The organism is Methanoculleus sp. 10, assembly GCF_913757945.1.
Lineage (GTDB): Archaea > Halobacteriota > Methanomicrobia > Methanomicrobiales > Methanoculleaceae > Methanoculleus.
Genome location: NZ_CAJYDP010000001.1, coordinates 1 through 57164, shown reverse-complemented (window position 1 = coordinate 57164; position 57164 = coordinate 1). Strand labels below are relative to the sequence as shown.

Below are 57164 nucleotides of genomic sequence, written 5' to 3'. Positions count from 1 at the left end.
CGCGATCTCATCCCCGTCCTCCACGAGGGCGATCGGCCCGCCGACCGCGGCCTCGGGGGCGACGTGCCCGATGCACGGCCCCCGGGTGCCGCCCGAGAAACGGCCGTCGGTCACCAGCGCGACCCGGGCGTAGCCAAGCCCCATCAGCGCAGACGTCGGCGAGAGCATCTCGGGCATCCCGGGTGCTCCCCGCGGCCCCTCGTAGCGGATCACGACGACGTCACCCTCCGCGATATCGCGGTGGAGGATCGCCTCCATCGCCGCCGCCTCGCCGTCAAAGACCCGGGCCGGCCCCTGGTGCCGCCACATCGCCGCCGGGACCGCGGCGCATTTGACGACGGCGCCGTCGGGGGCGAGCGACCCCCGCACGACCTTCAGGCCGCCGGCAGGGCTGACCGGGGCGTCGGCCGTCCGGATAACGTCCGGGTCGGCGACCCGCGCTTCTCTCGCGATATCGAGGATTGAGCGGCCCGAGACCGTCGGGGCGTCGTCGATGTAGCGCTCAAGCATCGCGAGGACCGCAGGAATGCCCCCTGCCCGGTGGAGGGCGAGCATCGAGTGCGGGCCGCCGGGCTGCATGTGGCAGATGTGAGGGGTCTCCTCGCCGATGACGTTGAAGGTCTCAAGGTCGAGGGGGACGTCCGCCTCCCGGGCGACGGCCATCAGGTGGAGCACCGTGTTCGACGAACCGCCGAGCGCCATGTCCACCCTTATCGCGTTTGTGAGGCTCGCCGGCGAGACGATATCCCGCGGGCGGATGCCCTCCCGGACGAGGCCGACCGCCCGCTCCCCGCTCTCCCGGGCTATGCGGAGTTTTGCCGCGTCGACCGCCGGGATTGCCGCACAACCCGGGAGGGAGAGGCCCAGCGCCTCGGTCACGCACGCCATGGTGTTTGCGGTGTAGAGCCCCTGGCAGCTCCCGCATCCGGGCATCGCCGCGCACTCGAGTTCACCGAGCTCCTCCTCGCTCATCGTGCCGGCGGCGACGCGGCCCACGCCCTCGAATATGTCGATCAGGGAGAGCTCCCGGCCCGCCGCGTAGCCGGGGAGCATCGGGCCGCCGGTGACGACGATCGTCGGGATGTTGCACCGCACCGCCGCCATGAGCATGCCGGGGACGATCTTATCGCAGGTCCCGACACAGACCAGGCCGTCGAACCGGTGCGCCTCGACCATCAGCTCGACGGCGTCGGCGATGTTCTCCCGCGAGGGGAGGGAGTAGCGCATCCCCTCGTGGCCCATTGCGATCCCGTCACAGATGCCGATGGTCCCGAACTCGAACGCCACACCGCCCGCAGCCGCGACACCCTCCTGCACCTTCTGCGAGAGGGACCGAAGGTGGATGTGCCCGGGGACGATCGTGTTATACGCGTTTGCTATCCCGATGAAGGGCTGACCCATCTCGCGGTCGGTCACGCCGAGCGACCTGAGCAGCGCCCGGTTTGGAGCACGCTGGTAGCCAATCTTTACCGTCTCACTCCGCATGGTAATTCTCATAGGAGGATAAGCGCGCAGGGGGAAAAGAGTGTTCCGGTTGCCGGTGTGGTGGTGCAGGGGGGGAGGTTTTTCAGCGTGGGGAAAGGAGTAGTTCACCGCGTTTGAGGGCGCATGACATAAGCGTCCTTCGAGCGACTCGAATCATATCGATCAAGCAAACTTGGACACGGATTTGTGGTGGGTATCGCCACGCACTGCCCCCGCCCCCTCAGGAAGGGGGAGGAGGCCGAAGGCCGGGTGGGGTGGGGTTACAGCCTTCTTTTGGGAGTGGAGACAGGGGGGGATGGCTTCCCCTCCCCGTCAGCCCTCCCCAATGGCGATACCCCCACGGTCCAGTGTACCTGGCTTTCTCTCGTTCAGCCATTCAGTATGTCGCAACGCCGACTAATTCAGTGCTAAAGGGAGGGACAGCATTGACACAGTGGGAACTCCATCTCCTCACTCCTCAGTCCCACCATATAACTCCACCACGCCCCCGATGACGATCACTGCCGGGGGCCGGACACCTGCTGTGCGGGCTTTCCCGGCGATATCGGCGATGGTCCCGACCGTCACGCGCTGGTCGGGCCGCAGCCCCCTCTCGATGATCGCGACCGGGGTCGCGGGGTCTTTGCCGTGCGCCGCGAGCGCCGCCGTGATGGCAGGGAGGTTCTTCACGCCCATCAGGATCACAAGCGTCCCCTTCAGGCGTGCGAGGACCTCCCAGTCGAGGGCGGACTCGGGTTTCGTAGGGTCCTCGTGGCCGGTGATGAACGTCACCGTTGATGCGTACCGGCGGTGGGTGACCGGGATCCCGACCATCTCGGGGACGGCGATGGCGCTCGTGACGCCCGGCACCACCTCAACCGGGATGCCGTGCTCCCGGAGCACCTCAAGCTCTTCTCCGCCGCGGCCAAAGAGGAAGGGGTCGCCCCCTTTCAGGCGCACGACCGTCTTGCCCTCTCTCACCTTCTCGACCATCAGCGCTTCTATCTCGTGCTGCTCCAGCGTGTGGTTGCCGCCGTACTTCCCGCAGTCGATCCGTTCGGCGTCCCGCGGGAGCGTTGCGAGGATCTCCTCGCCCGGGAGCTGGTCGTAGAGGACCACGTCCGCCGCGTCGATCACCTCACGCGCCCTCATCGTCAGGAGGCCGAGCCCTCCCGGGCCCGACCCCACAAGGTACACTCTTCCATTCATGATCTCAACCCCAGTGCCGCATAGGCCTCCCGGATCAGGTCTTCCGCCTTCCCGCGCAGGGCCCGCCCGCACGCCCGCGCCTCTTCAGGCGTCGCAACATGCCGCTCGATACGCTCCCACCGGGAGCCGTCGAGCGCGAGCACCTCGGCGATCAGGTCCCCGCCCCTGCAGTAGATCCCCTGCGGGGTGAAGCACCCGCCGCCGACCTCCTCCATGACGGCGCGCTCGATCGCCACGTCGAGGCGGGTGGGAGCATGGTCGAGCGCCGCGAGGGGGCCGGCGATCCCCGGATCGTCCCGGCAGACGACCGCGACGGTCCCCTGGTTTGGGGACGGGACGAACCGGTCCGTGGGGAGGGGCTCTCCCGGCAGCCTGAGCCCGAGGCGCTCGAGGCCCGCCTCCGCGAGCATGATGGCGTCGTACTGCCCCTCGCGGAGCTTCCGTATCCGGGTATCGACGTTCCCCCGCAGTTGCTTCACCGTTAGCGTCGGGTCGTTGCGGAGGAGCTGGGCGCGGCGCCGGGTGCTCGACGATCCGACGACGCGGACCGCGTCGAGAGGGGCCTCGTGCGCAAGAAAATCCGCAGGCGAATCCCGCTCGAGCACCGCGCAGCAGACGAGCCCTGCCGGCCGCGCCGCCGGGATATCCTTCATGCTGTGCACCGCAGCGTCGATCTCGCCCCTGAGGATGGCATCGTCAAGCGCCCGGACAAAGACTCCCTGCCCCCCGATAGCGTGGAGCGGGACATTCGTTGCGGTATCGCCCTCGGTCGTGATCGTGACGATCTCCGCTTCAATTCCCCGGTCGGCGAGCATGCCGACCACCTTTCCTGCCTGTGCAAGCGCAAGCGCGCTTCCCCGTGTGCCTATGCGAAGAGACATGACCCGTATGCGTCTGCTATCTGTTCGATATCCGCTTCCGTGTGCGCAGCAGAGAGGAAGTTCGTCTCGAACTGCGACGGCGGGAGGAAGATCCCTGCATCAAGCATCGCCTTCCAGAACCGCGAAAACGCCTCTGTGTCGCACTCTTTGACCTCCCGGTAGTTGTGCGGCGGGGCGTCCCGGAAGAAGTGCTTGAAGACCGATCCCATCCTGACGAACGAGCCACGGCGCGCATCGACAGCCACCTCCTCGATCGCCCGCGTGGCGTCGTCGAGCCGCCGGTAGATCTCCGGGTGCTCGTGGAGGTGGCGGAGGGCCGCAGACCCCGCCGCAAGGCTTGCCGGGTTGCCGCTGAACGTCCCCGCCTGGTAGACCGGCCCCGATGGGGCGACCAGTTCCATGATATCGCGCCGCCCGCCGAAGGCGCCGATGGGGAGGCCGCCGCCGATGATCTTTCCGAATGTGGCAAGATCGGGCTTTACCCCGTAGAGCACCTCAGCGCCGCCGATACCGACCCGGTAGCCGGTGATCACCTCATCGAGGATGAGAAGGACGCCGTGGGCGGCGGTGATCTCCCGGACGTCGGCGAGGTAGCCGTCGTCGGGGAGCACCGGCCCGATGTTTCCCATGATCGGTTCGAGGATGAACGCGGCGACGTCGTCGTTTCCGGAGAGGAGCGCCTCCAGCGCCTCGGGGTCGTTATACGGGACCTGCCGGGTGTGGGCCACAAGGTCGGCGAGGACGCCGGCGGAGTCGGGCACCCCGAGGGTGGTCGCCCCCGACCCGGCCTTCACCAGGACCGCGTCGTGGGCGCCGTGGAACCCGCCTTCGACCTTGATGATGTCCTGCTTTCCGGTGTAGCCCCGTGCGAGCCGGATCGCAGCCATCGTCGCCTCGGAGCCTGACGAGACAAATCGGACCATATCGATCCCGGGGTGGTCGCCGGTGATGATCTCCGCAAGGTCGATCTCAAGCGGCGACGGTGTGCCGTAGAGCCAGCCCTTCTCGAGCTGGCGTTCGATCGCCTCCCTGACCGCCGGGTGCGCGTGACCGAGGATGAGAGGGCCGTAGCCGAGGCAGCAGTCGATGAGAGCCGCCCCGTCGACGGTCGCCAGGTGCGAGCCCGCCGCCCGCTCCACGTAGAACGGGTAGGGCTTGATGGCCCTGACCGGGCTGCTGACGCCGCCCGGCATCAGGGCCTTTGCCCGTGCGAAAAGGTCACTGCTCTTCATCGAGCCACCCCGCTGCGTCTTCGGCAAAGTAAGTGATGATCAGGTCGGCCCCGGCGCGCTTGATGGCGGTGAGGCTCTCGAGGGCGACGGCCCGCTCGTCCAGCCAGCCGCGCTCTCCGGCCGCCTTGATCATGGCGTACTCCCCGCTGACCTGGTAGGCCGCAACCGGCAGCCCGAACTCCGTGACGGCTGAGAGGATGTCGAGGTATATCCCGGCCGGCTTGACCATCAGGATATCAGCCCCTTCGGCGGCGTCGAGTTCCGACTCCATCACCGCCTCCCGGGCGTTCCCCGGGTTGATCTGGTAGGTCGTCCGGTCGCCGAACGAGAACCCCGAGTCCGCGGCGTCGCGGAACGGCCCGTAGAGGGCGCTCGCGAACTTCGAGGAGTACGACATGATGAGGACATCCAGATATCCGGCGGCGTCCAGAGCCTCCCTGATCGCCTGCACCATACCGTCGAGCATACACGACGGCGCGACGATGTCGGCGCCGCTCTCTGCATGGGAGACGGCGATCCGTGCCATCAGCGCGAGAGAGGGGTCGTTTTTGAGATCCGGGCCGTCAGGGGTCTCCCCGACGATGCCGCAGTGGCCGTGGTCGGTGTACTCGCAGGCGCAGACGTCGGTGGCGACCACCATCTGCGGCAGCCGCCCCTTGATGCTTTTAGCGGCTCGCTGGACGACGCCGTCGGCCGCGCAGGCCCCGGTCGCCTCGCTGTCTTTCGCCGCCGGGATACCGAAGAGGATCACCGCACGGATGCCGGCGTTCAGGAGGCGTTCGCAGTAGTCGGCGACCCCGTCCACCGGGTGCCGGAACTGCCCCGGCATCGAGGCGATGGGTAACGGTGTGCTGATCGATTCATCTACAAAGACCGGCATAACGAGGTCGGTCTTCCTGAGTTCTGTTTCGCGGAGGAGCGGCTGGATGATCCGCCGCCGTATCCGTCTCATTCGTCGTTGTGGAAACATAGTTCTCCCCGGGTAATCGCCCTCATCAGGCCCTCGGCTTTCGCTGTATCGCCGCACTCCGCGCTCGCGCGGATGGATGCGGTCACGTCCGAGAGGAGTTTCTTCGTGAGCGCCCGCGTCAGGTCATCGATGATCTCTGCCGTGCGGCTATCCTCCTCCCCAAGGCGGGCCAGCGCCCTGTCGCGCTCGCGCGCCCGGATCGACTCCGCCCAGGTGTAGAGGAGAGCGAGCGTCTCGTCGGCCGCCGTCCGCCGGAGGAGCCGGATGAAGTGGTCGAACTCCTCGTCGATGATCCCCCGCGCCCGGTCCGCCTCACCCCTCCGGGAGTCCATGGCGGCGTCGCTGACGCTCCGGAGGTCGTCGATGGTGAAGAGGTGCACGCCTTTGATGGACCGCACCTCATCCTCGATATCGCGGGGCTGGGCGATGTCGATGAGGACCAGGTGGCGGGGGCTCGGGTCGAGCGGCCAGAGGCGCTTCTCCATCACCCCCCGTATCTCCTCCGTGCGGATGACCGGGTGCGGCGCGGCGGTGCAGGAGATGACGACGTCGGAGAGCGCTATGTAGCGGTAGAGATCCCTGAAGTTGACCGCCCGTCCCCCGATCTTCTCCGCAAGCACCACCGCACGTTCGTAAGTCCTGTTCGCGACGTATATCGCCGTCAGGCCCTTCGCGGAGAGAGCCTGGGTCACCAGCAGCCCCATCTCTCCGCTCCCGATGACCAGGATGTGCCGGTCGCGCAGGGTGCCGAGGAGTTTTTCCGCAAGCGTCACGGCCGCGGAACCGACGGAGACCGCTCCCCGGTTGATCTGCGTCTGGCGCCGGACCCTGACCCCCACGTGCACCGCCTTGTTGATGCAGATCTTGATGACGGTGCTCACGGTCCCTGCCTCCTCCGTGGCCGCGAGCGCTGCTTTGAGCTGGCCGAGGATCTGGTCCTCGCCGACGACCAGGGAATCGATGCCTGCGGCGAGTTCCAGGAGATGGCGGGGCACGGCCTCCCCTTCGATGACCATGAAGTCGCGCCTGCCCTGCTCCTGCAGGAACCCTTCAAGGCTCCGCGCGTCCCCCTCCACCAGGACCTCGACGCGGTTGCAGGTCTGGAGCAGGAGGACGCCCCTGAACCGTTCCCGTGCCTCGCGGAGGAACGCCGCCTCGTCGGGGAACCGGAACGCTTCGATCGTGGCGATGTCCGCGGTGTGGTGGTTCACGCCCGCGAGCGCGAGCGGGGCTGCGGCCGGATCAGGCATGCAGGTACCTCTCGATCGCCATCGTACGTGCCCGGTCATAGTCGGAGGCAAGCGCTTCCCAGACCTCTTCATCCCGGAGGATGCTCCAGAGGATGCGGGACCGTTCTGCCTGCACCGGCTCGCTCTCCTTAAGCATCGAGCGCACCTCGTCCTGCAGGTCGATCATCCGGTCGAGGTCTGCATACTCCTTCTGGAGTCGCATGCGGAGATACCGCGATACGGCGGGGCTCTTTCCGTGGGTGCTGATCGCGACCAGGTAGCGGCTGCCCCGGGCGACCGAAGGGACTATGACATCGCCGGGAACGCCTGCGGCGTTGTTGAAGAGGACGCCGGTCGCGGCGCATACTCTCCCGATACGGTCGTTGAGTCCCGGGTCCGGTGTCGCAGCTACCGCGAGGAAGGCGCCCGCGAGGAGATCCCGGAGCGCCTCATCCGGGAGGGTGGAGAGGTCGGCCTCCTGCCGCCTGATCGCGAGACCATCAAGGTCCGGCGAGAATGAACGGCTGATCACCGTCACCTCCGCCTCATGCTCAAAATACGCAGCCTTCCGGGCACCGACGTCGCCTCCCCCGAAGATGAGCACCCTCCTGCCCGTCAGGTCAAGCATGAGAGGGATCATTCTTCTATAGTGTGGTGAACGGAATAGATTAAGGTGTTGAAAAACCTGTTTCTCCCGGGGTCCCCCGGCATATGCCCTCCGGCCGATACATCAGCGCCGGTTTGTTCAAAGAAGGTTTTAATGACAGGAAGATCCTTTTCTTCACGACAAATATGGCTGAAGAGATGTATGCATTCAGCAGGCTGGAAGGCGCCGTCCATCGCACGAAAGGTCTGCTCTGGCCGGTGAGATGGGGCGTCTGGCTCCGCCTGGCCGTGATCGCGCTCTTTCTGGGAGGCGGCCTCAGTGTGCCGGACATCTTCCAGTATCAATTCGATGGAAACGATTTTGCGACCGGCACAGCAGGATCCTTCTCCGGCGTCGCGCCGATGGTCGTACTGGGGATCATCGCCGTCGTGCTGGCGATCGCCCTCCTCTGGATGCTGGTCGGAGCTACGTTGCAGTTCGTCTTCGTGGATATGCTCTCGACCGGGGACATCCACCTTGGGCGCCATTTCAGGGAGCGGCTCGGCAAAGGAGCGCGGCTCTTCCTCTTCGAGATCGCCCTCATCGTGGTCATGGTCCTCGCCGTTGCGGCGTTCGTCTTCATGCTCATCGGGTTTGAGGGGGCCGGCCCCGCCGTTGCCACGTCGCTCCTGATTATTGCGCTTATACCGGCCTTCCTGGTCGCAGCCCTCCTCTTTGGGCTCGTCTTCCTCCTGACCACCGACTTCGTCGTCCCCATCATGATCCGTGAGGACTGCGGTATTATCGCGGGCTGGCGGCGGCTCATCACGATGATCGCCTCGCGTTTCTGGCAGACCGTCGTCTACGTCATCGTCAGGTTCGTGCTGGGGCTCGTTGCCGCGATCGCGCAGGTAATCCTGGCCATCCTCGCGCTGGTGGTCATCGCGATACCGTTTATCCTCGTCGGCATCGTGCTCCTCGCCGCGCTCCAGGAGAATATCGTGCTGCTCCTCGCCCTCGTTATCCCCTACCTGATCATCGCTATCCCCGTCGCGCTCCTGATTGCGGTGCCGTTCATCACATACTTCAGGTACTACGCTCTGCTGGTGCTGGAGGGGCTTGAGCCTGAATACCGGCTCCTCCCCGAGTAACCTTTTTTCAGACAGGGGAAGAGAAAGACTCTTCCCGTATGAAATCATGAGCCTCGATCAAGCAATGGTCGACATCGAGCCGCTGGTGGTCCTTGTCCTGGCGCTGGGACCGGGGGTATTCTGGGCATGGTACTTCTACCACAGGGATAGGTTCGAGCCCGAACCAGCGGCCCTGATCGTGAAGTTATTCCTCCTCGGTGTCCTGGTCACGTTCCCCGTGGCCTTCGTCGAGGGATTTTTCGGCCTCTTCATCGCATCTCCGCTGATCATGGGCGTCGTCATCGCGCCCATCGTCGAGGAGTACGGCAAGTTCGCGGTCGTGCGCCGGTTCGCCTACCGGGACGCCGAGTTCGATGAACCGATGGACGGCATCGTCTACGCCGCTTCGGCCGCCCTCGGGCTTGCATCCCTCGAAAACGTCCTCTACGTCTTTGCGGCGTACGTGACGTCGCCGTCGCTTGCCCTCGGCACGATCGTCGTCCGGGCGATCTTCTCGGTCCCCGGGCACGCGCTCTTCTCCAGCGTCTGGGGCTACGCTCTCGGCCGGGCCAAGTTCACGGCTGCCGAGCGGCGGCCGGGACTCGTCTTCCAGGGGCTCGCTCTCGCGATGGTGTTGCACGGCATCTTCAACTTCCTGCTCTTCTCCGCCGATATCGTCGCCTACGCCATGGTCATCTTCATCCTGGTCCTGACACCGGGATTATGGATACTTGCGGACAGAAATATCCGAAGCGCGCTTCGCTGGCAGAGACAGCGGTAGAGGCAGGCCGCCTGCGCGGAGATACGGCGATCGCCGCCGGGAGAGCCCCCTGCCGTGCCGATACCGCAGGAGCGATGCCGCCCGGATCGGGCGGCGATTCGATAGGCTTATTAAGCAGCGAATCCCATGTTGTAAGGCACACAGTGCAGAGCACAGGTGTGCGCCGATAGTGTAGTGGTTATCACTAGGCGTTGCCAACGCCTAAACCCGGGTTCGAGTCCCGGTCGGCGCATGGAGCACCGCACCGGTGCGCTGTTTTTCAGAGTTTGTTTCACAGTGACCGCTCCCTCATCGACGAGCACGTTCGCAACCCTGCATCCCGCCCTCATATCCCGGTGCGGAACCTTTATGGCCGCAACCGCCTCCTCTTCCCGCAAGCATGGAATTACAGCGGGGGCTCTCGCAGTTCGACCTGACGAACATCATCGTCGGGGCGATCGTCGGCGCCGACATCTACATCGCGTCCGCCCTCACCGCAGGCCTCGTCGGCCCGTTCTCGATCGTCCTCTGGGCGGTGGCCGGGCTCTTCGCCGCGACGATCGCAATGGTCTTTGCCTACTGCAGTTACTACGTCCCCCGCGTCGGCGGGCCGTTCGCCTACGTCTCAGAGGCGTTCGACGATTTCTACGGGTTTCTCACCGGGTGGAGCATGTGGATCGCCGAACTCCTCGCCCTCCCGGTCTTTGCAATAGCGTTCGCGAACTACCTCCAGGCGCTCGTCCCGCTCACCCCGGCCGCAGAGGTCGCTGTCCGGGCGCTCTTCGTCGCGTCCCTGACCCTCGTCAACATCGTCGGGGTCCGGGCCGCAGGTAGGTTGAACGATGCCCTCACGCTCATCAAACTCTCACCGCTCTTCCTCCTCATCGTGGCCGGGCTCGGCGTCTTCTTCATCCAGCCGGAGACGTTCGCCGGGAACTACATCCCCCTGCTCCCCCTCGGGCTCGATAACGCCGCCCACGCCCTGGTCCTGATCTTCTGGGCATACGCCGGGTTCGAGCTGGGGACGCTCCCGGCCGGCGAGGTGCAGAATCCGCAAAGAGCCATCCCTCGCGCCATCACCAGCGGGATGCTGATCGTCTCCGCCTTTTACCTCCTCACGAACTTTGTGCTCTTCGGAGTCGTCAACTGGACCGAACTCGACCAGAGCACCGTCCCGCTCGTCGTCGCCGGGACCGCCCTCTTCGGGTCAGCGGGGGCGCTCATCATGACGGTCGGCGCCCTCTTCTCGGTCTCGGGGTCAAACGAGTCGGGGATGCTCGGCAGCGCACGGCTCGCGTACGCGATGGCGATCGACGGGCTCTTCCCCCGCGCCTTCGCACGGCTCCATCCGCGCTTCAACACCCCCTACGTGGTACTCATCGCCCAGGGTATCATCGCATTCATCCTCTCCAACATCGGGAACCTCTCCGGTCTGATATCGTTCGCCGTCCTCAACCTCGCGTTCTCATTTCTGCTCACCTGCTTCGCCCTCATCGTCCTCAGGAGCGATAGCGCCGCAAACCTCCGCGGCCAGCATATCCTCCCCCTCGCAGGCATCGCAATCTGCCTCTTTCTCCTCTACTCAACCACAACCTTCGATAAGATCGTAGGGGTCCTGGTTATCCTCGCCGGTATTCCGGTCTACCTCTTCTACTCCCCGAAGCAGGACATACATCACCTCAAAGCCCTCTTCCTCTCCGAAGAGACCGTGCTCCAGCGGAGGCTCGAGGCGAAGGAGACGTATCTTGCAAACTTTCTGGACATAATCCGCACAATCTCCCGGAGGATCAGGCGGTTGGACGGGCGCGAGCCGGGGGGGAGGTAGGCGTTTACCCTCGTATCGGAGGGGTGACCGATGACACCCCGAACAGTCTTCGTGTTTTTCTTGCTGCGATTGATGTGGGAGAAATATTTTTCCGTCGAATGGGGCAAGAGGCACAGCATGGATCTCATTCCGGTCGTGGTAGCGATCAGCGTCATCGCCCTTGCCGTTGCTGCATACTTTGCACGACAGATCCTCGGTGAAGATAAAGGGACCAGTCAGATGCAGGGAGTCGCTGCGGCCATCCGCGAAGGAGCGGAAGCCTTCATACGACGGCAGTACTCCACCATCGCGATCCTTGCCGTGCTCATCGCCGTGCTCATCCTCATCGCCTTCACCTCGGTCGGCGATTTCACCAAAGCGTGGCATACCGCGTCGGCCTTCCTCCTCGGCGCTTTCCTGAGCGCCCTCGCCGGAGTTATCGGGATGACAATATCGGTCAGGTCGAACCTGGTCTCCGCGGCATCGGTCGAGAAGAGCCCGGGAAAAGCGCTCATCCTCGCGCTTCGCGGTGGAGCAGTCTCGGGGCTCACCATCATCGCCCTCTCGCTGATAGGGATCTCGATCATCTTTACCCTGTTCGGGGGCGATCCCCGCGAGACACCGTTCCTTATCGTCGGATTCGGGTTCGGCGCCTCTCTCATCGCCCTCTTCGCCCAGCTCGGCGGCGGCATCTACACCAAGGCCGCCGATGTCGGAGCGGATCTCGTCGGGAAGTTCGAGGCAGGTATCCCTGAGGACGACCCCCGCAACCCCGCCGTGGTGGCCGACCTCGTGGGCGACAACGTCGGGGACTGCGCAGGGCGCGGTGCCGACCTCTTCGAGTCCACCTCGGCCGAGACCATCGGCGCGATGATCCTGGCCGTCGCCCTCTACCCGGTCTTCGGGCTCGCTGGAATCCTCTTCCCGCTGGTGATCGGGGCGTTTGGGCTGATCGCAACGATCATCGGCGTCTTCTCGGTGCGGATGAAGGACACGGAGCACAAAGATCCGATGCATGCCCTGAACAAAGGGTATTACGTCACGTCGCTCTTCTCCGCGGCATTCCTCTACGTCGCGACGATGGTTCTGCTCAAGAATGTCTGGTTCTTCTACTGCGGCCTCATCGGGATCGCCCTCTCGATCGTCTTCTTTTACGTGACGCTGTACTATACCGACGAGCGCTTCAGGCCGGTCAAAAAGATTGCGAAGGCTTCGACTGCCGGGCCGGCGATGAACATCATCGCCGGCGTCAACATCGCGTTCGAGACGACCGCGATCGCCTCGATCTCCATCTGTGCAGCCCTCCTCTTTGCCTTCAGGTTCGGAGAACTTTCGGGAGTGAGTCACGGCGGCCTCTACGGGACCGCCATCGCAACGATGGGGATGCTCGTGCCCTGCGCCTATATCCTGGCGATGGACACCTTCGGTCCGATCGTGGATAACGCCGGGGGTATCGTGGAGATGAGCGGCGCCCCGGAGACCGCACGCCGGAACGTCACGAAACTCGATGCTGCGGGGAACACCACCAAGGCACTCACCAAGGGCTACGCGGTGGGCAGTGCAGCCCTGTCGGCGTTCCTGCTCTTCACCGCCTACATGACCGAGATCTCGACATACACCGGGACCTTCTTCTCCGACGTCAACCTCGCTCACATCGATGTCTTTGCCGGGGCCCTGCTCGGCGCGATGCTCGTCTTCCTCTTCGCCGCGTATGCCATCCACGGTGTCAGCGAGACCGCCCAGTACGTGATCGAGGAGGTCCGGCGGCAGTTTAAGGAGATGAGGATCCTGGAAGGCATCGACAAACCAGATTATGCCCGTTGCGTCGATATCACGACACGGGGTGCCCTGAGGAACATGATCCTGCCCGGCGCCCTTGCGGTCGTCTTCCCGGTTGTCGTCGGTATCACCCTCAAGTACGAGGCAATGGCCGCCTTCCTGATCGTCGGCACGATCACCGGCCTTCTGATGGCGCTTGTCCTGAACAACGGCGGTGGTGCCTGGGACAACACCAAGAAATGTATCGAGGGTGGACTGTACGGTGGAAAGGGATCGGAAGCCCACATGGCAGCCATCGTGGGGGACACCGTGGGCGACCCGTTCAAGGATACGGCCGGACCGTCTCTGCACGTGCTGGTGAAACTCCTGGCGACACTGACGCTTGTGCTCGTGCCGCTCTATGTCTGACCTTTTTTCAGGAATATCGTGTTCTCCTCTCTCCCGTCATCGCGGCTACATCTCTATCCGGGAGAACGCCGTGAATCTTGTCCACGGGTTACTTGTAGAAATGGACGAACGACGGGTTAAGGTGCTTTGTGGCCGGTTACCTGACCAGACTACCGGAACTCCGGGTCGCTGTCATCGCCGCGTTCCCGCCGGCGGCGTCATCCTCAATGTGCTCAAGGAAGAACTCCCTGAGGAGCGCAAGAGCCGTATAGCGCCCTTCTTTCTCGACGCGTTCGGGTATGCCGCCATCCTCCTGCTGGGGTGAGGGAGGCGCCCCCTGGCGTATCACGCAAAGGGATGTTTCGCGGTATCTTTCTTTGCAAGCACCTCTTTCATCTTTGGTTCGCCCGTTACCGCCCGACGGATGGCGGTCTTTGTCGCCTCGTAGTTCCAGTCGTAGATCTTCTTCTTATCGGCCGCATCCCACTCGATGAAGACCGATGCGATGATCAGCAGATTGTCAGCCTCCGCCTCGGGAATAATGCCCTCAGCAACGCTGTCCACCACCGCCTTCGCGACAGCGGCCTGTGCCGGGCCGAAGATCAGGAGAGCCTGACCTGCGTTCTTGATCGTGACCTTGTTGACCATCAGCGTCGGGGGCTTTGCAGGAATGTTCGGGGTGAGAACGGCAAGCAGCGGCGTGTGACCCCGGGCAGGCGATGCGAGCGCCGTGACGAAGGCCTGCTCTACGCTGCTCCCCTTCTTCCCGATGACGAGATCGATGTGGGCAACCTCCGGCCCTTCGCCGACGAGCGCTTCTCCAATGAGTGCATGTTCAAAATTAACCATAGTATCTAACCTCCTGAACGTGGAATGGGGCGTGGGGAAGAAAAAGGTTGTGGAAAGCGGCTATGTGCCGGGGGAGGTGTCTCCCCCTCTCCGCAGGTCTCGCCGCCATCCTCCACCCCGCCCGGCCTCCCGCCCCCCGACGCGACCTTCCGAAGTGTGCAAAAAAATGACCGGTACTCACCCCCTTTGAGGGTGCCGGTCATTGAGAACCGTTGTATTACAGGTCGTTGAGCCTGAACAGGCCGGCCGATCCGGATCCGTACACCCGGTCATACCCCTCCCCGGCAAGCGTCTTCTCCGGATCGTGCGTCAACCTGAACATACCATCGTAACAGAAGATGGGGTGACCCCTGATATATTCCCGGACCAGAAGGGCGTCCATCCCGTATGAGCGGTAAGTCCCCTCGATCAGCATATCGTCGGCCGGTATGATGAACGCCGGGTCCGGGCCGGCATAATTCACAACCTGAACGTACCTGTCCGCCCCGACCGGGCCGGTCCGCATACTGTCCACCGTATCGAGCGCCCATAGCTCCGACTCCGTAAAACCGGTCCTTACGGCGCTATTGGGGGAGAAGATCGGGTTGCCGGTATCGGCCGCCGGGCTTGCGATCATGGTGAAGACAAGGAGGCCGACGCACGCGGCAAGGAGGAACGCGGTGGGCACCCTGCGTGCCCGCGGCCTTCCTGCGATCAGGAGAAGCGATGCCGCGAGCGGGACGGCGATGAGGATCTGGGAGAAGTACCACCACCGGTGCTCGATGAACGAGAGCCCCGTGATGAGCGGGAAGAAACCGATGCCGAGGAGGATGAGCCCCGCCGTCCCGAAGGCAAAACCGTTCCTCTCGCCCCGCCCCGCCAGGTAAAAGATGCCGACGAGGCTTACGGTGAAGAAGAGGAACATGCCGATGTTGTTGAAGATCTGCTCCGGGACCGGCACAAGCCCGGGATATGCGTCGACGATAGGTGGGTTCTGGACGAAGTAGGCCCGGGTGAACCCCTGGCGGACGAGGTCCCGGAGGACCGCGATATGCCCTGAGACAAAGTACCACCACCCGAGCATGGCGGCGAGGAAGAGTGAGGCCAGGCCCAGCGTGACGGGATACGGTTCCGTGGCCGCGTCCTCCCGGAGGCAGCCGTAGACCCTGCACGCGCCCCACACCACGAAGAGGACCAGCGCCATACACGCCGCCGTGATGGTGTGCGTCAGGATGATGGCGGAAAGAAGGAGGAGCGCAAGACTTCCGGCCCGTGCCGGTCTTGTATACTTCAGTTTGAAGAGGAGATAGAGGACAAGGGCTATGAATATCGCCGCAAAGGCGTTGGGAATCGATGTGACGCTCATGCCGACCTGCTGGTTTGCGGTGACCAGCATGAGCCCGGCGAGCAGCCCCACTCGCTCATCGTCAAAGAGGGCATTCCCGAGGAGGTAGATGGCCGCCGGGAAGATGACGATCTGCGCCAGGCTCACAGAGAGCATCGCCGCGAGACGGTAATCCAGTCCGGCCAGGAGCGATGTCCCGGCAACCTCCAGGTGGAAGAGCGGCATGTGGGTGTACCAGTAGCCTCCGGGGATGGCGGAGAGATCCAGGATCCGCGATACGAACATACTGTGCCACCAGGGGTCCGAGCCCAGAATGCCGGGGACGATCAGGATCTGCGACCATGCGACCGATATCCCGAGGAGGACGATCTGCGGCAGGACCCAGAGGGCCTTTCTTTGGTGCGGCAGGAGGATCTCGAGAGCTACGACGCCGGCCATGAGCGAAACCAGGATGAAGTAACCGGACGGCCGCTCATACAGCGAGGCGCGGGTATGGAGCGCGGCGATGCTCAGCACGTAGAGGACGAGGAAGAGGATGAGCAGCACGACAAAAAGCCGGTCCTTTCCGGTCTTCGCTTCGCCAGCCCACGATCCCGGGAACTCCTGGATCGCCCGCTCCCGGATCGCGAGCCAGAGGAGACAGCAGAGGAGGGTGAGAACGCCGGCGAGGATGAAGACCAGGCGCCCGACGGTGAGCGTGAGGTAGGCGATGAGAACGGCCGAGACGACGATGCCAGAGCCGGCGAGGATCTTATCAAGGTGCATGCCGCTGTCAACCCCCGAGTTCTTCGATGACGGCGGCGAACCGTTCCACCGCCCGTTCATAGGTGATCTCCTGCTCAACACATTCCCTGGCGGCTTCTGCGACGGACGCCAGTTCCGGGCGCCCGAGGATATCGAGGACCGAGGTTGCGACGCCCTCCGGTGTGTTTGGCGCCAGGATAAACCCCGTCACGCCGTCCCTGACGAAGTCCGGCACGGCACCCACGGGTGTCGCGAGTATGGGCGTGCCGCAGGCCATGGCCTCAAGCATGATGTTCGGGAGCCCTTCCGTGTAAGACGGCAGCACGAGCAGCCTGAGGCTGTTGAGGTGGCAGGGAAGGTCTTCGTGGCGTATCCATCCCGTGAACGTCACGCGGCCGGAGAGCCCGCTCTCCCGGACGAACTCCCGGATCGCCGGGAGCAGGGGCCCATCTCCGCCGATAAGGAAGCGCAGATCAGCGTTCCCGGCAGCGATCCGGGGGAGGGCGCGGACGAAATTCCAGACCCCCTTCTCGTCGGCGAGGCGGCCGATGTATCCGACGGTTGCAGGCCGCTCGCGAAGCGGCACCTCAACCCTGAACGCCTCGAAGTCGAGGAGGTGCTCGCGGGCTATCGCGATCTTATCCCGGTAGCGCTCGAGCCCCCAGTGGTCTATGAGGGCCGGGGAGTAGAGGACGATCCTGTCGCAGAGCCTGCAGGTGATCCCGGTGAGTATTCCGGCCGGGACAAGGAGCCGGTCACCCGCAGGCGCCATCATGATGGGGGTATGGGCCGGGAGCGCCAGTATGACCTTCTTCCCGGAGAGTTTTGCCGCGAGCATCGGCAGGACGAGGACTTCTCCGCCGAAGAAGAAGAGCCAGGTGCCGGTGCCGTCGAGCTCCCTGATGCGGCGGGTTATCCTCGCCTGCGTCGCGATGTTGTGCAGGACCCGCAACACCGCATTCCCTCCGGCCGCGTGGTCGACGCCGGAGAACCGGACCCGCGTGTCGGTCTCGAAGACGCGCCCGGCGTTTCCCGTCACCAGGGGGATCGGCCCATGGGTAAGGGACGACAGGATCCCGATGAGGTTCGCGGTCGGGTGTATGCCCGATCGCTCGATCGGGAACATGAGCAGTCCAATGGTGGTCTCTCTCATGGCAATCCCTGCATCCGGTGCGGCTCACCTCTCCGGGGAAGCCCCGGCGGTTGCCGTAACCCGCTCCCCGTGCCGCCGGTGCTCCCTGACCGCGTCCCGGTAGATCGCAACATACCGGTCGGCAACCTTCTGCCAGTCATACTCACCGACCCTTGCCGCCGCCGCCCTGCCCATGCGCTCGCGAGCGGCATCGTCCCTGAGGAGGAGGAGGATCTTCTCCCCGAGCCCGGCCGCGTCTTCGGACCGGAAGATGAGCCCGGTCACTCCGTCCTCAACGATGCCGGGATGAGACATGTCCGACGCGATGACGGGTTTGCCGAACGCCGCGGCCTCGAAGAGGGGAGACGGCTGGCAGTCCCACCGGGACGGGACGACCACCATCCTGCACTGCCGGTAGTAGCGGTACTTCTCCTCGTCGGGCACGAAACCGGGGAAGGCGACGTTCCTCTCAAGCCCCAGGTCCCGGGCGAGTCCCCGGAGTTCGGGTTCCCGGGGCCCCCTTCCCCCGATGCACACCTTGAGGTCGGGAAACGCCGCTACGACGTCCGGCAGGGCGCGCAACAGGACGTCCGCACCCTTCAGCCGGGTGAGCGTGTTGATAAAGACGATATCCGGCCCCTCCCCGGGCGGGAGAGGGGGGGCCTGCGACCGGAGCCGTTCGAGGTCAAGGCCGGCGGCGACGACATGGATCCGGCCGGTCGTCGGCGTCCTGACGAGTTCCCCGATCGACGGGGCGTCCACGACCAGCTCGGGGGCCCGTGAGAGCACCCACCGTTCGTTGTGGATGAAGAAGGCATGGAAGATGTGCGAGAGCGCCCGCTCAAACGGGGGCATGTCCTCCCGGTAGTGCGCAATCTCCTTCTCGAATATGCCGAACGCGGTCACGAGGGAGGGGTAGTCGTTCCCGAGGAGCATGGCAGCCGTGGAGCAGGGGTACCGGGTGGAGAGCGCATGGACGATCTCCGGCCGGATGGCCCTGACCGTCTTCACCATCCGGGAGAGTACCAGAGGATGGAAGTATGGGAGGGAGAATGGGCCGCCCTTCCGGAGGATGTGCTGGGTGAACCCCTCCTCCTGCCTTACGGCGGTCGCGCTGCCCATGGTGATGAGGTGGAGATCGATATCATCACGCCCGGCGAGGCGTGATACCAGTTCCGATACGTAGATGTTTGAACCCTGATACGGCTTCATGTCTCTGGAGTATTCGCAAAGAAGGGCTACTTTCATGATATCTTCCCCGGGGCTATGCTACACCGCCCGAACAAGGTTCTTTAACAGTCCAGTCATGTGACGCAGGGATGCAGTCGCCATCAATCTATATATAGTTTGAGGAGGGGTCCATCACGAACTGCACCAGTTCACATGCCGGCTGCTGAAATGTTGCTGCCGGAAACGCCGAGCGGGTCCCCGGCGCCGAGCGCCGTCCCCGCACCCGAAATCTCCAAAAACAGGCTGGAAGGGAGAGAAAAGGGCGGGATCCCGGCCAGATAGATGCCGGGGCATGACCGGCAAAGCCTGTGCTGCATCCTGCAGCTCGTGCATCGGTTCCAGACGAACAGACCATATCTGGCCTTCGCCCCACCCCCACAGAGGGCTCCTCTCCGTCCCCCACCCCGCCCGCGCTTCACACCGGTGGCATACCCCTACGCTTCTCCGGCAACCCCCATCCCGCCCGCGCTTCGCGCTCCTCCCCCACCCTCCGCAGGAATAGTGCTGGCAGCGGTTTCCCGGGGAGGAGAGAGTCAGAACCCGGTCTTCCAGGCTTGTCCCGGTACTGGACCGTGGTGGCTATCGCCACGGGGAGGGGACCGGGAGGGGCTCGTCCCCTCCCCGGGCAAAATGGCCGCACGTCCCTCTCCGTCCCCCATCCCGCCCGCGCTTGCGCTCCCCCCCCTCTCCGGGGCGAGGGCAGTCAGGGCGATACCCGGTGGGAAGCCGTGCCCGGGAGCGGCAGCGGAGCCGGTTTCCCGGGAAGACCGGGAAGAGCGGGCCAGAATCTGGTTCTTCCCCGGGATCTCCCGGGCGGTGGACCGTGGGGATATCGCCATGGGGGGGGGACGGGAGGTGCGGGACCGGAAGTCCAGGCACGACGCCCCGGGGGAGCGGACGGGTGTCTCCGTCCAGGCACCGGTATTCCAGGACGACCTCAATTTCAGGATCACCCCGGGGAAACGGACAGGAATAACAGGCAGAATGAGTAGATCGGCAGTTTACCGCTGCGGACGCGGAGGCGAGATCCGAGAGGCCATACCCGCAAATTAAGCCGGAATGGCCCACGGCCGTTCCAGGAGAGGGCGGGTGGCGGGGATCATCCCCGGTTCCCGCTCCAGGCGTTACAGGGAGGCGGTCCTGCCGAAGAAGAAGTCGGCCAGCAGGGCGACATCCTTCCAGTCCACGGCGCCGTTTCCATTGAAATCAGCGGCCGTGGTGGGTTTGGTCTTCCCCTGCGCCATCTCGGCGGCGACCATTACGTCGGCCCAGTCAACGCTGCCATCTCCGTTGAGGTCTCCCCTGACGGGAGCCGGGCTGGTTCCGACGACGATCTCCTTCCTCATAACGTTGTTGTTCTCATCGCTCTCCAGGATCCGGTTGACGTCGTCCACGTGGGCCTTCACGGTGTGCGTGCCCGTGACCGCCTTCCAGGTCGCACCGGCCGAACCGCCGTTCGCGGTCAGGGAGACGGAGGCACCCGGCGCGATTGCCTGCGTGTGGGTGTCGGACCAGACACCAGGACCCGCCGCACCGTCATCGAAGGTGAAGAGGACGCCGTGCTTTGTGCCCGCCGGCGTGGGGGCATCGCCCTGGTTCTTGATCGTCGCCTTGAGCGTCACCGCGCTCCCAGGGGCCGGGCTCGCCGGTTCCCAGGAGACGCCGGTCACCACAAGGTCCGGCTTCCCGGAGGGGGCCGGTGTCGTGGGGGTCGGCGTCGGGGTGGCTGCAGCGCCCGAGACCGTGATCTGCTCGCTCCTGACGTTGTTCGCCTCGTCGCTCTCGGCGATCCGGTTGACGTCGTCCACGTGGGCCTTCACGGTGTGCGTGCCGGCAACCGCCTTCCAGGTTGCGCCGGCCGAGCCGCCGTTTGCGGTCACCGTAACCCATGCACCCGGCGCGATCGACCCTGTGTGGGTGTCGGACCAGACGCCGGGCCCGGCGCCGCCGTCATCGAACATGAAGAGGACGCCGTGCTTTGTGCCCGCAGGCGTGGGGGCATCGCCCTGGTTCTTGATCGTCGCCCGGAGCGTCACCGCGCTCCCCGGGGCCGGGCTCGCCGGCTCCCAGGAGATATCGGTCACGACGAGATCCGGTTTCCCGGACGGGGTAGGGGTGAGGGTAGGGTAGGGTGGGGTACCCTGGCGAAGGTTTCCCGCCGGAGTACGGCTGCACGTTCAGGCGCGACGTGTCGACTGAACCTGAGACGGCAACCGGTTGGGCCGCGTTCGACCGGACGATCCCGGAGAACTGGACGCTCTGGCCGCTCGGGCACGACACCGCGGCACCCTCGCCGCCGTAGGTGTCGACATCGAACGAACTCTCCCGGACCGGGTATCCGGAGACACCAAAGACATTGTTCTTTGAACCGTCACCCTTCGGGGTGACGATGGCCAGCCCTTTTGCGGTTATCTTCCCGGCGTTGGCGGCATAGATGCCGTACCTGTCGGCATCGATCGAGGTGCAGTTCTCCACGTAGACGTTGTCTGTGTAGTCGAACTTGTACCCGACCTCGGAGCCGGTATCGGTGCAGTTGTAAAGCTTCGTGTACGACGACGGGTACCAGACGGCGAAGCCGGCTTTCCTGTTGTCCTCCGCGGTGCAGTTGATGAGGGTCATGTCACCGTGGAGCCAGAACCCGGCGCCGAAGAGGGCCCCGTACATATTCTCGTCAGGGCCGTTGTAGTAGTTGTCGGGCTTCACACCGTTGTTCTTCGAGACACAGTCCCGGAGAACGATCCGCTTCTTGCTCGGTGCGGCCTCGACGATGAACCCTGCTTCGTAGTTGCCTTCCGCATAACACCGGACGACCTCGCAGTCCTCGACGTTGGCGTTCTCTGCGAGCTGGAACCCGCATGTCCACTGCCCGTGCGGTGAGAAGCGGCTATCCCGGCCACAGTTGATCGCCTCACAGTCGATGTAGCGAATGTTTTTGATCGTCTTCGTAGAACCGTCTCCGTCGCTCTGCCACCCGTGTCTGCCGCAATCGATGGCCTTGCAGTTGACAAACTCGATATCCTCCATGACATCGTTGGATACCCAGAGGAAGAACGCCCCTCCATAGGAGGAACTGTCAACAGTTGCCGTGACGTTGTGGACTTTCACGCGGTCGCAGTTGTAGATGAAGATCGCGCCGGTTCCGGTCGTCTTGAAGTCACGGAGCACGAAGTTCTGTTTTCCCTGACACTGTATGCGGCCAGAGGACCACTTGAGCCAGGTAGCGTCAGGCCCTTTTCCTTCGAGTACCACGTTGCTTGGGATGTTCACGTCTCCACTGAGGTGGAAGGTACCCTCGGTCAGGGTAACTGTGCCTCCCGCGTTGCCGAGGGCGCTGAGCGCTTTCTGGATCTCGGCCTGATCGGCGGCACCGTCGCAGACGTAGTCTGCCTGAGCCCTGGAGAGAGCAGGGCTGTCGCTTGCCGCAACGACCAGGGCGCTGCCGGCCTGCACGATGCAGCCGATCGCAACGCATCCTAAAAGGAGCATCAGTACCTTCCGGTAAGTTGTCGGGCTTTCGTTAGGTTTTCGCTGAAGTCTACTGCTAAAATAGCCCAAGTACATACCTCCTTGAGTCGCAGGCTGAAGCACAGTGCTCCAGCACAGAACTATGGATAATAATTATATATATACTATCTGATTTTAAATAAAGCTCATTCCATGATTATTTTAAGAAAAAAATTATAAAAATCCGTTTAAAATTGAATAAACAACAGCTGAGGTAATTGATTATGGAATCAGGATGATATAGGTCAACCCGCACCCGGAGGCTTACCGTGAGGCAGTGCAGCCTGACTTCCCGGAACATTCAGGCGCATCGATACGTCAATCCCGATATGAACGCCCCATATTTCGAAGATATCCCTGAAATTCCATGAAAACCCAGATACCGAAGCAATCTCGTCGCCTGGACCGATATAAGCGCGTCACAGCCCGGCAGGCGGGGTCTGATAATGCATCGCTTCCGAATGATCGGACCCAGTCTGATGCTTACCCCCCAGAAGGGAATACCCGTATGGCGCTCTCCGGCGTCCCCACAGGTGGGTACCCGTACGTTCTTCTCCGACCACCCCCACCCTGCCCGCGCCTCCCTGCGGGGGAGCTCATACGTCTCTCCGGGATCTCCCGTCCTGCCCGCGCTTCGCAGGGGGATATCCATACGCCTCTTTCCGGCACCCCACCCCCACCCGGCCTCCTCGGTTTCCTCCCCGCCCCCGGGTGGGGGCGGGGGCAGTGCTTGCGATAACCAGTAGGCAGCCGTGCCCGGGGATACACCCGTCATACGCTGATCAGGCCGGATGGTAGCCGGATCCGTTGCCTCCAGGCCTGTCCCCGGGCGTGGATCGTGGGGACAGCGCCATTGGGGGAGGGGGCAGTCATGGCGATAGCCCGGGGAATGCGTCGTGCCCGGGCGTGCCCCGGGATCCGACCTTCCAAAGGGTGTAAACTCCATCGGTACTCCCTTCCTGTGAGGGTGCCGGGGTCTTGAGCATCGCTGCAACCGTAATGAACGGGGGCACGATGCGATGATGACAGCCTCGCATTTCTCATCTCTGCATGAACGTAAGGCACACGGCGGTAACGTCCACCCCTCCCCGGCGGCAGTCACGGGGAAGGACCTGCCGGTAGCAGCAAGTCTCCAGGAGATGCGGGGCTGCATGCTGCCGCAGCGAAGAACGGGATGAGCGGTCAATTAGTCATCTGCTCGTAGAGCCGCTCGTATGCCAGCACAACGTTATCCCAGGTGTAGTTTGACCGGACAAGTTCCCGCCCCCGCTCTGAGAGCCGGCGGCAGCGTGCAGCATCATCAAGAAGCCCCGTGATGGTACCGGCCAACGCGCGCTCGTCCCGGGCGGGCACCAGAACAGCGTGGTCGCCGAAGTTGTCCCTGAGACAGGGCAGGTCGGTCGTGATGACCGGCAGGCCGAAGAACATGGCCTCCAGGATCACCGTGGGCATCCCTTCCGAGAGTGAAGGGAGGACATACATGTCCGAGGACCGGTATGCTGCGACGAGGTCGCGGAGCCCCACCTTTCCCGGGAACCGGACATGCCCCTCGATACGGTACCCGCGGGCGAGCTCCCGTGCCCTCTCCCGGTAATCGCCGTCGCCGATGAAGAGGAAGACCAGATCGTCCCGGCCCTGCCCGTGTACGATCTGGTCGACCGCCCGCAGGAGCACATCGACGCCTTTCCTTGTCGATATCTGCCCGACAAAAAGCACCCGCTTCTTGCCCTCGAGCCGGTGCGCCTCCACAAACCCGGTCGTATCCTGCCCGATATAGGGCAGGAAGTCCTCCGGGCAGATCGCATTCGGTATGACGGAGATCCTCTCCTTCCCGACGCCGAACGCCGAGACGTAGTCCGCATCCGACGGAGAGAGCGTAACAACCCGGTCCATCCGGTGGACGAGCCCGTACTCGATGGTTCCCCGGTAAAGCGTCACGAACAGGTCCTTGAGAGGGTGCCCAAACATATGCTGTCCATGGTGCGTCAGGACCGTCGGTATGCCGCACCTCCGCCGGGCAACGCCCGCGCTCACCGCAGCACAACTGTAGGCATTATGAGCATGCAGGACATCGGCTCCGGCGAGGCTCTCACCGAGCCGGAAGAAAGAGGGCACAAACGGGTCGTTGAAAGGCCGCCCCAGACAGGGGCGGCGCTCAATCACAACCCCGTTCTCGGTCTCGACCGGGCTGCCTTTCGGTATATTCGCGGTCAGGACGGTGACATCGTGGCCCCGGTCGGCAAGCGCCCTGCTCAGGTTATGGACGTACCGCTCGATGCCCCCGGTGTGCGGCGGGTAGTAGGGAGTAACCTGGACTATCTTCATAGAAACGCCGTAATGATCCTGATCAGAAAGTTTTTCAGCCCGCAACCGCCATCCCGGCCGGGGTCTGCGATCTCTCCTCCGGCCTCGATCTGCAGCCCGCGGGTATCGATGCCTTCCCCTCTCGTGATGACGACCGGGTCCGGGTGGCCGGTCCGGATAACTCCCGTGAATGTGACGCCGCGGCAGCCTTCACAGTAGATTGTGCGGACGGTCCCGTCGTTTTGGCCGATGAGATCGAACCGGCTGTTGATGACCGGGTGTGCGATTGTGCCGAAGAACGAACCGTTGCCGTTGAAACCGGCCGGGTCGAGGATGTTCAGGCCCTCCGCCACGATCCCCTCTGCTTCGAGCGCATAGACCGCATACGCCCCTGCGTTTCGGCTGGTGCAGTCCTTGAGATAGACATCGCGCGTCTCAACCAGCCGGAACCCCACTGCCGACCCGTCGTCGGTGCAGTTATAGAGGCGGACTCCCGGACCCGCGGAGAAACCCGCATTGCCGTTGCCCCCGGACACGCAGTTGTAGAGCGTGGTCCCCCCCTGCACCCAGTAGCCTGAGCCGAAGTGGAGCCCGTGCGACTCCTCCGACGGGTTATAGAATGCATCCGGTTTCTGGCCGTTATTCCTGCTGATACAGTCCCTGAAGACCAGGTTTGTGATCCTGGGGGCATTTTCGACGTGAAATCCGGACTCGAACGAACCCTCGGCCAGGCAGGCAGTGAGCATTGCATCGGCAAGGTCGTTGTTCTCCGCTATGGCAAAACCGGTCGTCCACTCTCCGTAGGGGGTGAACCTTGCATACCTTCCCGAGTTGATGGCCTGACAGTTGATGTAGCGGATATTCCGGATAAGTCTCGGGGACCCCTCGCCGTCGTTCATGAAACCCATCCTCCCGCAGTCGATGGCCTTACAGTTGACAAACTCGATATCCTCGGAGATGCTGTTCTGCACCCAGACGAAGAATGCCCCTCCGCCAAGGGAATCATCGACGCGTGCGACGACGTCGTGAACCCTGACGTGGCTGCAGTTGAAGAGAAATATCGCCCCGGTCCCGCAGGTCTCAAAATTCCCGAGGACGATGTTCTCTCCCCCGTACGCGGTAAGCCGGCCGGACATCCAGTGGAGACGGGTCCGGGTCTCGCCCTTCCCCTCGATGAGGGTGTTGCCGGGCACCACCAGGTCTCCGTCGAGGTTGAACGTCCCTTCCGCGAGAGAGACGGCTGCCCCTCTCGCCCGGGACGCGTCTATGGCCTGCTGGATCTCCACCTGGTCGGCAATGCCGTCGCAGGTGTAATCCGCGAGCACCTTCGCCGCTTCCGGGCTATCGTGGGCGGCGACCAGTATGACGTTCTTCTCCGGAACGCCGGCGGCGTGTATGCCGCCCGCCTGAATAAACGCGAAAAGAGCCGTCATGCTCACGCAGACCACAAGTATCACGAGGATCCCCGTACACGCCATCTTCCGTATCATACGAACCCGTTCCATCTCCCAGAAGGCGTTTCTGCAATACAGCCCCGGACTATAATAACGTTTCTGTCACGGGGTACGGCCGCATCCACGATCAGAAGCAACCGGCGGGCCGGAGGTGACTGCACGCGAGGGTTCTTGCCCGGCCTGTTCCTGTATGTATTTCGATGAAAAAATGCCGGGATCTTCCCGGCCTCCCTTATCCGGGAGGCGTATTCCACCACCCGGCATGGGTGGGCGGGCGGTCGTCCCCGGGAGGAGAAGACGGCAAACCCCGCCTCCCGTGGCCCGGCCCACTTTCACCGGCTATATGCGGTTCCTCGCAAACCTGCTCAGCAGGCGTGCGGCCCGTGCCTCCTTGACATCGTCGGGGACCTGGTCCGGAAGGCGGGAGGCGGCGACCGTCGGCCTTGGAGAGAACCTGAATATATACGCTTCATCGAGCCGGAGCGGCGGGTCGAGAAGAGAGAGCGTTGCGGCGAAGTCGTCCTCCGTCTCCGTCGGGAAGCCCACCATGAACTGGGTGTTCAGCCGGATCGCCGGATAGTTCCGGTAGATGTCCAGCATCAGCGCACTCCACTGCTCGGCGGTGTAATGCCGGCCCATGAGTTTCAGGATCCGGTTGCTCCCCGACTGGACGGGCGACATCACCATCTCGATCTTTCCTGATGCGAGGATGGGTTCCATGTCGCCGTAGATCCCTTCAAAATGGTGTGGTTCGATCTGGTTTAAGAGGATTGAACAGTTGTCCGCCGGACCGATACCGATCAGGTCTTCGAGGAGGTCGGGGAGGCGGCAACCGATATCGATACCGTAACTCCCGAGATCCGTGGCGATCAACGAGAAACGGCTGTACCCGCGTTCCAGCCCGCTCCGGAACTCCGAGACGATATCCCCGATCGGGCGGCTATGGACGGTGTTCCCGAACACCGGGCGCTCGCTGCAGTAGGTGCAGTGCCCGGTGCATCCGACCGCGATAGGGATGTAGTATACCTCAGAGTGTCTCTGCCGGCGCGAACCGAAGAGGTCTACCCCCCGTTTATAGAGAAGGAATGCGGCGGTGAGCAGGTCGGTCCCGTTGCAGCCGTGGATACTGGGCGCGGCCATGGTTGCTAACTCTTTCGCGGCCGCCGAATGATCGATGCCTTCCAGGGAGACGCCGTTTGTGCCCGCGAGAGGGGCGAAGAGACCGGTATCCATCGGGCCGATGATCGGGCCGTCATAGATCCCCGTAAGCGCCCCGGGATTCTGTTTCGGGAGGCACCCCCAGACGACAAGCTCGGCGCCCTGCCGCATCTTTTCCTTGAGCTCCCCGGCGACGCTCAGGGAATGGCCCTCTTTCTCGCCGGTCAGGCCGCATGCGTAGAAGAGAACGACATCGGCATCGCCTATCGCCGATACCACATGGATATTCTGAGCATGAGCGCTCAGGTACCTCTCGATGAATTTTGTCCTGAGCTGCCCCTCGACGCACCCGTTCGTGCAGAGGAATACTTCCGTCATAGGTTACAGCGAAAGCACCCTATAGCATCTGCTGCAGATAATACTTTTGCCGGGAGCCGGATCGACCCCGCCGCCTTCCGGCAGAATCAGGGGAACCGGATCTCCTGCCGGCGCGTGAGGCATCTTCTGGTTCAACCCCGATAGCGGGCTGATCGTCGCAACGCTGTACCCGGGTCAACCCCCTCCCACCTGCCCGGCAGAGTTTGCCGGGGCAGTCCCGGGGAATCCTTATTCGTGCAAGATCGGATGCGACCCCGCTGCCTCGACCCGCCGGCGGCGGCCGGTGGGGTGGCCGCGATCACCCTCCCGCCCCATACCGGATACCGATGAGCGGCAGATCGGCGAGGTCCGGAGGTGCTCGCCGCTCATCGATATCCGGCCGCCCCCTGCCTCCATTCTCAACGGTAACGATGACCTGGCGTATGCAAGGAATGCCCGGTACCCCGTCTTTGCGCTGTGAGGCACGAACCTCCCGACGCTCCTCGAACCATTACCCTTATATCTCCCGCTCCGTATTATAGTCGAAAACGCAAGCTGTCTTTTACAGTTGCGTCTACTCACACGGTGCTGAGCACATCCACCCAGAAAGAGAGGTGTATTCAGCAGTATCCCGGATCTCCGGAGGGCTGTCATGGACTCGATCAGGATTGCAATTGTGGGCGTCGGGAACTGTGCCAGTTCGCTGCTCCAGGGTATCGAATACTACCGCGGAAGAGACGAGGCAGATGCGGCCGGGCTGATGCACTGGGACCTCTGCGGCTACCGGCCGTCGGATATCAGCGTGGTCGCAGCATTCGACATCGATGCGAGGAAAGTCGGAAAGGATGTCTCCGAAGCGATATTCTCCCCGCCGAACTGCACCACCGCCTTCTGTCCCGGCATGCCGGAGACCGGGGTGACCGTCCGGATGGGGCGGGTGCTCGACGGCTTTCCCGAGCACATGCAGGGTTACAGGGAGGAGACCAGGTTCGTGCTCGCCGATGAGAAGGAACCGTCACGTGAGGAGATCGTCCGGGCGCTCGAGGACTCGAGCGCCGAGATGCTGCTCAACTACCTTCCCGTAGGGTCAGAGGAGGCTGCACGCTTCTATGCCGGATGTGCGCTGGAGGCGGGTATCGGCCTCATCAACAACATGCCGGTCTTCATCGCAAGCGATCCAGCCTGGGCGGAGAGATTTCGCGCGCGGGGCCTCCCCGTCATCGGCGATGATGTCAAGGCCCAGCTCGGCGCGACGATCACCCACCGGGTCCTCGCCGACCTCTTCCGGCGGCGGGGGGTGAAACTCGACCGGACCTACCAGTTGAACACCGGCGGCAACACGGACTTTTTAACCATGCTGAACCGGGACCGCCTCGCCTCGAAGAGGACCTCAAAGACCGAAGCGGTGCAGTCGGTCCTCGATGCACCCCTTGACGACGAGAACATCCACATCGGGCCGAGCGACTACGTCTGCTGGCAGAAGGACAACAAGGTCTGCTTCCTCCGCATGGAAGGGAGGCTCTTTGGGGATGTCCCCATGCAGATCGACCTTCGCCTCTCCGTCGAGGACTCCCCCAACTCCGCAGGGATCGTCATCGACGCCATCCGGTGCTGCAGGGTCGCCCTCGACCGGGGTATCGGCGGTGCACTCGTATCCCCGTCCGCCTATTTTATGAAGCACCCCCCGGTACAGGTCAGGGACGACGACGCCTTCCGCATGACCGAGGAGTTCATCCGGGGCGCCCGCAACGACTGAAGGCCCGGCGCGTCACTCGATGAGGACGAGCCCTATCGATGTGATGTTGCCGTGGACGATCTTGCCGTACTCAAGGTCCCTGCAGGGGATGACGTGCAGGTCCCACCCGGCCTTCCGGGCAGTGGAAAAGACGTCGATCCCGGCCCCCTCCATCGTCGGGCGGACGAGGTCCATGTGCCGACAGAGCCTGCGGATGCTCTCGTCGACGACGCCTTCGTGCTCTTCGGCGACACAGTGCTGGTGCTCGCAGTATATGCAGGGGTATGCCCCGAACCCGAACGCCTTCGGGAAATCGTCGTAGAAGGCTGTCTTTTCGAGGAGGTGCACCGTCGAGTTCACCCAGAGGATGAGATCGCGGAAGAACGGGTGGAAGTCGAGCGGTATCTCGTCGGGTTTCAGGTCGGGATGACCCGGGACGCCTTCAAACCGGAGGAGGATGCCGGTGCTGTACTCGGCAAGCAGCCGCCGGGTCTCGGCGGTGGCAGGGGCATACGGGGGACAGGACATATGTTTCCCGTAGCCCTTGCACCCGAACCGGCACTTGAACCGCACCCACTCCGCGACGACCACGTCGTGGGCGGCTATCCGCCGTGCATCCGCGCCGCGTTCCCGGGCGAGGGAGGAGAGTCTCCCGATCTCATGGTCAAGTTCGCTTCTCACTGCACTTTCCCTCAGTGAGGGTATCTGCCGCATCCAGGTATTTATCCTGTGGGGTGAAGGGGGCGCCTGCCGGCGGCCGGGTGCCCGGGGCGCGCCTCACCGTCATATCATCGTCGCCTTCCAGGCCCCGCGCCGGTACATCGAGAAGAGCATCCCCGTCTGCAGGACGGCCCCGAAGACCACCGCGAGCCAGACCCCCATGATGCCGATCCCGAGGAGACCGGGGAGGATGCACGCGAGCGGCACCTGGAAGAGGACCATGGAGAAGAGCGTCGCATACATGGGCCTCTTTGTATCCCCCGCCCCGTTGAGCGCGAACCCGAGGACGATCGCGACGGCGATGAGGACGTAGAACGGCGCGATCGTCTGCAGGTACGAGACGCCGATCGCCGTACTTTCACCGCTCGGGTCGAAGATCTCGACGATCGCCGGCGCAGCGAAGTAGAAGACCATCCCCACGAGCACCATGAACCCGCCGTTCATGAGCGCGGAGAGCCTCACCCCCTCCTCCGCCCGCTCGGGTTTCCGGGCGCCGAGGTTCTGGCCCACGATCACGGCGGTGGCGGTCGCGACGCCGAACCCCGGCATGAGCGCGACCATCTCGAGCCTTCCCACGATGCCGTAGGCGGAGAGGGCCGCAGTGCCGAAGACAGCCACGACCGCCATCATCACAAGGAAGGTGACGCTCCGGAGCCCCGACTGGACGGAGTTCGGGACGGCGACCCGGATCAGCCTCCATGCCAGCGGGATCTCAAACTTCGTCCGGAACGAGAAAGGGATCGGCGTCCGTCCCGAGAGGAGCAGGGCGAACGCTATGGTGAAGGCCACGCTCCGGGATATGATGGTCGCGTATGCCGCCCCGGCAACGCCGAAGGCAGGGACGGCACCGTAACCGAAGATCAGGAGCGGGTCGAGGACGATGTTCAAGGTGTTTGCAAGGACCACAAGGAGCATGGGCGTGGTGGCGTCGCCGCAACTCTGGAATGAGGAGTTGATCACCCAGAGTTCGACCATCGCCGCGCTGCCGGCAAAGAGGACCGTCAGGTAGGAGGCCCCGAGGACCGCGACGGCTGGTTCGGCGCCGAGGAGGAGGAGCATATCCTCGGCAAAGAGGATGCCCGCAACGCTGAGGACGACCGAGAATACGAACCCGAGGGCCAGGGTGTGCGAAACTCCCTTCGCCACCATATCAAGGTCCTTCGCCCCGTAGTGCCGGGAGACGAAGGCGGTGTTTGCGGTGACAAGCCCGATGATGACGGTCATGAGGACCATGACGATCGAGGTGCCCATGGCGACACCGGCGATCGCCTCCGCCCCGAGCCTGCCGACAAAGAAGAGATCGACGATCTCGAGACCGCTCTGGAGCACGTTTCCGACCACGATCGGCGCCGCTACCGCTATGAGGCCCCGGAAGAGGTCGCCTTCGGTCAGGTTGGTCATACCGTCAGCTTATCTTTGTAGGATTCCAGGATCTGGGTGACAAAGCGCTGGTGCTCTTCCAGTGCCTGCTCGTCGTCGGGAGAGGTCTCGATCCCGACGGCGTAGAGCAGGACCAGCGCGTTGTCGAGGTCGAGCGCCGCGGGGTCCTCGATCTGGTCCGGGCGGAGGCGGATGGCAAGAGTATCGTAGTCGGCTTCCGTGAAGGTATGTTCCGGGTTCGCCGTCACGCGGGACTCGGCAAAGCCGCCGGCACGCTCCCGGAGGATCAGGAGAGCCCGCTCCAGCACGCCGGGGTGCGGGGCGATTGCGTCGAGCCGGGCAAGCGCCTCCGTGCTCTTCCTGGCCGCGCTCCCGTAAAGCCCGAACTTATACGTCAGCAGGGCCTGCGCGACAAGGTGCCCGGTCTCCTCATCGATCACGGTGAGGAGCGGGTCGAGCCGGACGATATAGTCGTTTAACATCTGCTTCATTGTCTTCTTCTCTGGTTTCGGTGCATTAAACAACTTTTCCAACCGCACCGCAAGAAGGGTGATCGTCGCCGCGTAGCATGTCTGCACAATCACGCCCGAACTGATCTCATTGGGCACGATGAAGATGAGGACCGCGTAGAGCGGCACGAAGAGCGAAACGATATCCTTGCGCGGTTTGAGGTATGCCTGGTAGAAGAGAACGCATGAGGCGGCCACGCATCCTGCGATGCCCGCCCAGACGGCGTAGGGAAACCCGGCAGACGACAGGAGCAACTCGATCCCGATCCCTCCAAACGAGACTGCGGGGACCGCCATCCAGAGGCGCGACAGGGACCCGGGTGGGGTGGTGTTTGTCTTCATCAACGATTACTCATGGAATGTTTGGGCGCCGGGCATAAACAGGGTTTCCTTTTCCGACCAGAACAGCAGCGTTGTGTGCCCCTCAGGGCCGGGAGGAGAGGGGCGGGAGGTCCGGCACGTCGACCGTGACCTCTCCGCCCGCGAGAGCGGCTGCGCGGGACAAAAGACTCTTGCGCTCCTCTGCATACGAGGCCTGCGAGATCTCCCGCTGGTTCTCCGCCCGGGCCCGCGCGGCAGCCTTTGTCTCGCGTTCGCGCTGCAGTTCCGCGAGCGCGGCCGTGAGACGCCGCTCGTCGACCACCCCCGGGAGCGCGGCATGAGTCTCCTGCAGTGCTGCGCGCTGCTCCTGGACCTCCCTCTGCCGGCAGAGGACCCGTCGTATCCCGGCGGGCAGGGTCTCCGGGTCCGAGAAGAGGCGGACCTCCTCCTGGTTCTTGAGGAGGAGATCCTCCCGCCGGATCATGGCAAGGACGGCCGGCATCACCGCCTCTATCTGGTCGACCCGGGCACCCTCGTCACCAGGGAGGCCGCCCGTGCAGGCGTCGAGGGCCCGGCCGATTGCCGTAGCTGTCTCGCCGTCTCCTGATTTTTCAGCCGCCTTCTCGGCTTTCCGGAAGACGTGGATGGCGGGGGTCCGGAGGGCTGCGATCTCTCGCCCGGCCTCCTCATCCAGGGCGTCGAGTTCCCGGATTCTCTCCTCGACCTCCTGCTTTCTCGCGTAATCAGGGCGCAGCCTGAGGGCGGCGATGTCGGCTTCGGCCTCCCGGATCTTTCTCTCCGCCTCCTCGATCGCCGTTTCATACTCCCGCACCTGACCGGAGGCGGCGACATACTCCTCGCGGACCCGGATGAGGAGTTCGTACGTCTTCCGGGTATCCTCCACCTGCTGCCGGTCCGTCCGGGCGCGGGCGATCGCCTCCGTCATCGCGTTGATCTCCCTTCCAAGGTCCCTGACGGCGGTGCGCACCTCCTTCATCTCGTCCGGGTAGGGGGCGGAGAGGTATTTTCCCTGTCCTTTCAACACCTTGAGCGCGCTCTTCAGGGTCTCGGCAGAGGTGCTGTAGAAGGCCTCCGGGTCGCCCGAAGGCTCGCGGGAGAGGATCTGGGTCATAGACTTCGTGAACTGGGGGAGCGCCTTTTTTGATATATCCCGGAGCCGGGGGTGGACCGCCTCATCAGCGTCCGCCGTCTCCATGCGGGCGACCACCTCCCGGAGATGTTTGAGGGTGCCGGTGATCGCCTCCCGCGACGGCGCCGTCGCACTCAGGAGACCGAGCGCGATCTCCTCCTCGCGGGCATCCAGCCATCCCGGGAGGTCGTCAACGGAGAGTTCCAGGTTCTCTTTCTCCGGTTCGGTCCGCCGGAAGAGGTCTCGGATCTGCTTGAACATGACTCACCCTATTATGACGACCGTCCCCATCAGGGTTCCGCCCATCAGTCGCTCCCCGCGATCCGCTGCAGGCGTTCCACGCCGCGGATCTCCCGGACGACATCCACGACTGCAGGGGGGACCAGGTGTTCCCAGGGCTCGCCGTCAAGCATCCGCTGCCTGATGGCGGTGCCGGAGTGCGTCTCCCGCTCGTACATGTCGGGCGACTGGACGTCCACCCCCGCTTCGCTGAAGAGCTGCATGACAAGAGGGTTGCTCGAGTAGACCGTATCGAACGGCGGGGTCATCGACCGGACGTGGGCGACCCAGAGGGCGTTTCTCTGGATGTCCTCGATCGGGATGACGTAGAACGGGCATTCGAGGTCGGCGAGCGACCGGGTGAGCATCAGCACCCGTTCCCCGGCCGTGAAGGGGTTCGCCACGGTGTGGGAGAGCTGGGCGCTCCCGACCCCGATGACGATCTCGTCGGCAGAACAGGCGATCCGCTCCAGCACCGACTGGTGACCGTTGTGATAGGGCTGGAACCGCCCGATATAGAACCCCCTGCTCATATCCGCCCGCCCCCGTGAGCGATCTGCGCGGCAAATGCGCCCGCCGTGAATCCGGCGTCGATGTTCACGACCGCAAGCACCGAGCATGCCTGGAGCATGCTCGCAAGCGCCGCTTCGCCGCCTCCCATGTAGCCGTAGCCGGTGCTCACGGGAACGCCGATCACCGGGCGGTCGACGAGGCCGGCGACGATCGCGGGGAGCGTCCCCTCCCGGCCGGCGGCCACGATGAAGACGTCCGCCGGTATCAGGTCCCTGAGCGCCGAGAAGAGGCGGTGGATCCCCGCCACACCGACGTCGTACGCGGTCCTGACGTTGCACCCCATCTCCTCGGCGATCAGCTTCGCCTCCTCGGCGACCGGAATATCGGACGTTCCCGCGGTGAGAATGGCGACGGTCCCGCCCCGGTGATCCGGCTCGTTGCCCGTCGAGAGGATGACGGCCCGTGCCGCCTCCCGGTGCTCCATCCGGACCCCCGGCGGCAGCCGCACCTGCAGGGCCTCAAGATGCGCCGGCGAGACTCTCGTCGCGACGCACCTCCCGGCCGCCTTCACCTGCGCGAGCATGATATCGGCAAAGGTCAGGGGGTCCTTTCCTTCGGCGAGCACCACCTCGGGCATCCCGCAACGCACGCTCCGCCCGGCATCGATCCGGGCCATTTCGTCGAGGACCTCGATACGGAGCCCTTCGATGGCGGCCGCCGCCTCGTCCTCAGATACCTCACCGCTACGATACATCCGGAGGATGTCCCTGATGGTGGCATTCGGCAGCATAGTTCGATAACAAAAATAGGAGTGGAAGTATAATATTACTTCATCTTATGTCCTACCTCGTCTACGTTGCAGGGTTCGGCGTTGCCGTCACCGTCTTCCTGTGGCTCCGCGACTTACGGATCTTTTACCGGACTGGTCTATCCGGCTACCGGACGGCGGCATACTGGGGGGTACCCTGCACGGCGCTCGCCCTGCTCGGTTTTTTCATCACCGCGTTTGCCGAAGCGTGGGAGTACCTGGGTCTCGGCCTGGTCCTGTTAGCCCTCTACCTCCAGGGCCGGGCCGACCGGGAGAACGTGTGGCACAATGAAGGCGCCGCCGAGCGGTTCTTCGGCAGGGCACAGCGCACAAAAGATAAGGGTTCACGCAAGAGACTTTAGTTCAGGAGACTACCAATGCTTCAGAAACCACGGGGAACACGGGACTTTTTACCCGACGAGATGGAACGGCGGCGACTGATCGAGCGGCGGATGCGCGAGACGGCCCGCCGGTGGGGATACCGGGAGGTCAGCACGCCCGACTTCGAGCACCTTGAACTCTTCACGATGAAGTCCGGCGAAGGGATCATCCAGGAGATGTACGTCTTCGAGGACAAGGGCGGGCGGCAGATGACGCTCCGGCCCGAGGTGACGGCGGCGGTGCTGCGGATGTACGTCAACGAGGGCAAGGTCCTCCCGAAGCCCATCCGCTGGTGCTACTTCGCCGACTGTTTTCGCTACGAACGCCCGCAGAAAGGCCGGTACCGGCAGTTCTGGCAGTTCGGCGTCGAGCTCATCGGTTCGGACACTCCACTCGCCGACGCCGAGGTGATCATGCTCGCCAATGAGGCGCTCCAATCAAGCGGGGTCACCTTCGACCTCCACGTCGGCCACCTCGCGCCGATGAAGCACCTCCTCGCCGATCTCGCCCCCGGCGACCAGCGGGCGATCATGGCCTGCCTCGACAAGCACGATGCGGCAGGGCTTGAGGCGGCGCTCGTCGGGAAGGGTCTCACCCACCTCGCCGAACCCCTCGCGGCCCTCTCGGAGTGCCGCACCGTCCCGGAGGTCTTTGAGATTGCCGGCGACGTCCCGGAGCGTGCGCGGATCGAGGAGACGTTTGCGCTCCTCGACTCCCAGAACATCAACTACCAGCCCGACTTCGGCATCGCCCGCGGCCTCGACTACTACACGGGGATGGTCTTTGAGGGGTTTGCGAGGAACCTCGGCGCGGAGAACCAGATCCTCGGCGGCGGCACCTACCGGCTCGCCCACCTCTTTGGCGGCGACGATGTCGCATCCTGTGGCTTTGCCATCGGCTTTGACCGGGTCATGGTCTCGGTCGGGGATTTTTCGCTTGCGCACGAGCCCGTCGTCGGCGTCGTCTGCACGCCCGAAGCGCGGGCACGGGCGCTCGAGGTCGCCCGGGCCTTCCGGGGCGCGGGGGTGAGGACCGAGGTCGACCTCATGCAACGGGGGATGGGCGCCCAGATCTCCCACGCCGCAAAGACCGCTGACTTTGCGGTGGTGCTCGGGAAGCGCGAGGTCGAGGCGGGGACGGTGACCCTCAGGGACCTCTCCTCCGGCGAGCAGCAGGAGAAGAGCCTTGAGGACGCCATCGCTGAGGTAGCACGGCATGGTGCTTGCTGAGGATCTCGCAAGACAGCAGCGGAGCATCAGCGTCGCGGAGTTCTTCGAGAAGAACAAGCACCTTCTCGGGTTCGATTCCCCGACGCGCGGGATCATCACCACCATCAAGGAGGCGGTGGACAACGCCCTCGACGCCTGCGAGGAGGCCGAAGTCCTCCCCGACATATTCGTCGGCGTACGGAGGGTCGATGCCGAGGTCTACCGGATCACGGTCGAGGACAACGGCCCCGGGATCGTGCCGGAGAACGTCCCCCTGGTCTTCGGGAAGCTCCTCTACGGCTCCCGGTTCCACCAGATCCGGCAGAGCCGGGGGCAGCAGGGGATCGGGATATCGGCGGCGGTGCTGTATGCCCAGCTCACCACCGGCACCCCGGCGCTCGTCATCTCCCGGACGGGAGCGAAGGCGTCGGCGCACCGGTTCGAGCTGATGATCAGGACCGAGACGAACGAGCCCGAGATCGTCAGCCACGAGGAGATCGACTGGGACCGGATGCACGGCACAAGGCTTGAGATCCAGTTCAAGAGCACCCTTGCCGCGAAGAAGCGGCTGCTGGACTACCTCCGCCTCACCGCGATCGTCAACCCGCACGCGCGGGTCACGGCCGATATCGACGGCGAGGTGACGACGTTTGAGCGGGTATCAAGCGAGGTCCCGCCGTGCCCGAAGCCCGTCCTCCCCCACCCGCACGGGATCGAGTTCGGGGCGCTGAGGAGGCTCGCGGCCGCGAGCACCGGGACCGTCGATGAGTTCCTCATCGGGAGTTTCTCCCGGGTCGGGAAGAAGACCGCAGACGAGATGATCGCTCTGGCCGGGCTCAAACCCTCCCGGAAGGTGAAGAACCTCGACGCCGATGAGCTCAAACGGCTCCTTGACGCCATGCAGAGCGTGAAGGTCCCCGCGCCGCCGGCGCAGCAGTGCCTCTCCCCCATCGGGGAGGACCTGATCTGCAGGGGGCTTGAGAAGGAGATCCAGCTCGACTTCGTCAGGGCCCGGACCCGCCCGAGCGCGGTCTACGGCGGGCACTCGTTCATCATCGAGGCTGCGATCGGCTACGGCGGCAAGATTCCCCCCGAAGGGAACGCCCAGCTCTTCCGGTTTGCAAACCGCGTCCCGCTCCTCTACCAGCAGGGCGCCTGCGCGATCACGAACTGTGTTGCGCAGGTGAACTGGAGAAACTACGGTCTCTCGCAGCAGGGCCTTCCCACGGGCCCGGCGCTCGTCATGGTCCACGTGGCGTCCACGAACGTCCCCTTCACGAGCGAGAGCAAGGATGCGGTCGCCTCCATCCCGGAGATCGAGCGGGAGATCGTCCTCGTCCTCCAGGAGCTCGGCCGGGAACTCAAGACCTACCTCTCCCGCCGGGAGAGGAAGAAACTGCAGGACGACCGGGCCCGGGCGATATGCTCGATCATCCCGGAGATCGCCGCGAAAGTGAGCGAGATCGTCGAACTTCCCCTGGTGGATACCTCCCCGATCGAGGGTAAGATCATGCGCAAGGTCGTGGCGAAGAAACGGACGAGCGACGGGAAGGTCTGTATCGATGTGAACAACTACACGGCCGGAGAGGTCACGCTCGTCCTCTACAGCCTCTCCCGTGATGCGGGGGAGGACGCGGAGCCCCGGCCGGACTTCGTGGACGAGATCGACGGGGAGTACAACAAGGTCTGGCGGTGCACACTTGCCCCCGGGGCGGTCTGGCGGGTCGTCTATACGGGGGCGGGGGATGGGTCGCTCGACCTCCGCGGCGTGGAGGACGGCAGGAAAGTGGTGGTGGATCTCGATGTCTAGGGAAGAGATGGATACGCTTGCGCGCGAGCGGTTGGTGGGCATCGCCCGCGGGTGGTATGACCAGATGCAGGACGGCATCGTGCCCTACATCCGGCTGCCGACGCGGACGAAACAGAATATCGAGTATGACGATGAGAGTGAGGTCTGGAAGTACGGCGAGAAGGAGAGCACCCGGTCGGCGGCGACCGAGAAGAGTGCGGTCCATCTCCTGAAGATGGCCTACGTCATCGGGTTCCTGAAGAGACAGCTCATCGAGAACCGGTCGTCGACATTGAGAGAGCTCTACTACATATCCGAAGGGTGGAAAAGAGCGAAGTTCGCCGCCCAGGACGAGAGCAACCTTCTCATCGAGGATCTCGAGATCATCGCCGACGTGCAGCGGGAGGCGTTCCACCTCAGGCCCGAGGAGGACGGCGCCTCGATCTTCGGACCCCTGCGGATCCGGGAGACGACCCGGCGCGGGGTGCGGGAGATGCACTGCCAGGAGGACGTCGGGGAAGCGGGCTACCCGATCCCGAACAACGTCGACAACATCGACTTCGTCGACCATGACGCGAAGTTCGTCGTCGCCATCGAGACCGGCGGTATGTACGCCCGTCTGATGGAGAACGGGTTCGACGAGGAGTACGGGGCGATCCTTGTCCACCTCAAGGGGCAGCCGGCGCGCTCCACGCGGCGGGTCCTCCGGAGGCTCAACGAGTCGCTCAACCTCCCGGTCGTGGTCTTCACCGACGGCGACCCCTGGTCCTACCGGATCTACGCGAGCGTCGCCTACGGCTCGATCAAGAGCGCTCACATGTCGGAACTTCTCGCGACGCCCCAGGCGCAGTTCATCGGGGTGCAGCCCTCCGATATATCCGACTACAACCTCCCCGCCGACCACCTCACCGAGCAGGACATCAACGCCCTGAAGGCAGAGCTGACCGATCCGCGGTTTGCGACCGACTACTGGAGGAACCAGATCAACCTGCAGCTTGAGATGAAGCTGAAGTCGGAACAGCAGGCGTTCGCGAGCCGGGGGCTCGACTTCGTGACGAAGGAGTACCTGCCGACGCGGCTATCGGAGATGGGGGTTATCTGAGGGACCCGCTCCTGCAGGGCCGTGATTCACCCTCTGTGGCGCTCGGACCTCCGGCATCCCGCCCATCAACCGTCGAGGCCTGACGACTTTCTGCACTTCACCGGGTTACACCCCTCATCCTTTTTGCCGGGAGATCCAATCGTCCATGGAGGCGAACTCTCCGCGAGGATCAGCCGGGAGAAGGGTCGGCGACCGCCCTGGAGATCTCAGGCACCGACTCGGGCGGCTTGCGACCGCCGGAGTTGGCTCTCGCTGGCCGGGATATGATCGTATCTCTCCATGTGTGTCCCCCCGCTTCGTGCGTAATTGGCCTCTCGGCGCCTTATTCATTCAGGGAGGAGCGCTCTCATCGCCCTCACCTTGTTCCGGATCGATGCTCGCTCAAAGCCGAAGAAGAAACTGATCTCCTGCCCGAGGGGAGGGGCGCCCTTTCCCGACCGGATCAGGTCTTCATCCTGGCAGGCTGCGTATACGATCGCCGCACTCCAGAGGACCCCGTCTCCCCGCAAGAGCGGTGCGGTCGGATGGTCAGAGAGGATCGTGACGATCCTCCTGCAATGCTCAAGGATGGTGTCATCCTTAAACCGCTTACAGAAATCCTCGCATCTCTCAAATATCATGGTGACGCACAGTCTGCTGGAGAATGCTTCTGTTATTCCGCTATCGAGCAAGCTGGAGAGTCTTTCCCGAACCTCTTTGTTGTCAAGGTCGATCCCGGCCATCCTGGCGAGTTCCTTCACTGCGAAGGCGAAGGATGCATCTATGTCGGTTATGGAGATGCCTGCCTCCTTTGCTTTCATCAGGATGTACCTGAAGATGGCCTGACTCTTCTCCGGGCTCGCGGCTGCTTCCTGGAAGGCGGGTTCAGCCTGTTTAAGGGCGGCGATGAGTTCGGAAGCGTTTGTGAGGCTGCCGGATGCCTCCATGCGCGAGAGGAACCGGCAGAGAATCGGGACGGCGCTCTCCGGCCAGTCATCCAGGAAGATCGGGTTTTGCGCCAGGTGTCCGATCAGGCACCTCTGCACGGATGGGGCATCCCATGCATCGATCTTCGCTCCATAGAGAGATGCATGAACGTACAGAAGGCTATGATAGTATCTCCGGCCATACAGGCGTCCTTATCCCCGTATACCGCCCCCTCTTCCTCGACGAACGCATCGATATCGGGTCCGATATCCTGGATGACGGCAGCAATCGCGGCGTTCACCTCCGCCTCATCGTCATCCGGGATCTCATCCGGTTCCTCAGGAACGATCCCATCCGTGCTCCATCCCGGCGGATACCAGAGATGCGCAGCGATGGGATCCTCGGCATAGCCACAGACGCCGTTTCTTGGAGAGTTGGCAATGGTCTCCACACAGTCGGGGTCGTGATCGGTCGAAGAGAGGCATTCGCGACAGTAATAGTGCGGGATATCTTCGTCAGGGTCGTCCAGGATAAAAGCAGCCTCGCCGCCGCAGAGGTCGCAGGGGATAACCGGCGGATTGTTCCGTGCGATCAGGCAGAGCGGCCCGCCCGGCGGGGCAACGGGCGTCTCTCCGATCACCTTCAGGTCCAGCGATGTAGTGGAGCCGAAGTCGTAGTCATAGGAGAACGTGCTGCCCGGAGAGACGAGATGCGAGAGGGGGACGCCCATGGCATTTCTGGAATACTCATCGTCCGAGTCGTAGGCGACTCCCCCGATCTTGAAGGAACTGAGATGGTCGCAGCACTCCACCCATACGTCGCGGATCAGCCGGTCGAGATCTTTAAGCCGGGCGCCGTGTCGCGCGAGGACTACCAGCCAGTAGTCTTTGTTGTACCGCCCCTGTATCACGATGAGGAGGGAGGGTTTCTTTCCGGTGGGCCAGCCCGACGCCTGAAGGCAGGCCATGCCGTGCTTGAGAGCCCTCCGTTTTGTCACGGGAGCTCTGCAGAGCAGGCAGGTACCGGGTGAGGCCTTTGGTGCCATTCACCGAAAAATATGAGCGTCAAGGGATAAGAATGATCGTGGGCCTGCCACCTTCCCCGGGGAACGCGACCGGGGCACCCTCCGCATGACCGGGCTACCGTATTCCGTGGGTTTGGTAGGCCGGCAATGGCCGTTTCGGGGGCTTCACCAGCTGTCCCTTATGGGCGAGGTTCTCCTGTCGATATCACTTTCACCCCGCACGGCGCGCCTTAATGCCTGATGGGGACAACAGCAATCAAAAACAGGATTGGTTGAGAAGATGTTACGAACCTGGATTGTGATCGACAGGATCCGGAAAGATGGGCTTATCTTCGCCTCGGACTACTCGGACTGCGACCATTCGATGGAGGGTTTCAGGAAGGTCATGTTCCGGGCGAAGGAAGGGCCGGCCTTCAGGGCCGGGGCGGCGTACTCGCTTGAGTACGAGACGGAGGATATCCTCAAACCCTTCGTGCAGCAAAGCCGGAGCGGGAAGACAACCTGCAGTTATCCCCACAGGTTCTACCACAAAATCACAAACGTCACTCTGGTAGCAACTGACCCGGATCCGGACCTCCTGCTGGACCTCTGACCCCCCGAGACTCACGAATCCCCGCGCACGGTCTATCAGAGCGATACAGCATCGCGAATCTGGAGAAATGGTGCAGCGAGCGGCCGGCAACCTTGTGGCGGCCCGGCAGCTCATACTACCAGGGCGCACACAGAGGTTCCAAAGAGACGTCACAACCCTTCCAGCCATTCTGCGATCGGGATAATGTGGACGGCCCGCCCGTCGATGATCGTCTCCGCCGATTCCGAAGCAGTGACGATCGTTCCTTCGTCGAGGCTGTGTGCATCCATCGCCTCGACAAGGCCACGCATCTCCCGCCGTCTCGTAGTGTCGTCCTGCAGGGACTGCGTCACCTGGACGGCCAGAACGATCGTCCGGCCTGACCTGACCAGGAAGTCGCACTCGTAGCGGTCCCGGTGGTAGAAGACATCGCCGTACTTCTTCATCAGGGCGATGAAGACGATGTTTTCCAGGAGTCTTCCATGATTTTCGGAGAACGCAAATGCAACTGCGTTTATCAGGCCGGGATCCACGAAATAGATCTTTTTTGGGTTTGCAACCTGTTTTTTTACAGAATAATCGAACTTCATCAGGGGGTAGAGGAGAAACGCGTTCCCGGCGTACTCGATGTACTCCCTCACGGTATCCGGTGCGATATTGAGAGTCCTGGCGATCTGGTTGTACGAGGCGGCGTTCCCAGCATTTGATATGAGGTAATAGAGCAGGTCCGTAACCTCACTGTTCTTCCTCACCTTATTCGGGTAGATGATGTCCTTAAGGTAGATCGTCTCGTAATAGTTTTTGAGGATCTGCATCTTCAGGTCCTCGTCCTTTTCAAGGACCACCCGGGGGAAACCGCCGTATTTCAGGTACATCTCGAAATAATGCCTCTTCTCGATGATTGTCGGGTTTACAATCCCCTGGATGCGGAGGAACTCAGGGAAAGAGAGAGGGTACACAGTACAGGAAAAATACCGGCCGGAGAGGAGGCGACTGCTCTCCTGCCTGAGCAGCGAGGATGTGGAGCCGGTCAGGATGCATTTGACCGTACTCTTCGTGTCATAGAGGGTTTTGATGGTGGGCACCCAGGAGGGGTAGTGCTGGACCTCGTCGATGCAGAGATAGAGCCGTTCGAGACCGGGATGGCGGGCAAGATGGTCCTCGACGATGCGACGGATCAGCCAGGGGTCGTCTGCCATCGAGAGGAGGAGTGGTTCATCCATGGTAATGAAGAGGATAGCCCTGCCGGGCACGCCTCTTCCAAGAAGAGAACTGATGATCTGGTACACCAGCGTCGACTTCCCTGTCCTGCGCGCACCGATAAGGAGGAGCACCTCCGGTGCATCAAGGTACTGCATCAGGGAGGGAAAGAAAGAAAGCCGCTCAACGCCGGTTTCAAACTCTTTTCCGAACCACCAGGGGTTCTGGCTCTCGAGTGCGATCTGCAGTTTTTCATCCATTTATCGATCATACTCGATGATAATTCATAATAGTGTCGATTATGATCTATGATTTTCCGTATCCCGGAAAGAGCGTCCGGGGAACTCCCCCTGCGCACGCCGGGGAATGGGGGCGGTGCCCTTTCGTAAGGTTCGCGAATCCCCGCGCACGGCTAATTTTTACGTCAGAGGGGGCGAACATGACACTTGCAGGCGTGGATCACAGCGCTGCTCGAGCCAGCGGGTATGTTTGGGGGGTGATTGCCGCAAAGCCCCTCCCTCACGGACGGTGTAGTTCACAGCACACAGTCGTGGCAGTCCTGGGCCCCGCACGCAAGGTTATCGATCTTCCACCGGAGCGCCCACCGCTTGATAACTTTGATCACCTCGACCATCGCAAGCCCGCTCCCGGTGAGTGTGTACTCGCTCCGGACGGGGACGGTTCCGGCCTCCACCCTCTTCTCGACGAGGCCTTCTTCCTCCAGCTCCTTCAGCCGGGCCGAGAGGACCTTCGCCGTGATCCCCGGGAGCCGCTCCCTCACTTCGGTGAACCGCCGGGTGTAGCCTTCCCCTTTGTAGAGTTCAAGGATGATCAGGAGCATCCACTTTTTTCCCAGGTACTTGACGGTCTGATTGACCGTACACTCGTCCTGCATGGTATAGTTAGAGAAACCTCCTCCTACCTATACTCTGGTATCTAATGGATACCTTGTATCAAAAAGATACCATGGAGTGAGCATGAATGTTCTGCAACCAGTGTGAAGAGACGGCAAAGGGCTTTGGCTGCACCGTACGCGGCGTCTGCGGCAAGGATATGGAAACCGCCGGGCTCCAGGACGTCCTGATCTACCTCCTCAAAGGGCTCTCGGTCCGGAACCTTGCGGCGACGAAGAAGGGCGGCGGGGACCCCCGGGCAGGGGGGTTCGTCGCGGGGTGCCTCTTTGCCACCCTGACCAACGTGAACTTCGACCCTGCGCGTTTTGAGGCCGCGATCCAGGAGGCGGCCCGTATCCGTGACGCCCTCCCGCCGGCCGGGGACGAGGAGCCCGCGGCCTGCACCTGGGTCCCGGCGAGCCAGGAGGCGATCGCGACAAAGGCGCAGGAGATCGTCGCCGCCCGGGAGACCGTGGACCCAGACCTGCAGTCGCTCCGCGACCTCCTTGTCTACGGGCTCAAAGGGATCGGCGCCTACTCGCACCATGCCGAAGTCCTCGGCTACGAGGATGAGGAGGTCGCGGCCTTTCTGCAGGAGGGGCTCGCTGCCACGCTGCAACCCCTCACCGTGGACGAGATGGTCGGCTACGTGCTCGCGTGCGGCAAAGTCGGCGTGAAGACACTCGCCCTCCTCGATGCGGCGAACACCGCTGCCTACGGGACGCCGGAGATCACGACCGTCGGCACCGCGGCAGGCACGCGCCCGGGCATCCTTGTCACCGGCCACGACCTCAAGGACCTCGCCGACCTCCTCGAACAGACGCGAGGGACAGGGGTGGATGTCTACACCCACGGCGAGATGCTCCCGGCGCACGCTTACCCCGGCCTTCGGAAGTACGAGCACCTCGCCGGGAACTACGGCGGGTCCTGGCCCTTCCAGCGGGAGGAGTTCGAGCGGTTCAACGGCCCGGTCCTCGTCACCACGAACTGCCTCGTCCCCCCGAAGGACTCCTACCGCGACCGGGTCTACACCACCGGGCTCGTCGGGTTTGCGGGGCTCAAGCACATCGGCGCCTCCCCGGACGGGAAGAAGGACTTCTCGGCCCTGGTCGAGCACGCGAAACGGTGCAAGGCCCCGGAGGACCTCTCCCGCGGCGACTTAATCACCGGGTGCGCCCACGCCCCGGTTCTCGCTATAGCCGATACGGTCGTCGACGCGGTGAAGTCCGGCGCAGTCAGGCGCTTTATCGTGATGGCCGGCTGTGACGGGCGCCATGCTGAGCGGGACTACTACACCAGGTTTGCGAAGGCCCTCCCGGCCGATACGGTCGTCCTCACCGCCGGGTGCGCGAAGTACCGCTACAACAGCCTCGGTCTTGGGGATATCGGAGGCATCCCCCGCGTCCTCGACGCCGGGCAGTGCAACGACTGCTACTCCCTGGTGGTCATCGCCCAGGCCCTCGCTGAAGCGTTCGGCGTCGGGATCAATGAACTCCCGATCTCGTACAACATTGCCTGGTACGAGCAGAAGGCGGTGCTCGTCCTCTTAAGCCTCCTCTCGCTTGGTGTCAAGGATATCACCCTCGGCCCCCGCCTCCCGGCCTTCATCTCGCCCGGAGTCCTGAAGGTGCTCGTGGAGAACTTCGGGATCCGGGGGAACACGACGGTCGAGGAGGACCTTGGCCTGATGGTGCCGGGGAACTGAACACTTTTTTTCCCGAAGAGTCGGATCTCGTGAACCCGGGTGCGGGCCTTGATTGATTGACCGGGGAGACTTTGCTGGTCGGGCGTGCTAATTTTGTGCAGGTCCGACCTCAACATCCCCCTACTTCGAACGACTTCCACCTCTCACGTTGGAGGTGGTTGAACTCGAAGGCGCTGCAGGGGTGTTTCTTGCCGGAGGTTCGCACTTCGTCACCGGGTGCACAGGGCCCGGCCTCAGAAGCGGAGCGATGGAACGCTCCGGCATCCGGGGTGCCCCGGGCACGTGCAATTAATATAGTGCCCGGTATGACCCTACCAGAGGAGAGGGAAATGCAGATCACGAGTGCTCCTGACGGGACTATCCTCATCGGTGGTAAGGTTGTGACCGCGCTCGATCGCTTTGTGGCTTCGGTGACGGAGATTATCGAGCAGTATGCCAGATACGTGATCGTCAGTGGGTATGTCGCAATCCTTTTTGGCAGGGCCAGGGGCACGGAAGACATCGATCTCTTCATCGACTATATGGACCGCGATACGTTTCGATCGTTTGCCGAAGAACTCCTGGCACGAGGGTTCTATTTCCTGAACTCGGATGACGTCGGCGAGATTTATTCGATGCTCCGCGACGGGTTGGCCGTGCGGATTGCAGAGGAGGAGAGGATCATCCCGAACGTCGAGATGAAGTTCAAGAAGGACGACTTCGACCGTTACGCGATGACCATGGCGAGAGCGGTGATGTTCGACGATATCCGTTTTTTCATATCGCCCATCGAGCTGCAGATCCCCTACAAACTCTATCTAGGGAGCGACAAGGATATCGAGGATGCCGTCTATCTCTGGGTGTTGTTCTGCGAGATGCTGGACGGGGATCTCATGCGATCGTTCATGGAGCGCCTGCATGTCCGGGGGGAACCGTATGGAATTGGGGTTTGACCGGGAGAAGAACCGGCAGGGGAGGCTGGCCTTTGTCCGGAGACATGCTCTCTGGGTCAGACGGGTCCCAAACGAGGTCTGGAGCCGCGAGCAGGCCGATCTGATCGATGCGTTCCTTGCGAACGCCGGAAGTTACGCCCTCTCCCGTGCGCGGTACCTCGAGATGCACCAGGCTCTTGCGAAACGGCGGCGCCCCGGATCGGTGGATAAACACGGTTCCGCATGATCCCAGATGACTTCGCACTCGTGCTCTTTGGAGGAGGATGTACTTTTACGTGAGTGGGACGGCGTAACTCCCGGCGTTCGCCAATTGCTTAAAGCGATTGAGAGTTATGATCTCCTGGAGGACGACAATGCCGCATAACTACGCAATCGAGATCATCTCCAGCGATGAGGATGAGGGGTTCATCGCCGTGGTTCCGGAACTTCCGGGGTGCTCTGCCTTCGGCGAGACCGAGGAGGAGGCGCTCCGGGAAGTGAAGGTCGCTGTCTCCCTCTGGCTTGAGGCCGCCCGTGAGGAGGGGAGAGTTATCCCGGAACCTGCCGGCAGGGAGCGGCTCCGGGATATCCTTGCCGGGAAGGGCGCCGCGTCTGGATCGTGAGCGCGAATGGCGCTTCTCAAAGCGCACACTGTTTTTAAGCAACTGAGTCTCGGGCTGGCTCTTCCGTGCAGATCCCACTCACTCTGGAGTTACCCGGTCCCTTCATATTTTATCCATGGCCCTGACTGTTCTGCGGTTCACTCAAACTCCGCGAGCGCCACCACCGGCACCCCCTCGAGGTCGTCAAAGACCACCGGGTAGAGCCGTAAGATCCAGGGCTCCCCAAGCAGCCGCCCGTAGGAGAGGTCCACATCCTCAAGCAGGAAGATGTGCGGGTGGTTGCAGAGGAACGCGCGGTGGGCCTCTCTCCCCTCCCCGGGGTTTGCAGGGGTGGCGATGGATATAGTATCGATCCCGAAGAGCCTGAGGGCCGGGTTCTGCATGCGGAGGAAGCCCGGCACCTCGTGGTGGACCCAGGGGTGCCTTTTCGCGTAAGCCTCCGGGTCGCTTTCCCGGAGCCGGCCGCTGCCGGTCTTCACGAAGAGCGCGCGGGCGTTCCGGACCACGTCGAGGTGCGGGAGGAGATCGTGGATCCGGACCGGCTCTTCGCCGGTCCTGAGTATCTCGATGCACCGCGCCGGTGCAAAGACCGCCTCCGGCGCAAGGAGGGCCCTGACCGTGCCCCCGCCCGGGCAGAAGTGCCGGGGGAGGTCGATATGCGTCCCGGCATGGCTGGAGAACGTGATCAGGCTCTTTTCCTCCACATCTCCCTCTTTAAAGGTCTTTACAGGGGTGATCGTGAGCGGTTCCGTTCCGGGGTAGAGCGGGATCTCCCGGTTCAGGGGGTATGAGATCGGGATGAGCATACGCTCCCCCGTAGGTACTCCCGGAGTTCATGAAGGTTCTCCACGATCCCCTCCACCCCCGGCCGGCCGGCAAAGCGGTCCGGGTCACCGGGCCGGATCCTCGCGACGAACCGGACGTTGGTCTCGTGGGCCGCCTGCCAGTCGTTCGGGGCGTCGCCGACGAAGAGGGCCTCGCCGGGGGATGCGCCGGTCTCGGCAAGGATCTCCCTGATGCACTCGGCCTTCGTCTTCGGCGAGCCGTAGATCCGGACGAAGTACTTTGTGAGGTCCCGGCGGCGGGCGATCTCATGCATCTCGCCCTCCGGGGTCGCGGAGACGATGTAGAGCGGGAGCACCCGGGAGCAGTCCTTGAGGAGGGGCTCCGCCCCCTCGACGTAGGGGACGGTGAGCATGGCATCGAAGATCAGCCCAACGTACTCGCTTGCGAGCCGCTCCTCCTGCTCGGGGGTGAGGGGCTCGTCGAGGATGTTTGCATAGATGTAGCGGAACTTGTCGTATCGGGACATCCCGCCGTTTTCGAGGTGGAAGGCGATGATCTCGTCGAGGTGCGCGGGGGGCACGAAGGAGAAGATCTTTCTGAATGCGACGGTCTTTAGGGGGATGGATTCGACGATGACGCCGTCGAAGTCGAGGATGAGGACTGTTATCATCGGACGTTTCACCTGCATTTAATCCAGATAGGGTGAATAACGACATAGCATATAGTTTCTGTCAGAAGACTAACCGGAATAGCCACCTCTAATATATCATTCCCCGTCTATTTTTTAGCGACGGGCGATTTTACCCCCATTGAGCCGATCAGATCCCTGGAAAGCGAGGTGAGTCCTAATTTCACCGCAGCCAGGTACCTCACTGTAATTGCTCTTCGAAGAATCAGTAATATTACTGCTATCTTTTCGAAAGCGGTGAGATCAAATTTGTATTCAAAGAGCATTTTGATCGAGTTGAAGATCAAAAATATGTATCCAAAATAATTATTGATCTTAGAAAGACCCAGAGACCGAGTCGTGTTGGTCGGAGAGCAGCCAGCAAAGCCCGGCCCATTGATAAATAACCCCGGATCCGTTTTTCCAATTTGTCCATGCAGAGCAAGAAACAAAACAAACGTATTATCTTCACCAAAAAAGTTTTTGAACTTATAAGACCGTGCGACATCCGCCTTCATCAGACCATAGAATTCGATATTTCGATATTGATTGAGAAGTAATTTCTTGATGCCGGAAATTTTCCCCATACCGGCGGTTGTTATATCCGATGTCAATATACTCTCCTGTTGCGAAGTGCCGCTCCTTTTCGCAGCCTCGCTGTAACACAGAACAAGCGAATCATTTTTGAAAAACTCCTGGAGATACTTTTCGATACAGGTATCCTTCCACCCATCATCATCCGCAGCCCACATAAAATATTCGCCGGTAGATTTCCCTATGACAAATTCGAAATTATATGTGGGCCCTTTATTTACTTCCTGCCGATAATACTGGATTCTGGGATCCTTCGCCATAAACTCTCGGACTACTGCCCCGGTCTCCGGTCCAGGAGAACAGTTATCCGAGACAATGATTTCCAGATTCCTGTAAGTCTGTCTGGTAATGCATTTCAAGGTCCGCCGCAGTCCGACTGGTCTGTTATATGTCGGGATGCCCACACTGACAAGAGGCTCGATCATTAGCGTATCCCGATAGCTATTCACTACTTACCACCCCTTACACCGCATCGTAAACACAATTCACATTCAAAAGCCATATCTGTCCGGCAAGGACAGGTTCACGTCATATAGGGAGCCTCGGTGGGAAACCATGGTGCTAAAAGGTGCATTCGCACCGATAACTATACGCACCGGCATTTCTGTGTCATATGTGTGCTGCGGCATTTGCAATATAGTTCCTGATATCTGGATCCTCTTATACCTTGTAAAAAAGTATACTTCTACGCTCTTTAATCTTTAACGCATTTCAAGTAGCCATCCGGGGCGACAGTGATCAACAGTTTGTCTTCAATTTCTCTATCAATGACAAACCGATCACTCTTTTTTAAGAACTCCCAAACAGCAGTTTTTGGATTATTTCCTCTCCCCCAGGATCGGTCGGTCGAATAGACCTCGGGCATATCTTCGACAATTGTATCAAAGACCACGCAGTAACTCCCTTTTGTCACAAGCGACGAATATAACTCAAGTTCCTGCAAAACATGGCCATGGGTGTGCAGAGAATCAAGGGCGACCAGTACACGCTTCTTCCCCTGCGCATGATTATATACCTCTTTGATCACGCGTAGATCTACACTTGACCCCTCAATCATTGTGATTCGCTCAAACATCGGGTGTTTCTCAATCTCCCGACGGTTCTGTTCCCGGATGTCAATATCTATGCCAAGGACCGCCCCGTTTCCCCCTATCAACTCCAGCATCGAAGCGTAAAATATCAAGGATCCTCCGTGCGCAATCCCGGTTTCGATGATGAGATCTGGCTTTACGTTCCAGATGATCTCCTGCATCGCCATGATATCCTGAGGGTACTGGATGATAGGTCGCCCCATCCAGGAGAAGTTGTATGAATATTTTGTACGAATTGTATTATCCATAAATGAATTCGACGCCTGGTGCAACTCTTCATCATGTGCGTAACTCTTAATCCGCTCATCGCATTCGTTTTGAAATGTCTTTGGAGCCATCTTAGTATCCCCGTTCTTTTAATGGTGTCCCTGAAACTACTTAGGATGATTGCTGTCCAATACTGTGGACAGAACATAGCCGTATCGCTTTTCTACCAGAAATTTGTTTTTTAATCTCGTCGGTGTAATTCTCGTTCATGATGACAATCAGGCCGTTTTGTGCAAGCTGATCCGGAGAGATTACCATATGTCCACTCCCAGGGATAAATCCTCCCTGTTTGTCTGGATTAACGTCCACAATACCGGAGATAAATTCGGCATCGGGATCGATTAAATTTGCATACATTACCCCTTTTGCGCCTGCGCCCCACAGGAAAATAGCACCTTTTTCGCTTAAACTTTTCAGGAGAGAACGGCTTTTTCGGACAAAACTCTGCTCGTGTCTTGCATATTTTTCAGCTAAATCAGGGATTTCGTTCTTCGATTTAGCTCTAATTCCGTTGCAAGCATTTTCCTCCACAGGTTTTGCAACAGACAGCATATACTGCCCCCTGAATGTCTTAATCAGTTCGACAGGGCCAAAACCTGCAATCCTCAATGCGGATGAAAGAGATTCAGGTGAGAAATAGGAACAGTGCTCATAGCAAAAGTCCCAGAATGTGTTATTTTCAAGGATCCATCTGACATCCGGGGTTTCGAGAAAGACTGTGGAGGGGCTCTGCTTGTCAAGTGCAGCTTGAATATTCATCAAAAATTCTATGGGACTGGCAATATGTTCAATTACATGACGGGAGACAACCACATCCGCGCAAAAATCAGCGTATCTCCGATCATAATAATCAACGATAAACCGGGCTCTCCCGTTGCAGTCGGATTCTGGACCACGGTAGCTCGGATCGAATCCAACTCCAGTGTTTCCATTCCGCTCATCGGAAAGGAGAAGCCTTAAAAAAGTACCATCGCCACATCCAATTTCGATGATACGGGAATGTGTTACGCCTTTGCTATAGGTGAGGCACTCTGAGACCTTTTTCATGTAGTGGTTGAAATAGTCAGAAAAATGCTGGCGATTATCGTACGCATTTCCATATAATACCGAATTTTCATCAAACGCCTTATTGAAGACAAAACCACAAGATCTACAACAAGATAGGTACAGATCTCCTCGTGGCACAGAAGTCGCGGATCTTCTATCAGAAAAGATCATATTCTGCACAACAGGCATCTTATTTCGCTCGAGGAACACAAACGTATCCTGTGATCCGCAAACGGGGCAAATTTGACAACTCATTCTTGTACCCCTATTTTTTCCCACCATGAGATCGTTTCCATAACTCCCTTCTCAAGGGGATATCGCTGGCGCCATCGAACTTCCTTTTTCAGGCGGCTGGTATCCGCTACAATGAAGGGGGGCTCATTCTCACGTGCCGGGAGGGCACCGAACTGGACATCATCTTCTTTGCCAAGACGGCGAGCAATCTGCATAACAAGTTCTTTGATCGAAACCGGCTCTCCAGATCCGATATTGACATTTCCAGTTACCTCTGAGTCAAGGAGCGCCACAAACGCGTCTGAAACATCAGCAATATACAGAAAATCACGAACCTGATCTCCGTGCGTGCATCGTGCAGGCTTATCATTCAAGAGAGACAGAATAACCGAGGGGACAAGTCGCACCGGATATTCGTATGGCCCGTATGGTTGAAAGATTCGGCCCCACGCAAATTCAAAACACATTTTGTCTGCATATTTTTCACCAATAGACTGAAGGTAGTGCTTGCATGATCCGTAATATGTAGATGGTACTGTCGGGGTAAGGTTTTCAATACAATAGCCGTACCGTACATCATACTCAATACAGGTTCCGGCACATACCGCTCTTGTACCTCCGGATTCAGCAAATTCACGGAGAAGATGCAGGCTGGAGTCAAGCCAGCTAAAGTTGTTTATCGACTCAAGATACGATCCCGGTGTGACGTCCCATGCAAGGTGAAGTAAGTATGCAGGTGAAAAAGAGCTGAATAAATTTTTAATATCGTTACCATTTAGAAGATCTGCCTTGTGCCATGTCACAGTCCTTTCATCATGAATAATTTCAGGTGTTTTTGTTCGATAGACGCAGTGAACATCAAAACCTTTCTTGACAAGCGGCTCTAGGGCATGCCTGCCAATAAAACCGGTCGCCCCGGTCACAAGAACTGTTTTCATAGGACATGGTCCGGATAGTTCCGATCTTTCTCGGATATGATCTTGGCAGGATGCGGCCAGAGAATCCCGATTGCCGGATCGTCCCACCGTACCCCTCTTGCACATTCAGGATGGAAGAACTCGGTCATCTGATAATATACCATACAATCGTCTTCCAGGGTCTGAAATCCATGCGCGCATCCCTTCGGGATATACACCATATTAGAATTATGTTCACTCAATTCTGTAGCAAACCACCGGCAATAGGAGGATGAATCTCTCCGCAGATCCACTACCACATCATAGATCGATCCCCTGACACAGGATACAATCTTTGCCTCTTCAAATGGCGGAACCTGATAGTGCATCCCGCGGAGCGTTCCTGATTTCTTGTTGTAGGATATATTGCACTGGGCGATCTCTGTTTCAAGTCCGTTTTTCCGGAACTCCTCTTTGCAGAATGACCGTGCAAAAAACCCCCGCTCATCTATGAGAGGCTCCGGTTCGACGATGTACACGCCCTTGATCTCTGTCCCGATAAAGATCATGCATCGATCACCCTGACATCGGGAATGGGAATGATAAATTTCCCTCCCCACTCACGGACGAATGAAAGTTGCTCCATAATCTCTTCTCCGATGTTCCATGGCAAGATAAGGATGTAATCAGGTTTATCGATCTGTATCTGGTTCGGATGCTTTATAGGAATATGCGTTCCCGGCAGGAATAGGTTCTGTTTGTGGGGATTTGCATCAACGGTATAGTCAAGAAAGTCCGTCCTGATCCCGCAGTAATTCAGGAGCGTGTTTCCTTTGGCAGGTGCACCGTAGCCCACAACGGTTTTGCCTTCATTTTTAATGGCGATGAGAGACGCAAGCAGCGCTCTCTTGGTTGCCTCAACACGCCTGCCGAACTCTTCGTAAGTAACCGGATCGAGTAATCCCGCACGTTTCTCTTTCTCCAGCACCTCGGCGACGCGGGGTGATGTCTCATGTATCCGAGCGGCCTTGTGTTTCGCATAGATCCGCAGTGATCCGCCATGCGTGGAGAGTTCATCAACATCAAAGATCTCGAGCTGATGCGCGTTAAACAGATGCCGCACTGAATGCAGGGAGAGGTAGGAATAATGCTCCTGATAGATAGTATCGAACTGATTATTCGCTATAAGCTTGAGAAGATGAGGGAATTCCATTGTGATGATCCCTTGGGATTTTAAAGCGATGCGCAATCCTTCAACAAAATCATTCAGGTTCGGGTTATGTGCAAGTACATTATTTCCGATGATGAGATCGGCCCTGCTGTCCTGAGCGACCACGTTCTTTGCATAATCGGTATTAAAAAAGGTGATGTCGGTCGGGATACCCTTTGCAATGGCAACCTCTGCTGTACCTGCTGCCGGCTCCACACCTTTGACGGGGATATGCTGTTCTTTGAAATACTGAAGCAGATACCCATCGTTGCTCGCAATTTCCATCACAAGGGAATCCTTGTCATAGCCGAATCTCCCTATCATCATCGCGACATATGTTTTGCAGTGAGCCAGCCAGCTTGAAGAGTACGAAGAAAAGTACGCATAGTTGGATGAAAAGATCCGGTCGGGCGCTTCAAACTCATCCAGTTGAACCAGTGAACAGTGTGGACAGTAATAGCACTCAAGAGGATAATAAGGCTCCATCACATGAGTGTCTTTTTCCGAAAGATATCCGTTTGACAGGGGCGAGTTACCCAGATCCAGGAATGGCCCAGGTAATGGTGAACCACAGGAGCGACAGGATTTCATTCTTCACATCCTCTTTTGGAGGTCCATATATTCATCAATATGGGCACACCGCTGGTCGAAGACCATTTCGGGGGTTAGGTTTTTGATCGCATATTCATCCAGGGTTAAGCGAATCATAGTATCAACGTCCAGAATCGGATGCCAGTTAAGTTTGTGGATTGCCTTGGATATATCCAGGCTGAGGAGTCCGGCCTCATGGGGAGTGTCACGTTTCGGTGTCTCTATCATCCCGCCTCTACTATGTTCGATAAATTTCCGTATCAACTCTTCAACCGTCAAATTGTTCCGGTATAATGGCCCGAAGTTCCAGGCACCACTGAATGAATGCCCGTTCTGGATCATTGCCGCACCTAACAGGAGATACCCATAAAGAGGTTCAAGGACATGTTGCCAGGGTCTGACCGCCCCGGGGTTCCTGAGGCAAATAGGTTTCTTTGCTTCAAGCGATCGCATGAAATCCGGAACAATACGATTTTCCGACCAGTCTCCTCCACCAATCACGTTGCCGGCACGTACGGAAGAAATTGCCGGAGTATTGTCTGTTGAAAAAAATGATCGGATATACGATGATATGACAATTTCTGCAGCACCTTTTGAAGCGCTATACGGATCATGCCCGCCGACAGGATCGGTTTCCCGGTACCCGTAGATCCACTCCCGGTTCTCATAGCATTTGTCACTGGTTACCATCACGCCTGCCTGAACAGATGACGTCCGGCGAATGGCCTCAAGAATATTGGCAGTACCCTGTGTATTGATCTCAAACGTTTCACGAGGCGTGATGTAAGACTCAGGTACCAATGGTTGGGCCGCAAGGTGGAACACCATCTCAGGCTCTGTTGCAGAAAAAATTTCCAGGATTCTTTCATATCGACGAATGTCGCAGGAATAATGGGTTATGACTTGTTCCAGTCCGCAGGCAACGTAATTGTCGCGGGATGTCTTTGGAGCCAGCCCTATGCCAGTGACCGTGGCTCCAAGACTATGGAGCCAGAGTGCAAGCCACGATCCTTTAAATCCGGTATCCCCGGTGATGATAATCTGTTTATCAGCATAGATTTCTGAAAGAACCATGCGCCTGCTCACCAGATTTTCCAGAATGCTTCGCCGGTATCCCATAACCGATTCAGGTATTCCATATCACGGATGGTATCCATGCATGCCCATCTTCCGGGATGTTTGTATACCATCAACTCCCCTGCCGCCGCAAGTTCCTCAAGTGGGCCTGCTTCCAGATCGCATGCCCCATCGGGAGTCAAATTGTCGAAGAAAGCGCGGTTAAATACGTAAAAACCCCCGCTGACGTAATGATTGGATGTTGAGGGTTTTTCCCTGAAGTGCTTTACTTGGTTGCCTTTAAGGTGCAGTTCACCGAACTGCGATGCCGGAGATACTCCGGTAACCGTTGCCATCTTACCGTGCGACCGGTGAAATGCAAGAAGTTGATTGATATTAATATCTGCAACCCCGTCCCCATAGGTCACCATGACCTCGTCACCAATGAGATATTTTTCAACGCGTTTTAATCGGCCGCCTTTTAGTGTGTTTTCGCCCGTATCAACAAGGGTGATAGACCAGTTTTCGGTCTCATTTGAATCGCAGGGCAGAAATGATACGGAATGGTGATTTCCGAGTTTAATACAAACATCCTGACTCATCAAGTGGTAATGATAAAAATACTCCTTGATCAGGTTTCCCTTGTACCCGAGGGGCAAGATATAATCTGTATGCCCATATTGAGCAAAGATTTTCATGATGTGCCAGAGAATTGGCTTACCTCCAATCGGGACCATAGGTTTTGGGCGATATTCAGTCTCTTCCCGTAACCGGGTTCCGAGACCCCCACAGAGAATAATGACCTGCATTGTACAACGTCCTTGCTTTAGGTTGTTAATTGTCTCCTGAACCTTCTAACTCTCATCCAAATGTTGTTCGAGGTGTTCCAAGAACTATAGTGATAAAATGACGGTTTTGTTCAAAGAGAATGAATTTGAGGCGGACATACATTTCTCACTGCAAATCGGAATAAATTAGCTCCAGTCCAACAAGGCCTCAGGGGTCGCACACGCGGGTCTCTATATTCCCCTCATTTTTCTAACGATTATACTTCACATCGTTATCTGAATCCGCAGGTATAAATATATTGGCAATATGCATCCAGAAAATAAACATTGAGAGCAATATACCGATCATCCGCAGTAAGAACTACCCCTCTCTGAATATTCAAAACCGCAAGATCTTTGTACTTTGAGCAAATAACCTTCAATATGCCTCTCGTTGATGGTTTCGACGACACCTCGATCCTCTCCATCGGCCATCTCGGCATTGTCGCCGGTGCTTACGACTCCCTCCAGATCGCTGATGTGATCGACGCTGCTCTCCCGAAAACCCGTCCCCACCATCTCAGCCACGCCCAGGTGCTCAAAGCCATGGTTCTCAACGGTCTCGGGTTCATCGAGCGCCGTCTCTACCTGTTTCCCGACTTCTTTGACGACATCGCCGTCGAACGTCTCCTCGGGGAGGGCATCACGCGGGACCACCTCAACGACGATGTGCTCGGCCGAAC

Annotated in this window: 52 protein-coding genes, 1 tRNA gene and 1 pseudogene (1 of these 54 running past the window's edge); 16 read left to right on the top strand and 38 right to left on the bottom strand. The window is 60.8% G+C overall.

Features of this window, described 5'->3' with window-relative positions; genetic code table 11:
- From ilvD to QZ408_RS00240, 7 genes are all read right to left on the bottom strand, one after another.
- Positions 1-1485, bottom strand: the 5' portion of a protein-coding gene (gene ilvD, locus QZ408_RS00270) for a dihydroxy-acid dehydratase (RefSeq protein WP_292489215.1). Its footprint begins 159 nt before the window's first position; the window shows 1485 of its 1644 coding nt (coding positions 1-1485); the start codon lies at positions 1483-1485; its stop codon lies off the left edge, out of view.
- A 450-nt stretch (positions 1486-1935) separates the two neighbouring features.
- Positions 1936-2673, bottom strand: coding sequence for a uroporphyrinogen-III C-methyltransferase (gene cobA / locus QZ408_RS00265; protein WP_292488680.1), 738 nt, complete (start codon positions 2671-2673; stop codon positions 1936-1938).
- Positions 2670-3554, bottom strand: coding sequence for a hydroxymethylbilane synthase (gene hemC, locus QZ408_RS00260; protein WP_292488678.1), 885 nt, complete (start codon positions 3552-3554; stop codon positions 2670-2672). Before hemC ends, cobA begins: the two co-directional genes overlap by 4 nt.
- Complete coding sequence (gene hemL / locus QZ408_RS00255; protein ID WP_292488676.1) at positions 3539-4786, bottom strand: glutamate-1-semialdehyde 2,1-aminomutase; 1248 nt, start codon at positions 4784-4786, stop codon at positions 3539-3541. Before hemL ends, hemC begins: the two co-directional genes overlap by 16 nt.
- Positions 4773-5756 (bottom strand): porphobilinogen synthase, encoded by a 984-nt coding sequence (gene hemB, locus QZ408_RS00250; protein ID WP_292488673.1) that lies wholly within the window; start codon positions 5754-5756, stop codon positions 4773-4775. Before hemB ends, hemL begins: the two co-directional genes overlap by 14 nt.
- The gene (gene hemA / locus QZ408_RS00245) at positions 5735-7006 is read right to left on the bottom strand and encodes a glutamyl-tRNA reductase (protein WP_292488671.1); all 1272 of its coding nucleotides are present in this window, start codon (positions 7004-7006) and stop codon (positions 5735-5737) included. The genes hemB and hemA overlap by 22 nt, the downstream gene beginning before the upstream one ends.
- Entirely contained in the window at positions 6999-7625 is a 627-nt protein-coding gene (locus tag QZ408_RS00240; RefSeq protein WP_292488669.1) for a bifunctional precorrin-2 dehydrogenase/sirohydrochlorin ferrochelatase, read from the bottom strand. Before QZ408_RS00240 ends, hemA begins: the two co-directional genes overlap by 8 nt.
- A 152-nt stretch (positions 7626-7777) precedes the next feature.
- On the opposite strand from QZ408_RS00240, the gene QZ408_RS00235 reads away from it, so the two are divergent.
- The 5 genes from QZ408_RS00235 to QZ408_RS00215 all read left to right on the top strand — a co-directional run bounded on the left by QZ408_RS00235 (position 7778) and on the right by QZ408_RS00215 (position 13452).
- Positions 7778-8722 carry a hypothetical protein gene (locus tag QZ408_RS00235; protein ID WP_292488668.1) on the top strand — a complete coding sequence of 315 codons (945 nt, stop codon included), beginning with the start codon at positions 7778-7780 and terminating at the stop codon, positions 8720-8722.
- A 46-nt stretch (positions 8723-8768) separates the two neighbouring features.
- Positions 8769-9482, top strand: a complete 714-nt coding sequence (locus QZ408_RS00230) for a PrsW family intramembrane metalloprotease (RefSeq protein WP_292488667.1) — start codon at positions 8769-8771, stop codon at positions 9480-9482.
- Between the two features lie 160 nt (positions 9483-9642).
- Positions 9643-9714: transfer RNA gene (locus QZ408_RS00225), tRNA-Gly, on the top strand.
- 147 nt (positions 9715-9861) lie between these two features.
- Positions 9862-11286 carry an amino acid permease gene (locus QZ408_RS00220; RefSeq protein ID WP_292488665.1) on the top strand — a complete coding sequence of 475 codons (1425 nt, stop codon included), beginning with the start codon at positions 9862-9864 and terminating at the stop codon, positions 11284-11286.
- Between the two features lie 117 nt (positions 11287-11403).
- Entirely contained in the window at positions 11404-13452 is a 2049-nt protein-coding gene (locus QZ408_RS00215; RefSeq protein WP_292488664.1) for a sodium-translocating pyrophosphatase, read from the top strand.
- Between the two features lie 136 nt (positions 13453-13588).
- Here QZ408_RS00215 and QZ408_RS00210 read toward each other — a convergent pair whose 3' ends face one another.
- The 11 genes and pseudogenes from QZ408_RS00210 to QZ408_RS00160 all read right to left on the bottom strand — a co-directional run bounded on the left by QZ408_RS00210 (position 13589) and on the right by QZ408_RS00160 (position 27508).
- Entirely contained in the window at positions 13589-13780 is a 192-nt protein-coding gene (locus QZ408_RS00210) for a hypothetical protein (RefSeq protein WP_292488663.1), read from the bottom strand.
- On the bottom strand, positions 13777-14280 hold the full coding sequence (fae, locus tag QZ408_RS00205; protein ID WP_292488661.1) for a formaldehyde-activating enzyme: 504 nt from the start codon (positions 14278-14280) through the stop codon (positions 13777-13779). Before fae ends, QZ408_RS00210 begins: the two co-directional genes overlap by 4 nt.
- A 217-nt stretch (positions 14281-14497) precedes the next feature.
- Entirely contained in the window at positions 14498-16429 is a 1932-nt protein-coding gene (locus tag QZ408_RS00200) for a hypothetical protein (protein ID WP_292488659.1), read from the bottom strand.
- Positions 16377-17501: a glycosyltransferase family 4 protein gene (locus QZ408_RS00195; protein ID WP_292488657.1), complete on the bottom strand. Its 1125-nt coding sequence runs from the start codon at positions 17499-17501 to the stop codon at positions 16377-16379. The genes QZ408_RS00200 and QZ408_RS00195 overlap by 53 nt, the downstream gene beginning before the upstream one ends.
- A gap of 24 nt (positions 17502-17525) precedes the next feature.
- Positions 17526-18692 (bottom strand): glycosyltransferase family 4 protein, encoded by a 1167-nt coding sequence (locus QZ408_RS00190; RefSeq protein WP_292488655.1) that lies wholly within the window; start codon positions 18690-18692, stop codon positions 17526-17528.
- Positions 18693-19834: 1142 nt separating this feature from the next.
- Entirely contained in the window at positions 19835-19954 is a 120-nt protein-coding gene (locus tag QZ408_RS00185) for a hypothetical protein (protein ID WP_292489213.1), read from the bottom strand.
- Positions 19955-20113: 159 nt separating this feature from the next.
- Positions 20114-20749: pseudogene (locus tag QZ408_RS00180) on the bottom strand (CARDB domain-containing protein); the annotation flags it as partial.
- A complete protein-coding gene (locus QZ408_RS00175) occupies positions 20661-21329 on the bottom strand; it encodes a right-handed parallel beta-helix repeat-containing protein (RefSeq protein ID WP_292489212.1) in 669 nt (222 codons plus the stop codon). The gene QZ408_RS00175 and the pseudogene QZ408_RS00180, both read right to left, overlap by 89 nt.
- Positions 21330-23396: 2067 nt before the next feature.
- Positions 23397-24539, bottom strand: coding sequence for a glycosyltransferase family 4 protein (locus QZ408_RS00170; protein ID WP_292488653.1), 1143 nt, complete (start codon positions 24537-24539; stop codon positions 23397-23399).
- Positions 24536-26008, bottom strand: a complete 1473-nt coding sequence (locus QZ408_RS00165; protein WP_292488651.1) for a hypothetical protein — start codon at positions 26006-26008, stop codon at positions 24536-24538. The genes QZ408_RS00170 and QZ408_RS00165 overlap by 4 nt, the downstream gene beginning before the upstream one ends.
- Before the next feature lie 303 nt (positions 26009-26311).
- Positions 26312-27508, bottom strand: a complete 1197-nt coding sequence (locus tag QZ408_RS00160; protein WP_292488649.1) for a radical SAM protein — start codon at positions 27506-27508, stop codon at positions 26312-26314.
- 631 nt (positions 27509-28139) lie between these two features.
- On the opposite strand from QZ408_RS00160, the gene QZ408_RS00155 reads away from it, so the two are divergent.
- On the top strand, positions 28140-29243 hold the full coding sequence (locus QZ408_RS00155) for an inositol-3-phosphate synthase (RefSeq protein ID WP_292488647.1): 1104 nt from the start codon (positions 28140-28142) through the stop codon (positions 29241-29243).
- A gap of 12 nt (positions 29244-29255) precedes the next feature.
- Here QZ408_RS00155 and QZ408_RS00150 read toward each other — a convergent pair whose 3' ends face one another.
- The 6 genes from QZ408_RS00150 to larB form a co-directional block, all read right to left on the bottom strand.
- Complete coding sequence (locus QZ408_RS00150; protein ID WP_292488646.1) at positions 29256-29903, bottom strand: DUF2284 domain-containing protein; 648 nt, start codon at positions 29901-29903, stop codon at positions 29256-29258.
- A gap of 102 nt (positions 29904-30005) precedes the next feature.
- Positions 30006-31343, bottom strand: a complete 1338-nt coding sequence (locus QZ408_RS00145) for an MATE family efflux transporter (protein WP_292488643.1) — start codon at positions 31341-31343, stop codon at positions 30006-30008.
- Complete coding sequence (locus QZ408_RS00140) at positions 31340-32173, bottom strand: hypothetical protein (protein ID WP_292488641.1); 834 nt, start codon at positions 32171-32173, stop codon at positions 31340-31342. The genes QZ408_RS00145 and QZ408_RS00140 overlap by 4 nt, the downstream gene beginning before the upstream one ends.
- 82 nt (positions 32174-32255) lie before the next feature.
- Entirely contained in the window at positions 32256-33563 is a 1308-nt protein-coding gene (locus tag QZ408_RS00135) for a hypothetical protein (protein WP_292488639.1), read from the bottom strand.
- A 44-nt stretch (positions 33564-33607) separates the two neighbouring features.
- A complete protein-coding gene (locus QZ408_RS00130) occupies positions 33608-34114 on the bottom strand; it encodes a nicotinamide-nucleotide adenylyltransferase (protein ID WP_292488637.1) in 507 nt (168 codons plus the stop codon).
- Positions 34111-34884, bottom strand: coding sequence for a nickel pincer cofactor biosynthesis protein LarB (gene larB, locus QZ408_RS00125; protein ID WP_292488635.1), 774 nt, complete (start codon positions 34882-34884; stop codon positions 34111-34113). The genes QZ408_RS00130 and larB overlap by 4 nt, the downstream gene beginning before the upstream one ends.
- 47 nt (positions 34885-34931) lie before the next feature.
- Here larB and QZ408_RS00120 point away from each other — a divergent pair, with 47 nt between their 5' ends.
- Genes QZ408_RS00120 through QZ408_RS00105 form a run of 4 tightly spaced genes read left to right on the top strand, consistent with a single transcriptional unit; the run spans position 34932 to position 39382 of the window.
- Positions 34932-35264, top strand: a complete 333-nt coding sequence (locus tag QZ408_RS00120) for an ABC transporter permease (RefSeq protein WP_292488634.1) — start codon at positions 34932-34934, stop codon at positions 35262-35264.
- Between the two features lie 15 nt (positions 35265-35279).
- The gene (gene hisS, locus QZ408_RS00115) at positions 35280-36512 is read left to right on the top strand and encodes a histidine--tRNA ligase (RefSeq protein ID WP_292488633.1); all 1233 of its coding nucleotides are present in this window, start codon (positions 35280-35282) and stop codon (positions 36510-36512) included.
- Positions 36499-38301 (top strand): DNA topoisomerase VI subunit B, encoded by a 1803-nt coding sequence (locus QZ408_RS00110; RefSeq protein WP_292488631.1) that lies wholly within the window; start codon positions 36499-36501, stop codon positions 38299-38301. The genes hisS and QZ408_RS00110 overlap by 14 nt, the downstream gene beginning before the upstream one ends.
- Positions 38294-39382, top strand: a complete 1089-nt coding sequence (locus tag QZ408_RS00105; protein ID WP_292488629.1) for a DNA topoisomerase IV subunit A — start codon at positions 38294-38296, stop codon at positions 39380-39382. The genes QZ408_RS00110 and QZ408_RS00105 overlap by 8 nt, the downstream gene beginning before the upstream one ends.
- Positions 39383-39708: 326 nt before the next feature.
- On the opposite strand, the gene QZ408_RS00100 is transcribed toward QZ408_RS00105, so the two are convergent.
- A complete protein-coding gene (locus tag QZ408_RS00100; RefSeq protein WP_292488627.1) occupies positions 39709-40407 on the bottom strand; it encodes a DUF6398 domain-containing protein in 699 nt (232 codons plus the stop codon).
- A complete protein-coding gene (locus QZ408_RS00095) occupies positions 40392-41285 on the bottom strand; it encodes a hypothetical protein (protein ID WP_292488626.1) in 894 nt (297 codons plus the stop codon). Before QZ408_RS00095 ends, QZ408_RS00100 begins: the two co-directional genes overlap by 16 nt.
- 307 nt (positions 41286-41592) lie before the next feature.
- On the opposite strand from QZ408_RS00095, the gene QZ408_RS00090 reads away from it, so the two are divergent.
- Complete coding sequence (locus QZ408_RS00090; RefSeq protein WP_292488624.1) at positions 41593-41904, top strand: hypothetical protein; 312 nt, start codon at positions 41593-41595, stop codon at positions 41902-41904.
- Between the two features lie 149 nt (positions 41905-42053).
- Here the strand turns inward: QZ408_RS00090 and QZ408_RS00085 are convergent, their stop codons facing one another.
- Together QZ408_RS00085 and QZ408_RS00080 are read right to left on the bottom strand one after the other, a co-directional pair.
- On the bottom strand, positions 42054-43343 hold the full coding sequence (locus QZ408_RS00085) for an ATP-binding protein (RefSeq protein ID WP_292488623.1): 1290 nt from the start codon (positions 43341-43343) through the stop codon (positions 42054-42056).
- Positions 43344-43618: 275 nt separating this feature from the next.
- Positions 43619-43978, bottom strand: a complete 360-nt coding sequence (locus QZ408_RS00080; protein ID WP_292488621.1) for a helix-turn-helix domain-containing protein — start codon at positions 43976-43978, stop codon at positions 43619-43621.
- An 86-nt stretch (positions 43979-44064) separates the two neighbouring features.
- Here QZ408_RS00080 and hcp point away from each other — a divergent pair, with 86 nt between their 5' ends.
- The 4 genes from hcp (at position 44065) to QZ408_RS00060 (ending at position 47215) form a co-directional block, all read left to right on the top strand.
- Positions 44065-45681 (top strand): hydroxylamine reductase, encoded by a 1617-nt coding sequence (gene hcp, locus QZ408_RS00075; protein ID WP_292488619.1) that lies wholly within the window; start codon positions 44065-44067, stop codon positions 45679-45681.
- A gap of 329 nt (positions 45682-46010) precedes the next feature.
- Positions 46011-46613, top strand: coding sequence for a hypothetical protein (locus tag QZ408_RS00070; RefSeq protein ID WP_292488617.1), 603 nt, complete (start codon positions 46011-46013; stop codon positions 46611-46613).
- The gene (locus QZ408_RS00065) at positions 46597-46839 is read left to right on the top strand and encodes a hypothetical protein (protein WP_292488615.1); all 243 of its coding nucleotides are present in this window, start codon (positions 46597-46599) and stop codon (positions 46837-46839) included. Before QZ408_RS00070 ends, QZ408_RS00065 begins: the two co-directional genes overlap by 17 nt.
- A gap of 127 nt (positions 46840-46966) precedes the next feature.
- Entirely contained in the window at positions 46967-47215 is a 249-nt protein-coding gene (locus QZ408_RS00060; protein ID WP_292488613.1) for a type II toxin-antitoxin system HicB family antitoxin, read from the top strand.
- A gap of 137 nt (positions 47216-47352) precedes the next feature.
- Here the strand turns inward: QZ408_RS00060 and QZ408_RS00055 are convergent, their stop codons facing one another.
- The 10 genes from QZ408_RS00055 to rfbF all read right to left on the bottom strand — a co-directional run bounded on the left by QZ408_RS00055 (position 47353) and on the right by rfbF (position 56463).
- Positions 47353-48021, bottom strand: a complete 669-nt coding sequence (locus QZ408_RS00055; RefSeq protein ID WP_292488612.1) for a cyclase family protein — start codon at positions 48019-48021, stop codon at positions 47353-47355.
- Entirely contained in the window at positions 47994-48671 is a 678-nt protein-coding gene (locus tag QZ408_RS00050) for an HAD hydrolase-like protein (protein WP_292488610.1), read from the bottom strand. The genes QZ408_RS00055 and QZ408_RS00050 overlap by 28 nt, the downstream gene beginning before the upstream one ends.
- Positions 48672-48778: 107 nt before the next feature.
- On the bottom strand, positions 48779-49687 hold the full coding sequence (locus tag QZ408_RS00045; RefSeq protein ID WP_292488608.1) for a glycosyltransferase family 2 protein: 909 nt from the start codon (positions 49685-49687) through the stop codon (positions 48779-48781).
- Between the two features lie 269 nt (positions 49688-49956).
- Positions 49957-50691: a cephalosporin hydroxylase family protein gene (locus tag QZ408_RS00040; protein ID WP_292488607.1), complete on the bottom strand. Its 735-nt coding sequence runs from the start codon at positions 50689-50691 to the stop codon at positions 49957-49959.
- 40 nt (positions 50692-50731) lie between these two features.
- Positions 50732-51838: a class I SAM-dependent methyltransferase gene (locus QZ408_RS00035; RefSeq protein ID WP_292489210.1), complete on the bottom strand. Its 1107-nt coding sequence runs from the start codon at positions 51836-51838 to the stop codon at positions 50732-50734.
- Positions 51839-51918: 80 nt separating this feature from the next.
- The gene (locus QZ408_RS00030) at positions 51919-52839 is read right to left on the bottom strand and encodes an NAD(P)-dependent oxidoreductase (RefSeq protein WP_292488605.1); all 921 of its coding nucleotides are present in this window, start codon (positions 52837-52839) and stop codon (positions 51919-51921) included.
- A complete protein-coding gene (gene rfbC, locus QZ408_RS00025) occupies positions 52836-53366 on the bottom strand; it encodes a dTDP-4-dehydrorhamnose 3,5-epimerase (RefSeq protein ID WP_292488603.1) in 531 nt (176 codons plus the stop codon). The genes QZ408_RS00030 and rfbC overlap by 4 nt, the downstream gene beginning before the upstream one ends.
- The gene (locus QZ408_RS00020; RefSeq protein WP_292488601.1) at positions 53363-54598 is read right to left on the bottom strand and encodes a class I SAM-dependent methyltransferase; all 1236 of its coding nucleotides are present in this window, start codon (positions 54596-54598) and stop codon (positions 53363-53365) included. Before QZ408_RS00020 ends, rfbC begins: the two co-directional genes overlap by 4 nt.
- A gap of 3 nt (positions 54599-54601) precedes the next feature.
- Positions 54602-55672 (bottom strand): CDP-glucose 4,6-dehydratase, encoded by a 1071-nt coding sequence (gene rfbG, locus QZ408_RS00015; RefSeq protein ID WP_292488598.1) that lies wholly within the window; start codon positions 55670-55672, stop codon positions 54602-54604.
- An 8-nt stretch (positions 55673-55680) separates the two neighbouring features.
- Positions 55681-56463, bottom strand: a complete 783-nt coding sequence (gene rfbF / locus QZ408_RS00010) for a glucose-1-phosphate cytidylyltransferase (protein ID WP_292488596.1) — start codon at positions 56461-56463, stop codon at positions 55681-55683.
- A 402-nt stretch (positions 56464-56865) separates the two neighbouring features.
- Between rfbF and QZ408_RS00005 the strand changes: the two genes are divergently transcribed.
- Positions 56866-57164, top strand: a 299-nt coding sequence (locus tag QZ408_RS00005; RefSeq protein WP_292488594.1) for a DUF4277 domain-containing protein, incomplete at its 3' end; no start/stop codon positions are given.

What these genes read in the sequence shown, in the direction of transcription:
- QZ408_RS00160 (WP_292488649.1), bottom strand. Translation starts at nt 27,508, where the DNA reads ATGACGGAAGTATTCCTCTGCACGAACGGGTGCGTCGAGGGGCAGCTC.
- QZ408_RS00030 (WP_292488605.1), bottom strand. Translation starts at nt 52,839, where the DNA reads ATGAAAACAGTTCTTGTGACCGGGGCGACCGGTTTTATTGGCAGGCAT.
- QZ408_RS00195 (WP_292488657.1), bottom strand. Translation starts at nt 17,501, where the DNA reads ATGAGAGAGACCACCATTGGACTGCTCATGTTCCCGATCGAGCGATCG.
- QZ408_RS00045 (WP_292488608.1), bottom strand. Translation starts at nt 49,687, where the DNA reads ATGATCGAGCCTCTTGTCAGTGTGGGCATCCCGACATATAACAGACCA.
- QZ408_RS00145 (WP_292488643.1), bottom strand. Translation starts at nt 31,343, where the DNA reads ATGACCAACCTGACCGAAGGCGACCTCTTCCGGGGCCTCATAGCGGTA.
- QZ408_RS00055 (WP_292488612.1), bottom strand. Translation starts at nt 48,021, where the DNA reads ATGCTCATCCCGATCTCATACCCCCTGAACCGGGAGATCCCGCTCTAC.
- QZ408_RS00050 (WP_292488610.1), bottom strand. Translation starts at nt 48,671, where the DNA reads ATGATAACAGTCCTCATCCTCGACTTCGACGGCGTCATCGTCGAATCC.
- cobA (WP_292488680.1), bottom strand. Translation starts at nt 2,673, where the DNA reads ATGAATGGAAGAGTGTACCTTGTGGGGTCGGGCCCGGGAGGGCTCGGC.
- QZ408_RS00185 (WP_292489213.1), bottom strand. Translation starts at nt 19,954, where the DNA reads ATGGCGCAGGGGAAGACCAAACCCACCACGGCCGCTGATTTCAATGGA.
- QZ408_RS00105 (WP_292488629.1), top strand. Translation starts at nt 38,294, where the DNA reads ATGTCTAGGGAAGAGATGGATACGCTTGCGCGCGAGCGGTTGGTGGGC.
- QZ408_RS00040 (WP_292488607.1), bottom strand. Translation starts at nt 50,691, where the DNA reads ATGGCTCCAAAGACATTTCAAAACGAATGCGATGAGCGGATTAAGAGT.
- QZ408_RS00230 (WP_292488667.1), top strand. Translation starts at nt 8,769, where the DNA reads ATGAGCCTCGATCAAGCAATGGTCGACATCGAGCCGCTGGTGGTCCTT.
- QZ408_RS00135 (WP_292488639.1), bottom strand. Translation starts at nt 33,563, where the DNA reads ATGTTCAAGCAGATCCGAGACCTCTTCCGGCGGACCGAACCGGAGAAA.
- QZ408_RS00065 (WP_292488615.1), top strand. Translation starts at nt 46,597, where the DNA reads ATGGAATTGGGGTTTGACCGGGAGAAGAACCGGCAGGGGAGGCTGGCC.
- QZ408_RS00080 (WP_292488621.1), bottom strand. Translation starts at nt 43,978, where the DNA reads ATGCAGGACGAGTGTACGGTCAATCAGACCGTCAAGTACCTGGGAAAA.
- hemC (WP_292488678.1), bottom strand. Translation starts at nt 3,554, where the DNA reads ATGTCTCTTCGCATAGGCACACGGGGAAGCGCGCTTGCGCTTGCACAG.
- QZ408_RS00240 (WP_292488669.1), bottom strand. Translation starts at nt 7,625, where the DNA reads ATGATCCCTCTCATGCTTGACCTGACGGGCAGGAGGGTGCTCATCTTC.
- QZ408_RS00130 (WP_292488637.1), bottom strand. Translation starts at nt 34,114, where the DNA reads ATGAGCAGGGGGTTCTATATCGGGCGGTTCCAGCCCTATCACAACGGT.
- QZ408_RS00190 (WP_292488655.1), bottom strand. Translation starts at nt 18,692, where the DNA reads ATGAAGCCGTATCAGGGTTCAAACATCTACGTATCGGAACTGGTATCA.
- QZ408_RS00175 (WP_292489212.1), bottom strand. Translation starts at nt 21,329, where the DNA reads ATGACCCTCATCAACTGCACCGCGGAGGACAACAGGAAAGCCGGCTTC.
- QZ408_RS00120 (WP_292488634.1), top strand. Translation starts at nt 34,932, where the DNA reads ATGTCCTACCTCGTCTACGTTGCAGGGTTCGGCGTTGCCGTCACCGTC.
- QZ408_RS00020 (WP_292488601.1), bottom strand. Translation starts at nt 54,598, where the DNA reads ATGAAATCCTGTCGCTCCTGTGGTTCACCATTACCTGGGCCATTCCTG.
- QZ408_RS00155 (WP_292488647.1), top strand. Translation starts at nt 28,140, where the DNA reads ATGGACTCGATCAGGATTGCAATTGTGGGCGTCGGGAACTGTGCCAGT.
- QZ408_RS00140 (WP_292488641.1), bottom strand. Translation starts at nt 32,173, where the DNA reads ATGAAGACAAACACCACCCCACCCGGGTCCCTGTCGCGCCTCTGGATG.
- hemL (WP_292488676.1), bottom strand. Translation starts at nt 4,786, where the DNA reads ATGAAGAGCAGTGACCTTTTCGCACGGGCAAAGGCCCTGATGCCGGGC.
- QZ408_RS00085 (WP_292488623.1), bottom strand. Translation starts at nt 43,343, where the DNA reads ATGGATGAAAAACTGCAGATCGCACTCGAGAGCCAGAACCCCTGGTGG.
- QZ408_RS00200 (WP_292488659.1), bottom strand. Translation starts at nt 16,429, where the DNA reads ATGAACGGGCGGTGGAACGGTTCGCCGCCGTCATCGAAGAACTCGGGG.
- hemA (WP_292488671.1), bottom strand. Translation starts at nt 7,006, where the DNA reads ATGCCTGATCCGGCCGCAGCCCCGCTCGCGCTCGCGGGCGTGAACCAC.
- larB (WP_292488635.1), bottom strand. Translation starts at nt 34,884, where the DNA reads ATGCTGCCGAATGCCACCATCAGGGACATCCTCCGGATGTATCGTAGC.
- QZ408_RS00060 (WP_292488613.1), top strand. Translation starts at nt 46,967, where the DNA reads ATGCCGCATAACTACGCAATCGAGATCATCTCCAGCGATGAGGATGAG.
- QZ408_RS00090 (WP_292488624.1), top strand. Translation starts at nt 41,593, where the DNA reads ATGTTACGAACCTGGATTGTGATCGACAGGATCCGGAAAGATGGGCTT.
- QZ408_RS00110 (WP_292488631.1), top strand. Translation starts at nt 36,499, where the DNA reads ATGGTGCTTGCTGAGGATCTCGCAAGACAGCAGCGGAGCATCAGCGTC.
- rfbC (WP_292488603.1), bottom strand. Translation starts at nt 53,366, where the DNA reads ATGATCTTTATCGGGACAGAGATCAAGGGCGTGTACATCGTCGAACCG.
- QZ408_RS00035 (WP_292489210.1), bottom strand. Translation starts at nt 51,838, where the DNA reads ATGATCTTTTCTGATAGAAGATCCGCGACTTCTGTGCCACGAGGAGAT.
- fae (WP_292488661.1), bottom strand. Translation starts at nt 14,280, where the DNA reads ATGGTTAATTTTGAACATGCACTCATTGGAGAAGCGCTCGTCGGCGAA.
- QZ408_RS00170 (WP_292488653.1), bottom strand. Translation starts at nt 24,539, where the DNA reads ATGAAGATAGTCCAGGTTACTCCCTACTACCCGCCGCACACCGGGGGC.
- rfbG (WP_292488598.1), bottom strand. Translation starts at nt 55,672, where the DNA reads ATGGTTCTTTCAGAAATCTATGCTGATAAACAGATTATCATCACCGGG.
- hcp (WP_292488619.1), top strand. Translation starts at nt 44,065, where the DNA reads ATGTTCTGCAACCAGTGTGAAGAGACGGCAAAGGGCTTTGGCTGCACC.
- QZ408_RS00070 (WP_292488617.1), top strand. Translation starts at nt 46,011, where the DNA reads ATGCAGATCACGAGTGCTCCTGACGGGACTATCCTCATCGGTGGTAAG.
- rfbF (WP_292488596.1), bottom strand. Translation starts at nt 56,463, where the DNA reads ATGCAGGTCATTATTCTCTGTGGGGGTCTCGGAACCCGGTTACGGGAA.
- hisS (WP_292488633.1), top strand. Translation starts at nt 35,280, where the DNA reads ATGCTTCAGAAACCACGGGGAACACGGGACTTTTTACCCGACGAGATG.
- QZ408_RS00220 (WP_292488665.1), top strand. Translation starts at nt 9,862, where the DNA reads ATGGAATTACAGCGGGGGCTCTCGCAGTTCGACCTGACGAACATCATC.
- hemB (WP_292488673.1), bottom strand. Translation starts at nt 5,756, where the DNA reads ATGTTTCCACAACGACGAATGAGACGGATACGGCGGCGGATCATCCAG.
- QZ408_RS00235 (WP_292488668.1), top strand. Translation starts at nt 7,778, where the DNA reads ATGGCTGAAGAGATGTATGCATTCAGCAGGCTGGAAGGCGCCGTCCAT.
- QZ408_RS00165 (WP_292488651.1), bottom strand. Translation starts at nt 26,008, where the DNA reads ATGATACGGAAGATGGCGTGTACGGGGATCCTCGTGATACTTGTGGTC.
- QZ408_RS00215 (WP_292488664.1), top strand. Translation starts at nt 11,404, where the DNA reads ATGGATCTCATTCCGGTCGTGGTAGCGATCAGCGTCATCGCCCTTGCC.